The sequence below is a fragment of the Pelagibacterium lentulum genome (genome assembly GCF_003992625.1).
Lineage (GTDB): Bacteria > Pseudomonadota > Alphaproteobacteria > Rhizobiales > Devosiaceae > Pelagibacterium > Pelagibacterium lentulum.
Map to the genome: position 1 here is coordinate 1 of NZ_RZMW01000008.1, position 57671 is coordinate 57671.

Consider the following 57671-nt stretch of genomic DNA (forward strand, 5'->3'; position numbering starts at 1 on the left):
TAGGGTCGAGACTCAATCATAGCCAATATGCGACTGCGGCCGCGAGCATGACAGCGGAAAGGTAATTCCGGGCGAGTTTGTCGTATCGTGTTGCGACACGGCGGAAATCCTTGAGGCGGCAGAACGTGGCTTCGACACGCCAGCGGTCCTTGTAGCGCTTCTCATCGTAACGGATTATGCGCTTGCGGTTCTTGCGGCCAGGGATCACGGGGATAGTGTTCTGGCTGCGCAGAGTGGTCCGAAGTCGATTGGCATCATATCCCCGGTCAGCGATGAGCCGCTTCATGCCCATCGTATGAGTGATGAGCAGATCGGCACCCGTCATGTCCGAGGCGTTGCCGGGCGTCAGGATGAGGCGGAGCGGCCTTCCCAGAACATCGACGAGCGCGTGGACCTTGGTGGTCCGGCCACCACGCGAGATGCCAATGGCATTGGCTTTCGCCCCCCTTTTCCCCCGCCTGCACAGCGATGGGCCTTGATATAGCTGCTGTCGATCTGGGCTGTTTCGGCTATCCAGCCCTGTTCGGTTAACGCGGCCAGGATGCGTGCCCAGATGCCGCGACGGCTCCAGCGGTTCCAGCGATTATAAACGGTTGTCGCAGGGCCATACTCGACAGGGCAATCAACCCAGCGCCCGCCGCACTTGAGCATATGTATAATTCCCGAAATCACCCGCCGGTCATTAACCCGGCGCGCCCCAGGTTGGTTCTGAGGGAGGTGCGGCTCAATGGCCGCCCATGCTTCATCGCTCAACCAAAACAGTCTGCTCATCAACGCCTCCAGCTCAATCCAAAGCCAAAGAATCTGATTTGCAGCATCTATTCAATAAGCTGATTGGGTTTGGACCCTAAGATTGTTTCTTTGCAAATAGTAGAATGCAGGCGACAAAACGGTGCAACTATAATTGTCCCGTTTATTGGAGTATGGGCACGACATGGCCAACAAGCTTCAGGTTTGTTGCGCGATAAACACACATTGTGCGCAATTGGGCGCTGCCGGTACAAAAAAAGCGCCGCCGGATATGGCAGCGCTTCAATAACTATTTCAAGATGCCGAAAGACATCAGTTTCGGAACTTGCGCCATGAATTGCGCATTGGGCGGAAAAAGTCGGCGATTGTATCGGAAATGTCGCCGCGCAAATCCTGATAGATGCCCGAAACCATCTCAAACAGTTCGAGCATTGCCGTGCGGAACGGTTTACTGGGTTCCATATCTTTCACGTCTTGTTTCTGAAGTATGGAGTTGGTCTGCCGTGCGGAATTGATCCGGGTCATACGCATCCCTCCCTCGTCGTCGCCATGGTTAATATATGATGATACCAAAACGGTATTTTCAAGAACAATGCATAAATTGCAGGCAAGGTTCCGCCGCAAAGGACTGAGCCTGCCTGCAGAGGGCGACCAAACTGCTTGCGAAAGCCCGAGGGCAGCGCTATTGACCAAGGGCGAACAGACTCTCACGAGACGCACGAAGAAGGCACCAGACAATGCAAGATTTCGCACGCGCACGCCGGACCATGGTGGACAATCAATTGCGGACCAGCGCGATAACCAATTGGCGGATTCTGGACGTCATGAATCGTGTGCCACGGGAAATATTCGTGCCCGAAGCGCGCCGGGAGCTGAGCTATATTGACGATGCAATCGCTCTGTCCGAAACGCGGTCGATGCTCGCGCCGGCCGAATTTGCACGGCTTATCCAGCTTGCGGAAATCGGCGGTGACGATGTGATCCTCGATGTGGGCTGCGGAACCGGGTATTCCTGCGCCGTGCTTGCCGGGCTCGGCAATGCCGTTGTCGGGCTGGAAAGCGATGAGGCTCTTGTCGCAACGGCCAACGATACGCTGGCATCCCTCGATATAGGCAATGCCGCCGTGGTCGCCGGGCCGTTGGACCAGGGCGTGGCAAAGGAAGCGCCATTCGACGTGATTATCGTTGAAGGCGCGGTGGAAATCGTCCCACAGACGCTATTCGATCAATTGCGCGATGGCGGACGGCTTGTTGCCGTCGTCGGGCAGGGTAATGCTGCGATCGCCCATCTTTATGTTCGGCATGGGGACGAAATTTTCTCGCGCACCGCGTTCAATGCCAGCTTGCCGGCTATTGCCGGTTTTTCCCGGCCGGCAGAATTTCAGTTCTGATGCAAAATCGGGCATTGGCTGGGTTGCCAAAGCCAAAGTGTTGCCGCGACACAACGAACCGATCCGCCCGGACATTAAAATTTGTATAATTAGCGTGTTCGGCGTTGAAAGCGTGATGGGCGAGCACTAAGTTGGCCTCGCGCTGGAGGCGGTCAGTTATGTCATTGTTTAAGTTCATTCGTTTTGGCGCTGTTGCGCTTGTGTTGACGGTCATGCCAGCGGGGGCGCAAGCGCAGTCGCTTAACGACGCACTGGCGCATGCCTATTCCAATAATCCTGATATTGCCTCAGCCTTTATGTCTGTGCGTTCTGCGCGCGAGGCCATTCGCGTTGCGCAGGGCGGGCGATTGCCTACGATTGGGGCGGGAGCCTCTTTTGAGCAGACTTTTACGTTTCCAGGCGGGGGAAATGTCAATTACGGAACAACCGATCAGATCGGCCTGAACTACAATCAGACATTGTTTGACAATTATGCCACCGACGCAGCGATCCGTGCCGCCGAGGCCAAGTACGACGCAGCCGTGCAGGGGGCGCGTAACACCGAACAGAACATTCTGCTCTCGGTGGCTACAGCATACTTCAATGTCGTAAGGGACAGCCGGATCGTCCAGATTCGCCAGGAAAATATCGGCTTTGTCCGTGCGCAGCTTCAATCGGCTCGCGACCGGCTCGAACTGGGCGAAGGTACGCAGCTCGACGTTGCGCAGGCGCAGGCCGGGCTGGCTCAGGCCGAGGCTGCGCATCTTGCGGCAATCAACAATCTGCGGACCAGTGAAGCCAATTTCGAGCGCTACGTAGGGCGGCCACCGAGCGGGCTTTCTGGCTCTTACAATTTCGGCGGCCTGCTTCCCGGCTCACTCGACGGCGCGCTTGCCAATGCCACGTCCCGACATCCGGCTCTGCTTGCAACGCAGGCGCAAATTCGCGCCGCACAGCATGAAGCCGACGAAACCCGCGCCGGTTTCGGTCCCAATATTTCGCTCAGTGGTTCAATTGGTGCCGGCGGGTTTACAGGTGATGCCGTGGCGGGACAGGCACGTGTAGGCGTAAGCCTTTCTGTGCCCATCTACACGCCCCAGCGCGGCCCGGCGATGGAATTGGCCAATATCGGCCAGATACAGTCGGAGCTTCAAGCTTTTGCGACGCGCGATCAGGTTGTTGAGGCAGTGCGGCAGGCTTGGGCAGGTGTCCAGACATCGACATCTCAGATCGAGTCTGCGACCGCTGCGGTTGCTGCAAGTCGCTTGGCACTGCAGGCAACAATAGACCAGAACGAGGTTGGGCAGGCGACCACGCTCGACGTGCTCGATGCACGGGCAAGTTTGCGCAATGTGGAGGAGACTTTGGTTTCAGCGCAGGCGCAACGGTCAATCGCTGGCTTCTCGCTAATCGCGGCGACCGGTAATCTTAGCGCGCAGTCCTTGGGCCTTGCCGTGCAGCCGCGCAATGTGGATGGCACTCCGGTTGCAACGCCGGTACAAGCCGCTCCGACCGACGCGTGGGGCAATCTGCGTTAAGCTGGGTCGGCTCTTTTCGTGGAAGGTCCGCTCAGGGTCAGATCCATTCGTAATAATACCAATGTCAGGACGATCTCGCTCTGATTTCCGTGGAAGACGGGGGCGAGCAAGCAATTGCCCCGTTTCTTGCCGTAGTCAGTCGCGTTAATGTGTTGGAAAGCGAATCAATCGCGCCAGGTTTGGCGATGAGCGCTTTTTGTATAGAGTTTAGGCCGTAAGGGCGCGTTGAATATCGAAGGGGCAATCATGAGTCAGCCGGCTTCCAAAGAACCGACAATGGACGAAATCCTTTCGTCAATCCGGCAGATTATCGCCGATGACGATGAACCTGCTGCACGCAAGGTTGCATCTGCTGCCCCGGCAAAACCCGCGCCGGCCAAGGCTGTGCCAGCAGCAGCCAAGCCGGAACCGGCGCCCATATCTGAGCCAGAGGCCAAGGCCGAGACCACTGCGCCAAAGCCTGTGGCAGTGATCGATCCGTTCAGCGATGACGACGACGAAGTGCAGCCTTTGGCGCTCTCGCCCGAGCAGATTATCGCCGATGATGACGAAGCCGAAGAGGGGCCGGCCGGATTTGATATTCCCGAGGCGGAAATGCCGTCTCCGGCCAGCCTTGAAGCTGCCAACGAAGTTGCCCAAGGTAATGATTTGGCATTCGATGAATCCGAACTCAAGAATGATGTTATGCCAGTCGCTGCCAAGCCCGAGTCCGAAAAGCCCTCCAGCTTTGCCCATGCAGCACCCATGCCGGATGCAACGCTAAGCGCCGACATGGCCAACGAACTGCTTGAACCGGCTACAAAGGCGGCGGTGCACAGCGCTTTTGCCAAGCTGGGCACGCCTTCCAAGCAAACATCCGATATGGCGCTCGGCGCCAGCGGCCTGACAATCGAAAATATGATCCGCGAGATGCTTCGTCCGATGCTCAAGGACTGGCTGGAAGAAAATCTGCCATCCATGGTAGAGCGGATGGTCGAGAAGGAAATCGAGCGGGTTTCCCGCGGCGGATAATCGAGACTTGATTGCGCCGGGTTGACTCACCCGCCGTGCTTGGCTTTACAGCTAAAGCGAGCGTAAATTGCCAACCCGCTCCGTTCAGGGGCGGGTTGTTCACGTTATGGGTAAGTGGAAACGATGATTGAAAAGACCTACGAACCGGCATCGGTTGAAGGGCGCATTTATGAGGCATGGGATCAAGCGGGCGCATTTGCCGCTGGAGCAGGCAGCAAGCCGGGTGCCGAAAGCTATTCTATCGTAATTCCACCCCCGAACGTGACAGGCTCGCTGCATATCGGGCACGCGCTCAACAATACCATTCAGGACGTTCTCGCTCGTTTTGCCCGTATGCAGGGCAAGAATGTTCTCTGGCAGCCAGGCATGGACCATGCGGGGATTGCAACGCAGATGGTTGTCGAGCGCAGGCTTATGGAAGCCCAGCAGCCCTCCCGGCGCGATATGGGACGGAAAGCCTTTGTCGAAAAGGTCTGGGAATGGAAGGCCGAAAGCGGCGGCACCATTCTTAATCAGCTCAAGCGCCTCGGTGCATCGTGTGATTGGTCACGCGAGCGTTTCACCATGGATGAGGGCCTGTCCAAGGCTGTGCTCAAGGTCTTTGTTCAATTGCACAGGGAAGGACTGATCTATCGCGACAAGCGGTTGGTCAACTGGGATCCGCAATTTGAAACCGCCATTTCCGATCTCGAAGTCGAGAATCTCGAAGTCGAGGGTCATATGTGGCATTTCAAATACCCGCTGGCTGGCGGCGAAACCTATCGCTATGTCGAAAAAGACGCGGATGGGAATATCATTGTCGACGAAGAGCGCGACTATATTTCGATTGCAACGACGCGGCCCGAAACCATGCTTGGCGATGGCGCCGTCGCGGTGCATCCCGATGACGAGCGCTATGCACCAATCGTCGGCAAGCTCTGCGAAATTCCGGTTGGGCCAAAAGAGCACCGACGGCTGATCCCGATCATCACCGACGAATATCCCGATCCCGAGTTCGGGTCCGGTGCGGTGAAGATTACCGGCGCCCACGACTTCAACGACTACGAAGTTGCGCGGCGGGGCAATATCCCGATGTATTCGCTGATGGATGCTAAAGGCTCAATGCGCGCGGACGGCGCGCCTTACGCGGAGCAGGCGGCAATCGCGCGGCAGATTGCAGAGGGTAAGATCGAATTCGATACCAAAATGGTCTCGGAAATGAACCTTGTTCCCGATGAGTATCGGGGACTCGACCGTTTTGTTGCGCGCAAGCGCGTTATTGCCGATATCGATGCCGAAGGGCTGATGGTACAGGTCGAGGACAAAAAGATCATGCAGCCATTCGGTGATCGGTCCAAGGTTGTCATCGAACCGTTTCTGACCGATCAGTGGTTTGTCAATGCCGAGGTTCTGGCGCAGCCGGCGCTGGCGTCCGTACGCGAAGGCCGCACACGGTTCGTTCCAAGGAATTGGGAAAACACCTATTTTGCGTGGCTGGACAATATTCAGCCCTGGTGTATCTCGCGGCAGTTGTGGTGGGGACACCAGATCCCTGCATGGTATGGGCCGGACGGGCATATTTTCGTCGAGGAAAGCGAAGAGGCGGCACTGGCCGCCGCCAAGGCTCATTATGGTGCAGAAACGGCGCTGGAGCGCGATCCTGACGTTCTGGACACTTGGTTCTCATCCGCGCTGTGGCCCTTTTCAACAATGGGTTGGCCGGACGAAACACCGGAGCTGAAAACCTATTATCCCACGACCGATCTCGTGACGGGCTTTGACATCATCTTTTTCTGGGTCGCCAGGATGATGATGTTCGGTATGCATTTCATGGGTGAAGAGCCGTTTGCCAATGTCTATGTCCATGCTCTCGTTCGCGATGAGAAGGGGCAAAAGATGAGCAAGTCCAAGGGGAACGTGATTGATCCTCTTGGATTGGTAGAGGAATATGGTGCCGATGCAACCCGGTTTACACTGGCCGCGATGGCGGCGCAGGGGCGTGACCTCAAGCTCTCTATGAGCCGGGTCGAAGGCTATCGCAATTTTGTCACCAAGCTCTGGAATGCCGCCCGATTTCTTGAGATGAACCAATGTGTCCGCGTTGAAGGCTTCGATCCTTATGCAGTGACAAGTTCGCTCAACAAGTGGATCGCGGGCTCAACCGCTCAGGCCGTCGCTGATGTGACGCGGGCGATTCAGGATTACAAGTTCAATGAAGCGGCCAATGCCGCCTATGACTTTGTCTGGGGCACGTTCTGCGACTGGTTCGTCGAACTGGCAAAGCCGGTGTTCATGGGCGAGGATGAGGCCGCTAAAGCGGAAACGCGGGCAACGGCAGCTTGGGCGCTGGATCAGATTCTCAAGGTCTTGCATCCCTTCATGCCATTCGTGACCGAGGAACTCTGGGCAGAGACTGGTAAGGCCGGCCCGGCGCGCGACGGCTTCCTTATGCTTTCGGATTGGCCCGATCTAAAGGGGCTCGAGTTTGCCGAAGCGGATGCGGAAATGGGTTGGCTGCTTGAGGTCATTTCCGCGATCCGATCGGTGCGCACCGAAATGAATGTCCCTGCGGGCGCCAAGGTGCCACTCGCAGTTGTCGGTGGGGATAAGACGACCGAAAACCGGATTGAGACGCATCGGGCAGCCATAGGGCGATTGGCGCGCGTGGAAACCATTGCGCTTGACGATGCTGTGCCGGAAGGCTCCGCGCAGTTTGTTGTCGGTGAAGCGACGTGGGCGCTGCCGCTTGCCGGGGTTATCGATATCGAGGCGGAAAAGCTGCGGCTGGGCAAGGATCTCAAAAAGTTGGATGGAGAGATCACCGGGCTGGAGAAAAAACTGGGCAACGAGCAGTTTCTTGCCAAGGCGCCAGACGAGGTTGTCGCCGAGCAGCGGGAGCGTCTGGAGGAAGCCAGAGCACGGCGCGACAAGATCCAATCGGCGCTCGAGCGTTTGCGTTAACGATCCTGTTCCAACATTGATGAATTGATCGGGACCTGTGCCAGAACGGCGCAGGTCCCGAACGCATTTGTGGCAAATTTACTACAGTTGTCGAAGAGTCTCGACAGGCTGGCCGCGAGTCACAATTCGCTAACCGGCAATGCCACAATCTTACCCTAAACGCGCCGGAGAACGTTGTGCGGGTGGGCGGATTTTTGATGCAATGGGCAAGTATGCCCAATGCGCAATCACAAATTGGCCTGTCCTGTGAGCTTGGCACGTTGCGAAGAGCGAAAATCTTCGTTGGCGCCAGGAAGGAGCAGGGTATGAACCAATTGGCAAGAGCATCTTATCCGGCAGGCTTTGCGGCTGCGGATAGGAAGTATGCCGATGGTGAGCGGACGGTGCGCCCGATTTGCTCTAATCCAGACACAATGCCGCGGTATGATGGCTCAGAGACCCGGAAAAGTGGCATTTTTGCCGCTCATCAGCACGAAGCCATGTTGGTGATGCACAAAGCGCTGCTCAAAAAGCCGGGCTTATATAAGAATAAAATAAACAGGTTGGCGGCAGGCAGCTTTTCTGTCGCGATACATGAGATGGTAAAAGTATCCAGCCGGTATCGGGCCAATGTTGGTCTGGCGTTGCGGCAGGGATTGAGAAGGTATGTGATGCCAAATCTTTGCAGTTTGGCCGTGATATGTGCTGCGGCTTACTCGGGTATATCGATGGCAGGACAGCCAGCGCTCGCGCAGGGGCAGAGTGCTGTCGATGCTGCGCAAGAACTTGCACATATGCTCGATGGCGCGTCAGTGGACCTGAGCAGCGATAATCTTTTGTATGCCTTGCAGGATGCCGCCGAAGCCGGACAGCCCATTGCAATGTGGCAATTGGGGCTGATGTATGAATCCGGCGTAGGGGTTGAGAAAGACCCCTCGCGAGCGTTCCACTACTTCTCTCAGATTGCCAATAACCACGCGGACGCGCCTCCGCGGTCGCTCGATGCCGATATCGTGGCACAGTCTTTCGTCAAGATGGGCGATTATTATCTGCATGGCGTGCCCGATGCGGGAATCTATGCAGATACCGACCGCGCTCATGCGCTGATGATGCATGCCGCATCCTATTTCGGCGACGCTGATGCGCAATATCGTGTTGGCGTCATGTTCCTCGATCCCGAAGCACTGGGTACAAATCCACTACAAAGCGCGCGTTGGCTTTCTCTGGCGGCCCGCAAGGGGCATCCGGGGGCACAGGCACGGCTCGGTGCCTTGCTGTTCAATGGCGAGGGCATTGAAGCGCAGCCAGTTGAAGGTCTGATGTGGCTCAATATTGCAGCGCGGCGTGCGGCCGGCACGGGCGATGAGGGCTGGATTCGCGAAATGGCCGAATATGCGATGTCGGCCGCCCAGCAACCGCATATAGAGGCAGCTTTGCGTGCTGCCGACACGCTCGGCCCGCAATTTGCAGAATATTGAATTTAAGCGAAGGCGAATGTGCCCTCCACAGGAACGTGATCGGATGGCTTGTCTTGGCCACGCACGTCCTTATGGACTCTGACGCCTTCTAGCCGATCTGCGGCGTGCGGCGACAGCATCAGATGATCGATGCGAATGCCGGCATTCCGGCGCCATGCGCCCCCCTGAAAATCCCAGAATGTATAGGATGGTTCGCTGGAGGTGGCGCGCAGCGCGTCGGTCATGCCCATATTGGCTAGTATGCGGAACTTTTCGAGGCTTTCAGGCCGGAACAGCGCGTCGCCCCACCATGCCTTTGCGTCATGGGTATCGTGCCCGGTGGGGATCAGGTTGAAATCGCCGATGAGCACAAAGGGTTCTTCCAGTTCCAGCCGTTCGGCCACATAGGTATTGAGCCGGTCCATCCAGCCTAACTTGTAGGGAAACTTCTCCGAGTCGACCGGATTTCCGTTGGGCAGGTAGATATTGCAGACGCGAACGACGCCCGTTTCGGTGGAAAAAACACCCTCGATCAGGCGCGCTTGCTCGTCGCTATCATCGCCGGGCAATCCGCGATGGACTTCGTCGAAAGGCACACGCGAGAGCAAAGCAACCCCATTGAATCCCTTCTGGCCGTGGGTTTCGATGTTGTAGCCGAGCGCCTCTATTTCCTCGCGCGGAAATTTCTCGTCAATCGTCTTGATTTCCTGCAACCCGACAATGTCCGGTTTGACCTCATCGAGCCATGCGAGCACCGATTCCAGGCGTGCATTGATGCCGTTGATGTTCCAGGTCGCGATGCGCATGCTCGATTCTCTCAGCGTTCCGAAAAAGCGAGACGCAGGCCGAGAAATCCGAAGGTTCCGGCAAAGCTGCGCCGAATCCACTTTAGGACAGTTGGGCGCGAGATAACATAGTCCCGCGCCAGTGCTGCACAGGCACCGTATCCGATGAAGGTAATGAAGGTGAGCCCCATGAAAACGGCCGCGTGAGTGACCAGGGCTTCGGTCGCGTTTTCCGTCGTCGCGGGCACAAATTGCGGCAGGAAGGCGAGAAAAAACAGCGACAGTTTGGGATTGAGGACGTTGAGCAACGCGCCACTGACAGCAATGCGGATATGGGATGAGGCGACAGGTTTTTCGGAAATGCTCAACGCTCCGCCGGTCCGCAACATCGCCCAAGCCATATATAGCAGATAAGCGACACCGAGATATTTCAACGTCTGGAACGCTAGCGCGCTTGTGTGAAAGATCGCCGCCAAGCCAATAATGCTCGCAAAGGCGGCGGGCACAATGCCAAGCGTACAGCCAAAGGCTGCCGAAATGCTGGCGCGAAAGCCTCGGGCCAAGCCGATAGCAAGCGTATAGAGAACCCCGGTGCCGGGCAGAAGGCAGACGACAATTGCCGTCAGGATGAATTCGATGCTCATGGTTCCTCCAAGCCGAGCCAAACTGGCTCAAGTGGAGGTCACATCAGAATGGATGGCCCGGCCACCCGATTTTTACGGGTCAGACGGAAAAGCTGGTCCCGCAGCCACATGAGGCAATGGCATTGGGGTTTTTGATCTGGAAGGACTGGCCGATGAGATCATCAACGAAGTCGATTTCCGCACCATCCATGAATTCAAGGCTCATGGAATCGATATAGACAGTCGCCTCGTCGCGCGTCAAAACAAGGTCGTCGTCATTCGGTTTTTCCCTGACCAGATCGTACTCGTACTGAAAGCCAGAGCAGCCGCCGCCGGATACCGAAATCCGCAATACGGTGCCAGGCTCCTCCTTTGAAAGAATGCGGCGGATTCTCTTTGCCGCGCGCTCTGTCAAAACGACGTTGTTTGGTGCTAATTGGGCTTGCGTCATATCCATGCAATTCCGGTTTGCCACATTTGGTGGCCTGAAAATCTGAAATATTAGCTTTCCCTATTATATGGTATCAAAATCGAGAAAGCTCTAAGTCTTTGTTTTGTCGTGCTTCCGAACCGCAAAACCGTTTTCACTTTTGCTGGAAGCACTCTAACATAAGATCGTCTGAAGACGATGAAAAGGGGCTGCCAATGGAGAATGAATTCTCCTCGCGTGCAATGGCACCATTTGCATCCATATCCAGTCAGTCGCGGGGGCGGTTGTTCGATACCGGGGCCAGCCCTACGCGGAACCAGTTTCAACGCGACCGCGACAGGATCATTCATTCCACTGCCTTTCGCCGCCTGCAATACAAGACCCAGGTTTTTCTCCAGCATGAGGGGCAGCATTTTCGCACGCGGCTGACCCATACGCTGGAAGTAAGCCAGATTGCCCGCTCGATTGCGCGCGCGCTGAGGCTCAACGAGGATCTGGCAGAGGCGGTTGCACTGGCCCATGACCTTGGGCACACCCCGTTCGGCCATGCCGGTGAGCGGGTGCTGAACGAACGATTGGCCCAATGGGGCGGGTTTGACCACAATGTTCAGGCATTACGGGTGGTGACGGTTCTGGAGAATCGCTATGCGATCCATGACGGGCTGAACCTGACCTGGGAGACGCTTGAGGGGATTCTCAAGCATAATGGTCCCATCGTTGATGCTGATGGGAAACCATTTGGCAAATATGCCAGAGAAGGCTTGCCCGCTGGACTCGATGAAATCGTTTCTCCGGGCGATTTGAGGCTTTCCACTCATGCAAGCCTTGAAGCACAGGTGGCCGCGATTGCCGATGACATCGCCTATAATGCTCACGACATAGACGATGCAGTGCGGGCAGGGCTGTTGCACATTTCCGATCTCCCCGGAGTGCCGCTCGTTGGCCCGATCGCCGAAGAAGTGCTGACGCTCTGGCCGAAACTTGAGCAGAACCGGCAGGCCCATGAAATACAACGCCGCCTGATTACCCAGACCATTGAGGCGGTGATTGCCTTCAGCCAAGGCAAGATTGCCGAGGTGGCGCCAAGCGATGTGGAGGCAGTGCGGACATGCGGGCAAACGCTTATCGCGTTTCCGCCCGACATGGCCGAGGCCGAAAAAGAGCTTAAACGCTTCATGTTTGCCAACGTCTATCGCCATGACCGGGTGATGGGCCCGGTTGAAGCCGGTGAGGCTGTGGTCGGGCGATTGTTCGATGCTTATCTTTCCAAAGGCGCACTACCCGGTCGCTGGCGCCAGATATTCGCTGACGCGCCCGATGCCGCTGGGCGGGCCGGTGCCGTCCGTGATTTCGTTTCCGGTATGACAGACCCGTTTGCGCTTGAGGAGCATGAGCGGTTGTTTGACGAAAGGCCGGATTTCCGATAACCCGCAGCCTTGCGCTTTTTTCCGGCAGTTTACAGAGTTCCCAATGGATATTTTTGCCCTTTTTGAAGGGCGCGTCACCGATGCGCTGATTACATCCTATCCCCAGCTTGCGGAAAATCGTGAGCTTTTGGGCCGCGTTGTGGTTGAGCCGCCGCGCGATACTGCGCATGGCGACCTTTCGTCCAACGCTGCAATGGTTGTCGCCAAGCCGCTGGGGACCAATCCGCGTGAAGTCGCCAACAAACTGGTCGAGGCTTTCGCCGATGACGCAGACGTGGTTTCCGTCGAGGTGGCAGGGCCGGGCTTTCTGAACTTCCGGCTTGAGCCAAAGGTGTGGCAGGACGTTATTGCGACTGTCGGCCAATTGCGCGGCGATTTTGGCAAGTCCGATGTGGGGCAGGGCGAAAAGGTCAATGTCGAATATGTTTCGGCAAATCCCACGGGCCCGATGCATGTGGGCCATACGCGCGGCGCGGTTTACGGCGATGCGCTGGCCAGTCTTCTCGCTTATGCCGGCTACGATGTTACCAAGGAATATTACATCAACGATGCGGGATCGCAGGTCGATACGCTGGCCCGTTCGGCGTTCCTGCGCTATCGGGAAGCGCTCGGTGAAACCATCGAGATCCCATCCGGGCTATACCCTGGTGATTATCTGATTCCGGTCGGCAAAGCGCTCGTGGCGGAATTCGGCAACAGCCTGCTCGACAAGCCCGAAAGCACCTGGATGGCACCGGTCAAACAGCATGTGCTGGCGGCCATGCTCGAACTGATCAAGGCCGATCTCAAAAAGCTCGATATCGAGCATGACGTGTTCTTTTCCGAAAAGACTCTGCACGGGCAGGGCGGAGACATCGATATGACGCTCGATTGGCTGCGCGAGGAAGGGCTTGTCTATGAAGGGCGGCTGGAGCCGCCGAAAGGCAAGGCGCCGGAAGATTGGGAAGATCGCGAACAGACCCTGTTCCGCGCGACCCTATTCGGCGACGACACCGATCGTGCCCTGATCAAGTCAGATGGCAGCTATACCTATTTTGCGGCCGACATTGCCTATCATCGCAACAAGGTAATGCGGGGTTTTACAACGATCATTGACGTTCTTGGTGCTGACCATTCGGGCTATGCCTCGCGGATTCAGGCGGCGGTCAAGGCGGTTTCCGGCGGCAAGGCAACAGCGGACGTGCGCTTCTGCCAACTCGTCAAGCTGCTGCGTAATGGCGAACCGGTCAAGATGAGCAAGCGGTCCGGCGATCTGGTGACGCTCGCGGAAGTGGTGGATGAAGTGGGGCCGGATGCAACCCGCTTCATGCTCTTGTTCCGCCGCAACGATGCGCCGCTGGATTTCGATTTCGCACTGGTCAAGGAGCAGACAAGGGACAACCCGGTCTTTTACGTTCAATATGCTCATGCCCGGACCCATTCGGTGTTCCGCAATGCGGCGCGCGACTTGCCCGGTCTCGATCTGTCGCCTGACATGCTGGCAAAGGCAGATCTGAGCCTTATTGCTTCGCAAGATGAACTGGAGCTCGTCCGAATGGTTGCTGGCTGGCCGCGTCAGGTTGCCGCGGCCGCGCGGGCGCATGAGCCACATAGACTTGCGTTTTACTTGCATGATCTTGCTGCGGCGTTCCACGCCTTCTGGGCGAAAGGTAAGGAAAATCCCGAGTTACGCTTTGTTAACCAAGCAGACCCGAAAATGACAGTTGCACGACTCGCACTTGTGGATAGTGTTCGGCAAGTATTGCTCAACGGTCTTGGGCTGCTTGGCGTCAGCGCCCCTGACGAACTTTCATAATTAAGGCGCATTGCTGTGGACAAGTGCTCATTTGTCCTTTCAAAGGACAGCAAGACAACACCAAGACGTTTTGGGGCATGGCTCTATGGATACGACAAAGCAGGACCAGCAGCCGGACAATCAGGATTCCGATGACCTGATTGCCGAACTGGCGCGGCTCGTCGCGCAAGATGCACGCAATGCCTCCGGTGGTAGCCTCGCGCCGCGCAGAGTGGAACCGACGCTGGATGCACCAGCGACGCAAGCCGAGCCGGTTGTTTCCGCAGGCGATCTTGAAGAGCAGGCATCTCCGGCTAGACCGGAACCATCATGGTCGCCCGATATTTCGGGGGAGCGCGCGCCCGCATTTGAGGCAAGGCGAGAGCCGGATGTTGAAGCAACCCCTGGCTTTCGTGATGAGCGTTCGGTAAGCGATGCGGCTCTTCCAGATTTCGATTTTGGATTTGCTCCTCAGCCGCAGGCTTACGATGCGGGGCACTCCCGGCAAGAGCCTGAATGGGACGAGCCTGAAGAGCGCTCACCCGAGCCGCAGTTGTTTGCCTCCGAGCAGCAGGTGGAGGCCGCACCGCACGCCGACAGCACCTATGATCCTATCGCTGATTTGATCGCCAATGCGGAAGACGACAGCAATGAGGATTTTGAAGCTGCGCCCATTGATGAAGCCGCATATTTCGAGAGCGAGTCCACTTCAGCCGAGCCAGAGAAAAATAGTGTATCGGCAGACGCTTTAGAGAACTGGTCGTTCGATGCCGATGAAATCACCAGTGGTCGCAGTGCGCGTCCTGAGGCTGCAGAGCGCGATCCGCTGAGCGAGATCGAAGCGCTGATCGGGCAGGCCGCTCATGTGAGTTCGGCAGCGGGGCCTGTAGGCGAGCGCCGCGTGAAATCGAGCTTTCTTTCCGACGACCAGACGGAGTGGCCTGAGACGACCTCATCGCCCGAGGCCGCCATTCTGGCAGCCCAAGCGGCGGCGGCGGCGGTCAACTCCGCGCCAGCGTATCGGCCAGAGCCTGCTTTTGAGCCGGAACCGGCGCCAGCGCCCGTTTCGCCAGCGCATGCGCCGGAACCGGATTGGCGATTCGAGCCAGCGCCGGAGCCAGAGCATCAGGCACAGCCAGAACCTGAGCCAGTCCCAGAGCCGGAACCTCTCTATACGCCAGAGCCAGCATTTGAGGCGGCGCCCCTGCACGCACGCGCTGTCGCGGAAGAGCCGGGGGAAGGCGACTATTTCGAGCATGAGGACGTTTCGGAAAAGCCGCGCCGCCGTTCCCGCGACGGTATTGTCGGCTTGGTCGTGCCCGCGCTTTTGGGAACGCTCATCATTGCCGGGCTTGGCGGGATTTATTTCACGTTCTTTTCCGGTGAAGGAGATACTGGCGAAGCGCCGGTGCTCGCGGCAGACGGCGAGCCGATCCGTATTGAGCCCGAGCAGACCACCAATACCACCACGGCCAGCCAATCCGTCGTTTTCAACGAATTGGATGGCAACGCCCCCACCGGGGAAGAGGTGCTGGTTTCGCGCGATCAGACCAACGGCGCGAGCGGCAATACGATTTCGCAGATCATTAGTTCGGAAGACGGCGAGATCGGACTGGCGAACCGGGCTGTTCGTACCGTTACCGTGCGCCCGGATGGCACAATCGTAACCAGCGAAGACAGTATGGCGGGTGGTACGGTTCTGCCGGTGGACCGACCGGATGTCCCGGCCATGCCCGATAGTGCGCTGGCCAATGACCCGATCGGGCAAGCGATTGCTTCGGCGATGGGAGCTGAATCCTTGAGTGCAGCGACGCCCGAGCCAGCGGCCTCAGCAAGCGATGCGGGCGGCCAGAGTGCTACAATTGCCGTCGGTGAAGAAGCGCCGACAGGTGTGGGCGTTTTCGATCCGAGCAGCCAGAACACTTCACAGAACGGAAATGCCCCGACCCCGATTGCGCGGCCGCAGGGCCTTTCAGCCCAGCAACCGGCTGTATCACAGCCGCAGACCCTCACGCCGCCGTCGACAACGGAAGTTGCGACGCTGCAGCAGCCTGCGGCAACGCCGGCTCCGCCGCCGGCGACCACGGCGTCTAACGCACCTATCGCGGCGTGGGTACAGCTTTCGTCCCAGCGCAGCGAGGAGGTTGCGCGCGCAGGCATGGCCGAATTGCAGACACGATACGGTTCACTGTTCAATGGTGGCGAGTTGGAAGTCAGCCGGGTCGATCTTGACGATCGCGGTATCTATTACCGCGTGCGGCTCGGCCAGCCCAGCGTTGCGGAAGCAAATAGCGTCTGCAATGCCATAAGGGCTCAGGGCGGGGACTGTTTCGTCCTGAACAACTAGGCTAAGCGCCAAAGCGGCGCTTGACGGGAAGCAACAGAGTGGCAATGGTCCTTGTGATATTGCCACTTTACCCGCAGGTTTCATTTGCTCATGAACGAGCAGACCAAGAACTGGTTAGACGATACGCCACCACAGCCCGTCCCCGACGAGCGGTTGATCGTTGACGTTGCCGGGTATGAAGGTCCGCTGGATCTGCTACTGGAATTGGCGCGTAAGCAGAAGGTCGATTTGAGCGGAATTTCGGTCCTGGCGCTGGCAGAGCAATATCTGGCCTTCATTGAAACAATCCGCAAGCAGCGCATCGAGATTGCTGCCGACTATCTGGTGATGGCGGCGTGGCTGGCTTATCTCAAGAGTCGGTTCATGGTGCCGCAGCAGGATAATGACGAGGAGCCGAGCGGTGAAGAAATGGCGGCGTTGCTGCAATTTCGTCTCGCTCGCCTCGAAGCGATGCGGGACGCGGCTTCCACTTTGATGAACAGGTCAAGACTGGGAATCGCAGTGTTCGGGCGAGGGATGCCCGAACCTGTTTCAACGACCAGGCACAGCCTTTGGGAAGCCGACCTTTATCAGTTGCTGCGGGCCTATGCGGCGCAGCGAGAGCGCGGCATTCCCGCAGAATATGCGCCCGCTCAACGTACGGTATGGGCTTTGCAGGAAGCCCGCGAAATTCTCGAGCGGCTGATCGGGCAGAGTTTCGAGTGGGTGGCACTTGATTCTTATCTTGCGCAATATCTAGCGCGGCCAGAGGAGCGCGCGACCGCGCTTGCTTCAACCTTTACTGCCTCGCTTGAACTTGTACGTCTGGGCAAGGTAGAGCTGCGCCAAACGACAGCATTTGGACCGCTGCATGTCAGGCGGCGCCAAGGCGAAGAAGCATGATGGAACAGCAGGCAGAACAGCATGAGCACCTGGAAGTCGAGGCGCGCAATCTGCGCATCCTTGAGGCACTGATCTTTGCTTCGGCCGAGCCTGTCGATCCTAAAGATGTTTTGCCATATCTTTCCGATGCGGCCGATATTGATGTGCTGATCGAAAAGCTGCGGCTCAGCTATGCCGATCGCGGGGTAAATCTCGTGCGGCGTGGCAACAAATGGGCGTTTCGCACAGCAGGCGATCTCGACTTTTTGCTAAGGCGCGAGGAAACCGACACACGACCGCTTTCGCGCGCGGCGCTCGAAACGCTTGCGGTGATTGCCTATCACCAGCCGGTGACCCGCGCGGAAATCGAAGAAGTGCGCGGCGTTTCCATTTCCAAGGGTACGCTTGACGTACTGATGGAAGCGGGATGGGTAAAAATGCGGGGGCGGCGGAGGACGCCAGGGCGCCCTGTGACGTATGGCACAACCGAGGCCTTTCTCGATCATTTCGGGCTGGAGGTCTTGGGTGATCTACCGGGTCTGGATGAACTCAAGGGGGCAGGGTTGCTCTCAAGCCAGGTGCCACCGAGCTTTCAGATTCCGGTGCCTTTCGATGGGGCGCTGCGTGACGACGAAGAGCCGCTCGATCCCGATGATATGGGCGAGGTCGAACTCGATCTGGACACGCGTGGAGAGGATGACGATCACTCAAATGTGTGATCCCTACCCATTTGCGCGGTGTTTTGCTTGATCTCCTCCTTGTTTTCGTCGCGGTTTATCAATATCTCTCATTCAACACGTTGGCCGGTGTGGCGTCCGGTCAATCGAAAACCGTTCTTCATCTGCGAGGGAATGAAACGCGGTTTGCGTCGTTATGGTTTTACCGTGCTTTTAGAGTTCAGGACGTGCAGTTGACGTTCTCGATAAAGCACCTAGGAGGTACACATGAATCCAGGTCCCTGGGGTCTTCTGATTATCGCTCTCGTTGTCCTGCTGTTGTTCGGACGCGGCAAGATTGCCAACATGATGGGTGAAGTGGCCAGCGGCATCAAAGCGTTCCGCAAAGGCATGTCAGAAGAAGAAAAGCCGGTCGCTGAAATCGATCAGGCGCCAAAGAGCGAGGCCGATACGACGCTCAATCAGGCCAAAGAAGTTGACCGCAGCAAAGACGCTTAAGTTCTGCTCTTTGTGACGGCGGTAAGGGAATAGCCATATGCTTGGCCTCGGCTGGAGCGAAATGCTTGTCATATCAGTGGTTGTGCTGATCGTGGTGGGTCCGAAGGACCTGCCAATGATGCTGCGCAACCTCGGACGCATGATGGGCAGCGTGCGCAAGATGAGTAATGAATTCAGGCGCGAGATCGACAAAGCGATTGCGCTGGACGAGGTGAAGGAAGCGAAAAAGGCCATCACCGACCCGTTGCGCCAGACCAGTGACGAAATCGCGCGCGAGTTCAATACGCTCAAGAACGGTAAGTACGAGCCAAGCGGCAAATTGAAACCGTCCGAGCCAGGCAAAGAAAGCGTCGCGGACGAAATTCGCAAGCAGGCGGGGTTGCCGGAAAAGAAGGCCGACATAACCCAATCGAAGGCTGCGGAGTCGATAAAGGAAAAAGTCCGGGCCCAACATGCGCGGCTTGAGGCGAAAAAGCAGGCCACGGCCGAAGCGGCGGAATCTGTCGAGGCAGCTCCAGCAAAAAAGGTAACCGCTGCAAAGCGTAAGCCGGCAGCGAAAGCCGCCGATGTCGCGACTGCAAAAGCGCCGCGCAAAAAGGCACCTGCAAAAAAGAAGGCTCCGGCAAAGGCCTCAGCCGAAGCAGGGAGCGGCGATCAATGAGTGCTGATACCGATCCCAAGACGCTTGGGAATGAAACGGATTCGGACGATGAACTCAAAGGCAGTGAAGCGCCGCTTGTCGAACATCTTGCCGAGTTGCGCAAACGCCTGATCTATACAGTGATCGCAATCGCGATCCTTTTTGTGGGCTGCTTCTTTTTCGCCGACCAGATCTACAATTTCCTTTTGGGGCCGTTTATCGCCGCTGCCGGTACGCCAGAAGCGGTTCGATTGATCTATACCGCACCGCAAGAATTTTTCTTCACAAAGCTCTCCGTGGCCTTGTTCGCTGCGATCTTTCTCGCCTTTCCGGTCATCGCGACGCAGATTTACGGGTTTGTTGCGCCGGGGCTGTACAAGAACGAGCGGATGGCATTTTTGCCCTATCTGATCGCGACCCCGATCTGTTTTCTGATTGGCGCTGGGGTTGTTTATTACGGGGTAATGCCGCTGGCTCTGGGCTTTTTCCTGGGCATGCAGCAGGTCGATCCCGGTGGCGTTTCCATTGAAATGGTCACGCGCGTTTCCGAATATCTCAGCCTGATCATGACTTTGCTGCTGGCCTTCGGTATCTGCTTTCAGATGCCGGTGATCCTGACGCTGCTTGCGCAGGTTGGGCTGATCGGGGAAGAGCACCTCAAGAAATGGCGCAAATATGCGATTGTCGCCGTTATCGCGCTGGCCGCATTCCTCACCCCACCGGACCCGATCTCCCAGATCGGTCTTGCACTGCCTTTGCTGCTGCTCTACGAACTCTCGATTATCGCTGTACGCCATGTCGAGAAACGGCGGCTTGCCAAGGAAGCTGCCCTTCAAAAAGACTTGGAATCCTGAGTTCCCTTAAAGGCCGCCAACCGGGCGGCCTTCAGTCTGACCGGATCGCATCATGTTCGATATCAAATGGATTGGCGCCAACAAGGACGCTTTTGACGCTGCGCTGAAAAAGCGCGGAATGGAACCGCAAGCCGCAAGGCTTGTCGCAATCGATGATGAACGCCGCTCCGTTGTCTCCGAACTCAATGCCATACAGGAAAAGCGCAATGCGTCGTCCAAGCTGATCGGGCAGGCCAAGGCGCAAAAGGATGAGGCACGCGCAGCAGAGTTGATGGCCGAGGTTGCGGGGCTCAAGGATAAGCTCACCGAACTCGATGCGCAGGAAAAGGTTCTGACCGAAAAGCTGCGCGCGGCATTGGCCGAATTGCCCAATATTCCGCATTCCGATGTGCCTCAGGGCGCGGATGAGGGTGACAATGTCGTCTATTTCCGTCCCAACGAGTCGGATGCCACCCGGCCTGCGAAGCCGAGTCTGCGCTTTGCGCCCAAGGAGCATTACGAGCTGGGCGAGGCCATGGGCGGCATGGATTTCGACACCGCCGCCAAACTTTCGGGCAGCCGTTTCGTGGTGCTCAAGGGGCAGATCGCGCGGCTGGAGCGCGCCATCGGGCAGTTCATGATCGATCTGCACACCAATGAGCATGGCTATCTGGAAGTGCAGCCGCCGCTGCTGGTGCGTGATGAGCCGATGTATGGCACGGGGCAACTGCCAAAGTTCGACGGCGATTTCTTTTTTGCGGGTCATGGCGATGGTCGCTTGGCGCTCATCCCGACCGCTGAAGTTCCGCTGACAAATCTCGTGCGCGAGTCGATTCTCTCGGAAGAAGAATTGCCCCTACGTTTTACCGCGCTGACGCCTTGTTTCCGTTCGGAAGCGGGGTCGGCGGGGCGTGACACGCGCGGGATGCTACGCCAGCATCAGTTCAACAAGGTCGAAATGGTTTCGATCACGACGCCTGAAACCTCGATTGATGAACATGAGCGGATGCTCGCTTGCGCGGAAGAAGTCCTCAAGCGCCTCGATATTCACTACCGTGTCATGACGCTGTGTACCGGGGACATGGGCTTTGGTGCGCAAAAGACTTACGACATCGAGGCGTGGCTGCCGGGGCAGAACACGTATCGCGAGATTTCGTCGGTATCGGTGTGCGGTGATTTCCAGGCCCGCCGGATGGATGCACGCTACCGCGATGCCAATGGCAAGCCGCAATTTGTGCATACACTCAATGGTTCGGGCGTTGCGGTTGGACGTGCGCTCATCGCAGTAATGGAAAATTACCAGAACGAAGACGGTTCTGTCACAATTCCGTCGGCGCTGGTTCCGTATATGGGTGGGATCGACCGAATCGGCGGCTAGACGGACAGGAGAATTTACAGTGCGCATCCTTTTGACCAATGACGACGGCGTGGATGCGCCGGGGCTGGCCGTCTTGCGCGAAATTGCGCATGTGCTTTCCGATGATGTCTGGGTCGTTGCTCCAGCGGCGAACCAGAGTGGCACCGGGCACCGGTTCACGTTCGGTTATGAAATCGAGCTTGACGAGCGCGAACGTCGGGTCTTCGCGCTCGATGGTACGCCCGCAGACTGCGTTGTTGCCGGATGCACCCATGTTCTGAGAGATAAAAAGCCCGATCTGGTGCTATCCGGCGTCAATCGCGGCCAGAATCTGGGCGATATCCTGCATTGCTCGGGAACCGCAGCAGGTGCGCGGGAAGGGGCGCTGCAGGGCGCAATTGGGATCGCGTTGAGCCAGGCAATGGATTACTCCATTGGCCATGACGAGATCAAATGGGATTGTGCTGTTGCGCATGGGGTGGAAACGGTACGCGCCATTCTGGAGTTGAAGGGGGCAGTAGATACCTATTTCAATGTCAATTTTCCCATGTGTACGCCTGAGCAGGTGAGCGGGATTCGCATGGTGCAACACCAGCGATTCGCTCATTCGCCGTTCGAGCTTTACCCCAGCGACAACGCAGGCAAACATTTCGTCACCATTCTGGAAACGCCGAAACCACTGGACCCGCGCGCGGATTTCCATATTCTGCATGAGGAAAATGCAATCACGGTGACGCCATTGCTTTTGCAGCAGACCAATCTTGAACTGCTTGAACGGTTCGATGGGCGATTGCCGTTCAACGGTATGGCGCGCGGGCAGGGATGATTGAAGGGGGCGAAGGCTACGACCTCATCGAAGCACGCGCCTCCCTGATTCTGCACCTGCGCCAGCGCGGGATTACCGATACCGACATCCTCAATGCTTTCGAGACGGTGCCGCACGAGGTTTTCGTGCCAGCTGGCTTTGAACAATACGCCTATCGCGAAGCATCACTGCCGATTGGGTGCGGGCAATCGATAACGTCCCCCACCATTCTAGCGGGCATGATTCATGTGCTGGCGCCACAGGGCGTCAACAAGGTACTCGAAATCGGCACCGGGTCGGGCTATTCGGCAGCGCTTCTGGCGCGGATGGCGAGACGGGTGTTTTCGCTGGAGCGGTATCGAGCTCTGGCCAGCACGGCTCAAGAACGCTGGAGCAGGATAGGGGCCAATACGATTGTGGGGCTTCATCAGGACGGGTTTATCGGATTGGTGCAGCAGGAGCCGTTCGATCGAATCTTTCTTACTGGCTCGGTGAGCGAAATCCCCGATACCGTCATTGACCAGTTGGCCGATGGCGGAGTCGCCGTAATGGCGCTGGGAGCGCCCAATGACAAGCAGGTCATCCTAAGGGTTGAAAGGGCCGATGACAGCTTTATTGAGACAGAATTCGGCAGTGTGCGGCTGGCGCCGTTAACCAAGGGCCGCTCTCGAACTTCATAGAAAACGCGCAATCGGTTGGGCTTTAAGGTCGTCTTTACCTTAACGAGTCTATCTTGATTTTATCGAGTAGTTGAGTTGACGAGCAGTCCCATGAGTTTCCGCGTATCTGGCCAAAGTCTTCGCAATGCCGCTTCCGGTATCGCCATGACCACAGCAGCACTAGTGCTTGCAGGGTGTGCCACTTTGGGCTCGCAGGGAAGCGATCCTACCATGACGAGTTCCACCAGCAATTCCGCAGGTGCAGCCTGGGGGCAGTCAATGCCTGCCTATGTGCCGCCTGCAAATATCGGTGGTGGAGCCAACGTTGCGTCCGCGCCTGGCATTATAGACCGGACGACGGCGCAGCCAATGGGAGCATCGTCCGGCGTCGTCACTCAGGACCTGCCTGCTCTTCAGTCATCGTCAGTAACGAGTACCCCTGCCATGCCCGCTCAAACAGCAGTAGCCTCTACGTCTCAGCAAGTTCCGGCCACCGTTCAGCAGCCCGCAACGACGTCCGCTCCAGTGCAGCAGACACCCCAACTCGCGGTGGTTGAGAATGATACTTACCGGCATACAATTGCTTCGGGTGAATCGCTTTATACCATCGCCCGCCGTTACGATGTCAGCGCAACGGACATCGTGAGCGCGAACAATCTGGATGCGCCCGATCGTATCCGGGTTGGTCAGCAGCTCATCATTCCAGGGCGTCCTGACTTGTTGGCCCAGCGTGGGCAGCAGAATCAGCAAGTTGCCTCCGTCGGCGGATCGCAAACGCTTACCACGCCGAATGGACAGGCCGCTACAACACCAACGCCGCCAGCCCAGCAGGCAGAGCAGCCTGCCCAGCCAGAGCCGACCCAGGTGGCCAGCGCGCCTTCACAAGAAGCGACGCCGGCAGCGAGCGCTTCGAGTTCGGGCGACAAGTTCCGCTGGCCGCTTTCCGGCCGTGTGATCACTGATTTCGCAGCGTCGCGCGGCACTGGCATCAATATCGAAGCGCCTGAGGGCACAACGGTTCGGGCCGCGGAAAATGGCGAAGTGATTTACGTCGGCAACGCTGTTGAGGGTTACGGCAATCTGATCTTGATCAAGCACGCAAACGGTTTTGTCTCGGCCTATGCGCACCTGCAGAATATGGGCGTGGTCAAGGGCGATCAGGTTACGCGTGGGGACGCAATCGGTACCGTTGGTATGACCGGATCGGTCAGCCGGCCGCAGTTGCACTTTGAACTGCGTCGTGGCGCGACCCCGATTGACCCGATGCCGCATCTGGCCGGTTAATCTCGGTCTGAGGAAAAAATTTGAAGGGCCGTCCGGTCAGACCGGGCGGCCTTTTTCGCCTGCGAGATGCCGGACGAACTGAATGGCAACACGCCCTGAGCGTGCGCCACGGGTTGCTGCCCACTCGATCGCTTTGGCGCGCAATTCATCCGGCGCAATTTCGATGCCATAATGGGCGACATAGCCATTGACCATTTCGAGGTAGGTGGGTTGGTCGCAGTTGTGAAAGCCGAGCCAGAGGCCAAAGCGGTCCGAAAGGGACACTTTTTCCTCGACAGCTTCGCCTGGATTGATGGCTGTGGCCCGCTCGTTGTCAATCATGTCCCGTGGCATCAAGTGCCGACGGTTCGAGGTTGCATAGAAGACCGTGTTGGCCGGGCGGCCCTCAAGGCCGCCATCAAGGACCGATTTCAAGGCCTTATAAGTCGATTCGTCCCGGTCGAAGCTGAGATCGTCGCAATAGATGATAAAGCGTTCGGCACGGTCGACTACGAAACGGAGCAGGGCAGGAAGCGACGCGATGTCCTCCCGGCTGATCTCGATCAGAATCAATCTGCCGATTCCAGCTTCATCGAGATTTTCGATATGGGCGTGGATTGCCTTGACCATAGAGCTTTTGCCCATACCGCGCGCGCCCCAGAGCAAGGCATTGTTGGCACCGTGGCCTCGCGCGAATGCAAGCGTGTTGTCGAGCAGAATCTTTCTTAGATTGTCGACACCCAGCAATAGCTCCAGTGGAACCCGGTTGACCTTGCGAACGGGCAAAAGTGCCTGATTTTGGCCATCCCAGAGGTATGCGTTAACGCCATCAATCAATTCCGGTAGCGTACGGTGAATGCCCGCAACAGAATCGAGCGACTGGGAAATCTTTTCAAGCGTGGCAAGAAGAGAGGTGAACGTCTGGGTTTGATCCACTTTGGAAAGGCTCCGTATTCGGCCCGATAGGCTTTGCGTTTGTAAAGGGTGGCTTGTATAGTCCGCGCGATTTTTAGGGGGCTTTTAGGCTACCCGAATTCACAAACGCCCTTATATGGGGCATTCCGATATGCTTTGACAAGCAGACCGCAAGGAGTCGTTTTTAATGTTTGTTACGCCCGCTTATGCGCAAGGAGCAGCAGGCCCTTCGGGTATGGACTTCGTTTCCAGCTTCATACCCATCATCCTGTTGATCGCCATTTTCTGGTTTCTGATCTTTCGGCCGCAGCAAAAGCGCATGAAGGCGCATAACGCCATGCTTGCCGCGGTCAAGCGCGGTGATACGATTGTGACCAATGGCGGCATTGTCGGCAAGGTGACCAAGGCTGTAGAGAACGAGGACCTTGAAGTTGAAATTGCTGCGGGCATGAAGGTAAAGGTCGTGCGGAGCATGATCGCAGACGTTCGGTCCAAGACCGAGCCTGTCAACGACAACAAGGCAGTCGAGACCAAGTCGGCCAACACCAAGTCCTCCAAGGCCAAGGGCGGTCGCGGCAGAGCAGCAAAAGCAGCGCCTGCCGAAACCGATACCGCTGCCCCGGAAGCAGATTCTGTAGAAGCTGAAGCAACCGAGACCGGTGCCGAGAAGGAAACCAAATAGGACCAGCCTTTGAGGACAGTTCCTCAGATGTGCCACGGTCAGCCCGTATAGTGCGGCAATTGAACCACCCAGCACTTGTGCGGCGGCGTGTATGATGCGTTGCCGCGCAAGCGTTCTCAGGACAGTTAAACTATGAAATTCAATCCCATCCGGTCAGCAATTATCGTTCTTGTTGCGGTCGCAAGCATCTTCATGGTGTTGCCGAACTTCTTCTCCGACGAGGACGTCGCCGGATGGCCAGATCTTCTGCCCAAGCAGAAAATCGTACTCGGACTTGACCTGCAAGGCGGCTCGCATCTGCTGCTTCAGGTCAATCGGAGCGATATTATCGAGGGGCGACTTGGGGATATTCGCCGCGACGCGCGCTCGATTCTCATCGGTGAGGGTATCGGCAGCCTGATCACGACGCAGGGTGCCAACCTCACTATTGAAATTACGGACCCAGAGCAGCTAGAAGCTGCTCGCGAAGCGCTGCGCCCACTTGAGCTTATGCTTGAAGGGCCGATGTTCCAGGTGTCGTCGACGCCGGAAACAATTATCGACATTGTAGGCTCGAACCGGATTCGGATCACGTTGACCGACGAGGCGATTGCCGAACGTATGTCCGCACTGGTGGCGCAATCGGTCGAAGTCATTCGCAATCGTATTGACGAACTGGGCACAACCGAGCCCGTTATTCAGCGCCAGGGGCAAGATCGCGTTCTGGTGCAGGTTCCGGGTTTTGACGATTCCGAACGCCTCAAGGACCTTATTTCCCAGACCGCGCGTCTAACCTTCCACATGGTTTATCCTGCCATGACGGCAGAACAGGCGCGAGCACAGGGACTGCCCGCCGGCACCATGATCATGCCATCTGCGGACGGGATGGATGAACTGCTTTATGAAGACATCAGCCTTGGCGGCGAGCAACTCACCGATGCCCAACCGGCATTCGATGATCGCAATCGTTCGGTCGTGACCTTCCGTTTCAACACCCAGGGCGCCATCACCTTCGGCGAAATCACGTCCCAGAATGTGGGGCGCCGGTTTGCGATCGTGCTCGATGGGCAGGTGATCACTGCGCCGGTAATCCAGCAGCCGATTACTGGCGGATCGGGTCAGATTTCGGGCAATTTCACGCCGGAATCCGCCAGCGACCTTGCAGTTCTTCTGCGCGCCGGCGCTCTGCCTGCGACGCTGGATGTCGTGGAGGAACGCACCGTTGGGCCGAGCCTTGGCGCGGACTCCATCGAAGCGGGTCTGACCGCCGGTTTGATCGGCACGGTGGGCGTGGCAATCTTCATGCTCGTGACCTATGGCGTGTTCGGCATATTTGCCGTAATCGCTCTGGCACTCAATGTCGGCATGATCCTGGCCGCGCTATCGACGCTGGGCGCAACCCTGACTTTGCCGGGCATTGCAGGGATCGTCTTGACCGTCGGCATGGCCGTTGACGCCAATGTGCTTATTTTCGAGCGCATACGCGAGGAATTTGCTGCGGGCCGAACGCCCTACCAGTCGCTGGAGGCTGGTTTCAAACGCGCCATGACAACGATTATTGACGCGAACGTCACGACATTGATTGCCGCTGTAGTTCTGTTCTTTTTGGGTTCGGGACCAGTGCAGGGCTTTGCCGTAACGCTGGCACTCGGCGTTCTGAGCACTATGTTCACTGCCTATCTGGTCACCCAATTGCTGGTTGGCTACTGGTTCCAGTGGCAGCGCCCCAAGACACTCAAAGTCAACCTGCTGTCTTTCATTCCACTTGAACCCAAGATTCCGTTCATGAACTGGCGCAAGGCCGGATTCATCTTCTCGCTGGTGCTTTTGATCGGCACGGTAGGACTGGAACTGACGCGCGGGCTGAATCTCGGGATCGACTTTACTGGCGGCAGCGCCATCGAATTGCAGGCGCTGGAAGGCGACGCCGATATCGGTGATCTCAGAACCCGCCTTGGCGCACTCGGTATCGGCGCCGTCCAGGTGCAGGAGTTCGGCACGCCGCGGGACGTTTTGGTGCGCATAGGTATGCAGGACGGCGATGAGTCAGCGCAACAGGTGGCCGTATCGCAGGTGTTTGCCGAAGTATCGGAAGACTATGAAGTGCGACGTACGGAAGCTGTCTCCGGCACCGTGTCCAACGAACTGGCGATGAACGGGATCATTGGCGTTATCGCTGCCATGATCTGTATCGTAATCTATGTGTGGATCCGATTTGAGTGGCAGTTCAGTGTCGGTGCTATTCTTGCGCTCGTCCACGATGTCATAATGACCGTCGGCCTTTTTGCCTTGCTGCAAGTGGAGTTTAACCTTTCAAGTATCGCGGCGGTTCTCACCGTTATTGGTTACTCACTCAACGATACGGTGGTGATTTACGATCGGATTCGAGAGAACATGATGAAATACAAGCGCATATCGCTTGCTGAAATCATCAATCTTTCGCTCAACCAGACCCTGGCCCGCACCATCATCACCGGCGGAACAACCGCGATGGCGCTATTGGCACTGGTCTTTTTCGGTGGCGAGGTGATCCGCAGCTTCACCATTGCCATGGCGTGGGGCGTTTTCGTTGGTACTTATTCCTCGATCTTCGTTTCGGCGCCAATCCTGCTTTATCTTGGTATCAAGACGCGCGGTGAAGCGGAGGCCGAACAAGCCAAGCCGGAAAAGCGGACCGACGGCGCAGCGGTGTAGCCTTTGGTTGAGCACTGGGAAGCAGGCAAGGGGCATTATCCTTACCAGGTGGCTATCGACGCCTATGGCAGTGGTGGCTTCCGGTTTGCCGAGATGTCGCATCGCGGCTCGGTACTTTGCTTGCCGGGCGGCATGTATGCTTGGGATGTGACCGAAGCGGCGGGTGTCACGCTGGAAAGCCTCATGCGTGTGCTTGAGGCGTCCGATATTGACGTTCTGCTGATCGGTATGGGCAACGATATTGTGGCGCTTGATCCTGAGATACGAGCCGCTTTTCGGGACAAGGGCATTATTGTCGAGGCGGTATCTACCGGCAGCGCGGTACGTACATACAACGTGCTGATGAATGAGCGGCGCGCCGTGGCTGCAGCTCTGATTGCCGTCGAAAAGGCCCGCTGAGCGATGGAACAATCGGGCAGTTTTGCGCTTGCGGCCAATGAGTTGCGTGCGCTTGATCATGAGCGTTACCTTGCGAGCCTGATGCTTCCGGCAGATCGGCGCGGTGCAGCGCAGGCCATTTTGGCTTTTGCCTCCGAAGTTGCTGCGGTCCGTGAACGCGTGTCGGAGCCGTCCACCGGCGAAATCCGGTTGCAATGGTGGATTGATGCGCTCGAAGGGCAGGGCCACGGTGCGGTGCGCAGCAATCCTGTGGCCGACGCTCTGTTTCAAACGCTTGACCGCCATGACTTGCCAACTGGTCCGCTAGTGCGATTGCTGGCGGCGCGCCGGTTCGATCTCTATAACGATCCGATGATCGATCTTTCCCAGTTTGAAGGCTATTCCGGGGAGACGGTTTCGATCCTTTTCCAGTATATGGCGATGATCCTTAACCGTGAAGCAGCCGACCAGTCGGGGGATGCGGCTGGGCATCTAGGCGTTGCGCTGGCGCTTGCGGGACATCTGCGCGCGTTCGGTTACAATGCCGCGCGGGGACAATTATTCTTGCCACTCTCGGTTTTTACTGCTCATGGCGTGCGTGAGCGTGAGATATATGCCGGAAAGCCGTCCGAAGCGCTCGATGCCAGCCTGATGCAAATCAGCGAGCTTTGCGCCGAGCATCACGCCAAGGCACAGGCTGCCATCGCTGCGTTGCCGCAAGACATCCGCCCGGCCTTTGCAAGCATTGCGCTTTTGCCCCATGCCATGGCACAGCATGGCGCTCTTAAGGGCGAGGCCGCATTTCAACCAACGCGAACCGCCTCACCCTTCGCTCAGTTGCTACGCATGATGTGGTGGTCGATCAAGCAGGGCCGACACGTGTCAACCAGGCGTCCAGATCTTTGAGGGCGCGTGTGGTTATTGTCTTTTTCTTCGCTTTCGCTTTTTCCGGCCCGCGCCAACGACCCTTGAGACCTTCGGGCTTGGTTATCGCTACCGGTGGAAACAACCCGAAATTGACGTTCATGGGCTGGAAGCTACGGGCACCTGAATAGGCTTCGGCTTCGAGGTGGCCTCCGGTGATGTGCTGGATCAAGGCGCCAAAAGCGGTCGTGACCGGCGGCGTCTCCAGCGTTTCACCTTTGGCCTTTGCTGCCGCGAAACGACCGGCTATAAGCCCCATTGCGGCGCTTTCCACATAGCCTTCAACGCCCGTTACCTGACCCGCAAACCGCAAGCGCGGATCGGCCTTGAGGGTGAGGTCGGCATTCAGCACTTTGGGGGAGTTGAGGAATGTGTTGCGATGCAGACCGCCAAGACGCGCGAACTGGGCACTTTCCAGCCCTGGGATCATGCGGAAGATTTCAGTTTGGACCCCGTAGCGCATTTTGGTCTGAAAGCCGACCATATTCCAGAGCGTGCCCAGCGCATTGTCCTGCCGCAATTGCACAATTGCATAGGGCTTGGTTTCGGGATCGCGGGGATTGGTCAGGCCAACCGGCTTCATCGGGCCGTGGCGCAGGGTTTCGCGACCGCGCTCGGCCATGACTTCGATTGGCAGGCAGCCATCGAAATAGGGTACTTTTTCCCAGTCCTTAAACTGATGCAGCGGCGCGTCGAGCAGTGCATCGATGAAACGGTTATATTGCTCTTCGTTCATCGGGCAGTTGAGGTAATCTGCGCCAGTGCCAGCCGGGCCGGGTTTGTCGTAGCGCGACTGCGCCCAGACAATATCCATATCGATGCTATCGGAATGGATGATCGGGGCGATGGCATCGAAAAAGGCTAACGAGTCTTCGCCGGTTAGCTCTTGAATTGCTGTGGCAAGCGCGGAGGATGTCAGGGGGCCGGTGGCGACGATCACGTTCTCCCAATCGGCGGGGGGCAGGCCCGCGACTTCTTCGCGCGCGATGCCGATGTTGGGATGGCTCTCGATTGCCTTGGTTACGGCTTGGGAGAAGCCATCGCGATCGACGGCCAGGGCGCCGCCGGCAGGTAGGGCATGCTCGTCGGCGCAGCGCATGATGATCGAACCGGATCGGCGCATTTCTTCATGCAGCAGACCGACGGCATTGTGCTCATGATCGTCGGAGCGGAAGCTGTTGGAACAGACGAGTTCAGCCAATCCATCTGTATGGTGCGCATCTGTTGGCTGGACAGGGCGCATTTCGTGAAGAACCACCTCTACGCCCGCTTGTGCGGCCTGCCAGGCCGCTTCCGATCCGGCAAGGCCGCCGCCGATTACATGCACCACACTCATAAGTTGTTCCGCTGTTCTGTTTGGTTCGCATGGCTATAAACGAAAATCGCCAGGCAATCCAAGATCGCCACGCGCTTCGTTTGATCACACTTGGGAAAATGCGGGGATATGTGCAGCCGCGGGTTCGTGGCGGCAGGGCTATGGACATGAAAAAAAGGCACCCTTGGATCGGGTGCCTTTCAGAACTTTGATGCCGCGGTCAGGTCGTTATTAGATCGAGCTTGCATGATCGCGGGCAATGCGCTGGATGTCGCTGCGGGCGATGCCGAGGTCGCTCAGTTCACGATTGCCGAGTGCATTGAGTTCACGCACGGTCTGCTGATAGGCTGACCATTTCTTGAAAGTCTTGCGAAGGTTCATATTCTCTCTCCTTTGTCTTCGACGCTCCTGATATAAGACAGAGCCGCTGTGTTGAGCAGTGGCATTTTCTTCAACGCCGATTTGCGGAAATCGCATGACTGGCAACGTTTTGAGTAGTGTTTTGTTAAGATTTAAGGGTTTGGACGCACAGTATGAGTAAGGTGGTGCTCTGGGGCAGGGCAAGTTCAGCCAATGTTCAAAAGGCGGTCTGGGCGCTGGAAGAAACCGGCACAACCTTCATCCGCACGGATGTAGCAGGCCGATTCGGTGGAACCGATACGCCCGAATTCATTGCCATGAACCCCAATAGGCTTGTGCCTGTGCTGACGCATGGCGACCTTACGATGTGGGAAAGCCATGCTATCGTCCGCTACGTGGCGGCGCAGTTCGGGACGGACACGCTTTGGCCCAATGAACCGGCTGAACGGGCGATTATCGATCAGTGGACGGACTGGACGGCGACTACATTTCAGCCTGCCTGGCTCCGGCTTTTCTGGACATTGGTCCGAACGCCCGAGGCTCAGCGTGACGCCGCGGCAATCGATGCTGCGCTCGAGGCGAGCGTTAGGGCGATGCGTATCATGGATGCGCAATTGCAAAAGACAGCCTATCTGGCAGGAGACGATTTCAGCTATGCCGACATCGTAGCTGGCGCCTCGCTTTATCGCTGGTTCACAATGGAGATCGAGCGGCCATCGATGTCCGGTGTCGAGGCTTGGCATGAAAGGCTCAAACAGCGGCCTGGCTTTATAAAGGGGGTTTGCGTATCTTACGATGAGCTTGTCGGGCGATTAGCGTTTTAGAGCCGTTCAGGTTTTGATGGAATCAAAACCCGGCTCTAAGTCCTTGTTTTGTCGCGTATCCGAATCGCAAAACCGTTTGCGCTCTCGGATCAAGTCTAAAGGCATGCTTTTGCTGGACACGCACCAGAATGCCAGAATCAAAAAAGGCATCCCTAGATGGATGCCTTTTTTCGTGCTCGGACTTTGGAGGTCGTCTCGAACTTAAAGCTGGTTTGCATGATCGCGAGCGATGCGTTCGATATCGCCGCGGGAAATGCCGAGGTCGTTCAGTTCGCGGTTGCCCAGTGCATTGAGTTCACGAACTGTCTGCTGGTAAGCGGACCACTTCTTAAGCGTCTTGCGGATACCCATTTGAATTCTCCTTTCGTTTCGATGCGCTCTATGTAGGTCGCGAAAGACGACTTGGCTACTAGGGTTTTGTTCAATCCCGATATGCGCTTTTCGCATGGGTAGGAATTGGGTAACATTTGGCCTGGGCCAGGTCAGCGCTTCTTTCAATCGCCGACCTGTTCCAACCATTTGTTTTATCGCAAATCTTTTGGAAATCCGGTTCCCACTTTTCGCTGAAGCGAGCCTTGTGGTCAGGACTTGCTTTAGTCCTGCCGGTCGAAAAGGCTGCGGGTCATTCTGTGAAAATCACAGGATGGAATGCCAAGATCGTTGGTATCACGCTTACCCAATATATTGATCCTGCGCAGGTTGCGCGGCTGGTTGTGGTGCAGGCTAGTTGCAGTGTTCCAGACGATGCGTATGAACATGGAGGTCTCCAAATGCTCATTGAACGACACGCAGGATAATCTAGAATCGAGACACTTTGTTATCGGAACAATGCAAAACGCCCATGCAAGCAATGCATGGGCGTTTCATCATAATAACACAATGGGGGCGACGGCCCTATTGAGCTGCGGTTCTGACAGACAGCGGGCGGCGTTCCATGATTTCCCTGAGGAAACGACCGGTATGGGACCGCGGGTTCTCCGCAACCTCTTCAGGTGTTCCGACCGCGACGATCTCACCGCCGCCATCGCCACCCTCCGGCCCCAGATCGATGATCCAGTCTGCGGTCTTTATAACTTCCAGATTATGCTCGATGACAATGATGGTATTGCCGGACTCAACGAGTTCCTGCAGAACCTCGAGCAGCTTGGCCACGTCATGGAAATGCAGGCCAGTTGTCGGCTCGTCGAGAACGTAAAGTGTTCGACCGGTTGCGCGCTTGGACAATTCCTTGGCCAATTTAACGCGCTGGGCCTCGCCACCGGAAAGTGTGGTGGCCTGTTGCCCGATCTTCACATAGCCCAATCCCACACGCTGGAGCGTAACCAATTTGTCGCGGATGACAGGGACGGCCGAGAAGAACTCAACGCCCTCATCCACGGTCAATTCAAGAACATCAGAAATCGACTTTCCCTTGAATTGAACTTCGAGGGTTTCGCGATTGTAGCGGTGCCCTTTGCAAACGTCACATGTTACATAGACATCTGGCAGGAAGTGCATTTCGATCTTGATGACGCCATCGCCCTGACAGGCCTCACAGCGGCCGCCCTTGACGTTGAACGAGAACCGGCCCGGCGCATAGCCACGGGCCTTTGCCTCCGGCATGTTGGCGAACCACTCGCGAATATGGGTGAATGCACCGGTATAGGTTGCCGGATTGGAGCGGGGTGTGCGCCCGATAGGGCTCTGGTCGATATCGATGACCTTGTCGAGAAATTCCAGCCCGGTCAGGCTTTCATGCGGGGCGGGATGAACGCGCGCGCCGTTGAGCCTCCGCGCGATAGCCCGATAGAGCGTATCCACGGTCAGGGTTGATTTGCCGCCACCGGAAACGCCAGTGATGGCCACGAACATGCCCAGAGGTATATCGACGGAAACATTTTTGAGATTGTTGCCCGTAGCACCGGTCAGCGACAGCTTGCGGCCCTTTTTGGCCTTGCGACGTTCTGTGGGTACGGGAATACCCATCCGGCCGGATAGATACTGCCCGGTAAGGCTGTCGGGATGATCGATAATGTCGCCTGGCGCGCCTTGCGCAACGATCTGACCGCCATGCACGCCAGCACCGGGGCCGATATCGAGCACATGGTCTGCGGTAAGGATCGCATCCTCATCGTGTTCGACGACAATCACGGTATTGCCGAGGTCACGCAGGCGGCGCAGGGTATCGAGCAATCGCGCGTTATCGCGCTGATGCAGGCCGATCGAAGGCTCATCAAGAACGTAAAGCACGCCGGTCAGGCCCGAACCGATCTGGCTGGCAAGGCGGATTCGCTGGCTTTCACCACCGGAAAGCGAACCCGAATTGCGCGAAAGCGTCAGATACTCGAGTCCGACATCGTTGAGAAACGCCAGTCGTTCGCGGATTTCTTTGAGTACACGTTCGCCGATGGCCCGCTGGGTTTCGTTGAGATTGTCAGGCAGGGCCTCGAACCATTCGGCAGCAGCGCGGATAGATAATTCTGCCACCTGGCCAATATGGCTACCGTTGATTTTGACTGCCAACGCCTCAGGCTTTAGGCGATAGCCGTTGCAGGCCGGGCAGGGCGCAGCCGACATATAGCGCTCGATATCCTCACGTGCGGCCGAGCTTTCGGTTTCCCGATAACGGCGCTCAAGATTGCCGATCACACCTTCAAACGGCTTTTTTGTCGAATATTTGCGCAGGCCGTCATCATAGACGAACTCGATTGCTGTCTTGTCCGTGCCATAAAGAACGCCGTGCTGAACCTCGAAGGGCAAATCCTGCCAGGCGGTGCCCGTCGACGCCTTGAAGTGCCGGGTCACGGCCTGCAGGGTCTGCATGTAATAGGGCGAAGACGTTTTCGACCAAGGCGCAATTGCCCCATCGCGCAGAGACAAGCTCGGGTCGGGAACAACAAGATCGGCGTCGATCTTGGCTTCAGTGCCCAGGCCCGAGCAGACCGGACAGGCGCCGAACGGATTGTTAAAGGAAAACAGCCGTGGCTCGATTTCGGCTATGGTGAACCCGGAAACCGGGCAGGCGAATTTCTCCGAAAAGGTCAGACGTTCGGGCAGGCCTTTCTCATCCTTCCGATCGGCGTATTCGGCAATGGCAATGCCATCGGCAAGCCGTAACGCGGTTTCAAAGCTCTCTGCAAGGCGCGAAGATATGTCGGCATTGACCACGACACGATCCACGACCACTTCGATATCATGCTTGAGTTTCTTGTCGAGTGCAGGCGCCTCTTCAATCTCGTAGAACTCGCCATCAATCTTGACGCGCTGAAAGCCCTTTTTCATCAGCTCCGCGAGTTCCTTGCGGTATTCGCCCTTGCGGCCGCGAACGATGGGCGCCAGCAGGTAAAGCCGAGTGCCTTCTTCCAGATCGAGTATCTTGTCGACCATCTGGGAAACGGTCTGACTCTCGATGGGCAGGCCCGTTGCTGGCGAATAAGGAATGCCCACACGCGCAAAGAGCAAGCGGAGATAGTCGTAAATCTCGGTAACGGTGCCGACGGTCGAGCGTGGGTTGCGCGAGGTGGTTTTCTGCTCAATGGAAATGGCGGGTGAAAGCCCGTCGATCTGCTCGACGTCGGGCTTTTGCATCATCTCAAGGAATTGACGCGCGTAGGCCGAAAGGCTTTCGACATAGCGGCGCTGGCCTTCGGCATAGATCGTATCGAAGGCAAGCGAGGATTTGCCAGAACCAGACAGCCCCGTCATCACGATCAGTTTGTCGCGTGGCAAGCGCACGTCGACATTCTTGAGATTGTGCTCCTTGGCACCACGAATGACGATGTCTTTGTTGGGATTGGAAATATCCGCCATAGATCGGTCCAAGGAAGTTGCGCCCCTAAAAGGAGACGATGAAAACATTCAAACAAGAAAACGCCGCAGCGACGTGCCCGGTTCACATAAGCATATCGACTGTTGATCGCAAGGCTACCGTAGCGTGTGGAACATATTAGGAACAAATTGCAGGCCGTCAAGCATCAATGTTCAATGTGACATCACCCTGCTGACAGATATTGACAGGAGGCAAAATGGAGGAACAAATAAAGAACGCGCATGCTTCTGCCGTTTTGCCGATTAGATGTGCAAATCGTCATCGGCCGATGCCAAAGGCCGTTTAACTGCCCTATAGTGCGCGCATGTGACTGGCCGGGTTATCCGGCGGACAAGAGACAAGGAAAATTCAAATGTCGGGAAGTGTGAACAAGGTCATTCTGGTTGGCAATCTGGGTGCGGACCCGGAAGTCCGTTCACTGCCCAGCGGGGGCATGGTCGCCAATCTGCGCATCGCGACGTCCGAGCGCTGGCGGGATCGCAATACGGGCGAACAGCGGGAGCGCACCGAATGGCATCGGGTCGTCATTTTCAGCGAAGGACTGGCAAAGGTCGCGCAGAATTACCTCAAGAAGGGGTCCAAGGTTTATATCGAGGGCCAATTGCAGACGCGCAAATGGGAAAAGGACGGCCAGGATCAATATACGACCGAGATCGTGCTCCAGGGCTTCAATTCCAACCTGACAATGCTCGATGCCCGCGGCGAAGGCGGCGGAGACTCCATGGGTGGCGGGTATGGCGGGCAGCGCCAGACGGAAAATCGCAGACCGTCCAGCGCCCCGGCTTTCGAGCCGGGCGGCATGGATGACGATATTCCGTTCTGATTTTTGTCCGGAACATTTCCAAATGCGAGGGCGGTACCACGGGCCGCCCTTTTTCTTGCCGGTACATCGCATAAACGCGGGCCGATTAAAATGAAGGCGCTGATTTTGCGGTTAGCGGAGTAAAAAATTCTCTTTTCAGAGCTGATTTGCTGGTTCATTCTGCGCAGAGCAGCATAGCAAAGGGAGTGCAGCATGCCGCAGCGGAAAGGCCAGTCCATTGCCTTGATCGGGGCGCCTATCGAAGAGGGGGCCGGACGTCAGGGCTGCTCAATGGGGCCCAAGGCATTGCGTGTTGCCGGCATTCAAGATGCTTTGACGGCGTTGGGGCATGACGTTGCTGACAACGGTGATGTCTCGCCGCGCGCTGTCGAGATCGCTTTTGACGGTACAGCGAATAACCCGGAAATCGTTACCGGCTTTGCCCGGGAAATCGCGAAGGCCGGAGAAACGGCGCTCAATGACGGCTATACGGCGGTCTATCTTGGTGGGGACCATGCGCTGTCATTCGGTTCGGTTGCGGCTGCATTGCGGCGGGCCGATGCGCTTAGGCGCGCGTTGCATGTTCTTTGGCTGGATGCGCATGCGGATTTCAATACGCCGCAAACGTCGGCTTCCGGCAATATGCACGGTATGCCGGCAGCGTTTTTCTGCGGCGAGCCGGGGTTTGGCGAAATGCTGGAATGCCCCAAACTGCCCGCGGCCCGTTATCATCTCGTGGGCGCGCGTTCCATCGACCCGGCGGAAGTGGTGCTGCTCGAAGAGCGCGGCGCCGACGTCAACGACATGGGTGAGATCGACGATAAGGGCATAGGGGCCGTCATGCGCCGCATTCTCGGTGAGGTCGAGCGCGATGATGCTCTTTTGCATGTGAGCTTCGATATAGATTTCGTCGATCCCGATACCGCACCAGGCGTCGGGACAACGGTGCCGGGCGGTGCAACATTTCGCGAAGCGCATCTGGCGATGGAAATGATCGGGAAAACCGGAAGGATGATCAGCCTAGATCTTGTGGAGTTGAATCCGTTTCTCGACGATCGGGGCAAGAGCGCAAGACTGATGGTGGAACTTGCGGCCAGCGCCTTCGGGCGCCGCATATTCGATCGGCCGACCCAGGCGGCCTAGGGAGAAAACAATGATGCGAACCGAAGAACTGATTGCCCTGGAGTCCAGTCTGGGCGCCCATAATTACAAGCCGCTCGATGTGGCGCTGGTGCGTGGAGAGGGCGTCTATGTTCATGATGTTGATGGGAAGCGTTACCTCGATTGTCTTTCCGCCTATTCGGCTGTCAATCAGGGGCACTGTCATCCGAAAATTCTCAAGGCGATGATCGATCAGGCCAGCAAGCTGACGCTGACCTCGCGTGCCTTTCATAACGATCAGTTGGGACTGTTCTATCAGGAAATTGCAGAGTTGACCGGCTCGCACAAGATACTGCCCATGAATACGGGCGCCGAAGCGGTCGAAAGCGCGATAAAGGCCGTGCGCAAATGGGGATATGAGGTCAAGGGCGTCGAGACGGATAAGGCCGAGATTATCGTCTGTGCCAACAATTTCCACGGGCGTACAATGGGCATTGTCGGGTTTTCGACTGACCCCGACGCACGAGGCGGGTTCGGCCCATTCGCCCCAGGCTTCGTAATTGTTCCTTTCGGCGATGCGGAGGCCTTCGAGCGCGCCATTACCCCCAATACGGTCGGCTTTCTCGTCGAACCCATCCAGGGTGAGGCCGGGGTTGTCATTCCGCCTGAAGGCTATTTTCGCAAGGTGCGGGAACTTTGCACCGCAAATAATGTCACGCTTATACTGGATGAAATTCAAACTGGGTTGGGACGTACCGGAAAGCTGCTGGCAGAAGAGCACGAAGGCATCGAGGCGGATGTGACTTTGCTTGGCAAGGCGCTTTCAGGCGGGTTTTATCCGGTATCGGCTGTGCTTTCCAATTCGGAGGTGCTGGGCGTATTGAAACCGGGGCAGCACGGTTCCACATTTGGCGGCAATCCATTGGCCTGTGCGGTCGCGCGGATGGCGCTCAAGGTGCTGGTTGAAGAAGGCATGATCGAAAATGCCGCGGCACTTGGCCCGTATTTTCTCGAAGGGTTGAAGTCGATCCGGTCCAATCACATCAGGTCGGTTCGGGGTAGGGGGTTGATGCTGGCTGTCGATCTGCATCCCGAAGCTGGAGGCGCGCGGGAGTTTTGCTATAGGCTGCGCGATCGGGGGATTCTGGCAAAGGACACGCATACCAATACAATCCGTATCGCTCCGCCGCTGGTAATTACCAAGGCGCAGATCGATGACGCGCTGACCGAGTTCGACAAGGTGCTTGCCGGTTAGCGCTTTACGTTATCTGCCGCATAGGCACCACGCTTCCCCATGGGGCGGTCGGGGCCGACTGTACTGTCCACTGCGGTCTGCAATTCAATACCGGCATTGAAGGCTGCGCCAAAAACGAAAATCTGTGCCGAGATGAACATCCAGAAAAGCAGAACCACTGCGGCGGTCAGTGAGCCGAAGGTGGCTTCAAACTCGCCGAAGTTTTCGACATAGAGTGAGAACAACAGGCAGGCGGCAATCCAAACAATGGCGGCAAGCGTTGCTCCGGGCCAGATCCAGCGAAGTTTTGGCCCGCGGCGATAGAGTGCGAAACGGTAGAGCAGGGAAAATGCTACGATTGCGATAGCGAGAAGGGCTGGCCAGCGTAAGAGCAGCGCAAGCCGCTCTCCGGTGCCAGGGATTGGCGAAAGGCCCGTAATTATTGGTATTGCAGCTACCAGAGCGAGGGCTACCACCATGAAAAAGGCCCCAAGAATGGTCACGATAAACGATACAAAAACCGACATGATGAAGCCGCGGTCTCCCTTGTCACCATAGGCTACCGAGGCGGCATGGATCAGCGCATCAAGGCCGCGCGAACTACTCCAGAGGATGACGACAATAGCGATCGCCAGGCTGATGCCCAAGCCGGTTTCCGGTTGCCCCATGAAGGAATCGAGCTGGTTGACCAAGAGTGCGAATGCAATATCGGGCATGATATCGGAATAAGTTTCGATCTCCGTGCGTATGGCCAAGTGATCGCCAAATATCCCGACGAGCGATACAACGATACCGATCGCCGGAAATATCGAGAGAAAGCCGAAAAAGGCCACGCCCGCACAGCGTAGCCCCATGTCTTTTTCGCTCATCGTCCTGAAGCAATGGACGACGACATTTTTCCAATCGCGCGGTCCCAGTGCGACAGGGCTACGAGGCTCATGTGCGCTCCCGCTCACAAGCCTACCTCGCACTCAAGATGCGCTCGATCTGATCGATGGGATGGTTGGTGAGGTTTTTGGGAACTTCGCCAATAACCTTGTCCATCACCTCGGAATGCAATTCCTTGCGCAGTTCGCCGAGCACTCTTGGGGCGGCACAAAGCACGATCTGCTTGAATCGGTTGTTATGGGCATACTTGTAGAGAAGCGCCGCAGCGTCCTTGGCAAATCGCTCTTCGGCCAGCCGATGCCAGTCCGTCTGTTCCATGGCGCTTTTCTGGTTTTGTCCGGAGTCGTACATGCGGCCCGGCGCGCTCGTTCCCTGATCGCGGGTTGGCGGATTGTCCTGCTCGAGTTCGCGAACCACCTCAAAAACGGGGTTCTTCCTTGTGCCCTTGTTTTCAAAGAAAAGGGCTTTCTCACCGTCGGCGACAAGGACCCACACCTTTGCGTCGAGCCTGAAATCCATTTCCTGCATGAAGGTTCTCCCTAAATCGGTGGTTCATCGGGGAACTCTTTGAGAACGCTTGGGTTCCTTGTTCGTCAGTCTGGCTTGAAGTCGGCGTGTCTGGCCAGCCCGGAGAGGGCGAGCGTTACCAGAATCAGGCTGGCGACCCCCATAAAGACCGGCGAAAATCCTGTCCGTTCCCCAATAAACCCAATAACGCCGGGCGCCATAAGGATACCAGAATAGCCCATGACTGTAACCACCGACAGGCCAATGCCTGGCGCCACGCCCGGAATGTTACCGGCGGCTGAAAAGGCGATGGGGATCATGTTTGCGATGCCAATGCCAGCGAAGGCAAAGCCAGCGATTGCTGCGAACGGTGTTGGAGCCAGCGCTCCAACAAACAGACCGGTTATGGCGAAGGCGGCACTGATGCGCAGGGTCGTTACGGCGCCCAGGCGCTGACGAATGCCATCACCGAGAAAGCGCATAATGGCCATGGTGCCGGAAAAGGCAGCAAAGCCAAGCGAGGCGATAGAAATATCGGCACTCATTTCGCTTTGCAGATAGTGTGCTGCCCAGTCAAGTATCGTGCCTTCAGGGACCATGGAAAAAAGCGCCATTATGCCAATAAGATAAGGCAGTGGCGATCGCGGCATGCGCAGCGGCTGGGCGGCACGGATTGCGGCAGTCGTATGGTCGCGGGCAATCATCGGCAGGGCAAGAAATACTGCGGTGCTGGCAAGGATTGTCAGTGCAACGCCATGCCCAATTTCTCCCCAAAGGCTGGCCATAAAGCCGCCAAGGCCAGCGCCGATCAGGCCCCCAAGGCTCCAGAACCCGTGGCAGGAAGACATGATGGCCTTTCTCATGCGCTTTTCAACGGCAACGGCGTTGGCGTTCATTGCCACATCCATCCCTCCGACAAAGCCGCCGAAGAGGAATATGGCTACCACGATCATCCAGAGTTCGGGCAGGATCGAGACGGCAAGCAGCAAGGGCAGGACGATGACCGAAACGATGCGCAATACTGGCGCGGAGCCATATCGGGCCGTCAAGGCGCCGATGACGGGCATCATGAGGATCGAACCGAGACCGAAAACAAGGATCAGCAGTCCCATTGTGGTTTCGGTTATGCCGAGGCGGGCCATGAGCAGCGGAATCTTGGGCGCCCAACTGCCGATCAGAAAGCCATTGGCCAGAAACAGCAAGGATACCGCGACGCGGTCGGCGCGCAGGCCAAAGGGAAGGTCCGGCGTGCGCTCGACGATCAGGGTGTCACTCATAGGAAACAGACTCGAAAGCGGATGTTTGATGGCGAGTTGAAGGGACAAAAACGATTTCGGCAACACGTTTTCATCCTTTTTAAGCATCAAGCCCACCTTTTATGTGGATGGTGTGCCTCCAAAGTGCCATCTCTTGCCGCTACGCATGGCATTAGCTGGCGGAATCGATTAAACCACATGCCAGCAGAAACGTTGCAGATCGAGTATTGTGACAGATACGCCAGAAGATGACGTCAGGGGCAAGCAGCCCTCAGACATCAACCCAATTTCGATAACCGAGGAAATGCGCAATTCCTATCTCGATTACGCAATGAGCGTGATCGTGAGCCGGGCATTGCCTGACGTGCGTGACGGGCTGAAGCCCGTACATCGGCGCATCCTCTTTTCGATGCACGAACAGGGCTACGAATATAACAAGCCTTATCGCAAATCGGCGCGCGTGGTTGGTGACGTTATCGGTAAATATCACCCGCACGGGGATTCGGCGGTTTACCATTCGCTCGTGCGGATGGCGCAGGAGTTTTCCATGCGGCTGCCCCTGATCGACGGGCAGGGCAATTTCGGCTCGATAGACGGCGATATGCCTGCGGCAATGCGTTACACCGAAGTGCGCATGGAAAAGGCAACCGGCAATCTGCTCGAGGATCTGGACAAGGATACTGTCGATTTCCGCGACAACTATGATAATTCCGAAAGAGAACCGACTGTTCTTCCGGCGCGCTTTCCCAACATGTTGGTCAATGGCGGCGGCGGTATCGCTGTCGGCATGGCGACCAACATCCCCAGCCATAATCTGGGCGAAGTGATCGACGCAACGCTGGCGGTTCTGGACAATTCGGAAATCACCGTCGACGAGCTCATGGAGATCATGCCGGGGCCGGATTTCCCGACTGCGGGCATTATTCTAGGCAAGTCGGGCATTCGCTCAGCTTATGAAACCGGGCGCGGCTCGGTGTTGATGCGTGGTCGGGTCACGGTTGAGGAAGTCCGCAAGGAGCGCGAGGCGCTCATCGTTACCGAAATTCCCTATCAGGTGAACAAGGCAACGATGATCGAAAAAATCGCCGAGATGGTGCGTGACAAGCGCATTGAGGGGATTTCCGATATTCGTGACGAATCCGACCGACAAGGCATGCGGGTCGTGATCGAACTCAAGCGTGACGCGGTGGCCGACGTCGTGCTGAACCAGTTGTATCGCTTCTCGATGCTGCAGACCTCGTTCGGCTGTAATTTCGTTGCGCTCAATGGCGGCAAGCCCGAATTGATGCCGCTCAAGCGGATTCTGCAACTGTTTCTGGAATTCCGTGAAGTTGTGGTCACGCGTCGTGCGCGGTTCCTGCTAAACAAGGCCCGCGATAGGGCACACGTTCTGGTCGGGCTGCTGGTTGCCGTCAATAATGTCGATGAAGTGATCCGGCTGATCCGTTCGTCGCCGGACCCTGCGACTGCGCGCGAGAAGCTGCTGGAGCGTGACTGGCCCGCGGGCGATGTCATGGATCTGATCCAATTGATCGACGATCCGCGACACACGACGAATGCCGATGGTACATTCAAGCTGTCCGACGAGCAGGCGCGTGCCATTCTTGCGCTGACGCTCTCGCGCTTGACTGCCCTTGGCCGCAATGAAATCGGCGATGAACTCAATGGTCTGGGCGCCCAGATCGAGGATTATCTCGATATTCTGCGCAGCCGCGAGCGTGTTTTGGGCATCATTCGTCAGGAACTCGAAGATGTGCGCGATCAATATTCCACCCCGCGCAAGACCGAGATAAATGAGTTTGCCGGTGATCTGGACGACGAGGACCTGATTGCGCGCGAGGATATGGTCGTTACCGTTTCGCATGGCGGCTATATAAAGCGGGTACCGCTATCCACCTATCGGGCGCAGCGGCGCGGCGGCAAGGGCCGTTCTGGCATGTCCACGCGCGATGAGGATTTTGTGGCACGGCTGTTTGTTGCCAATACCCATACGCCTGTGCTGTTTTTCTCGTCTCGCGGGATTGTTTACAAGCTCAAGGTCTGGAGGCTGCCGCTCGCGGCGCCCAATGCCCGTGGCAAGGCACTTATCAATACCCTGCCGCTGGAAGAAGGCGAGCGTATCACCTCGATCATGCCATTGCCTGAGGACGAGGAAAGCTGGGACAGCCTTGATGTGATGTTCGCGACAACGCGCGGAAACGTGCGCCGAAACAAGCTTTCCGACTTCGTTGAAGTGCGCCAGAACGGCAAGATTGCCATGAAGCTCGATGAGGGCGACGGCATCGTTGGCGTGGAGACTGCAAGCGAAACCGACGACATGTTGCTGACGACGCGAAGCGGGCAATGCATCCGCTTCCCGATTACCGACGTGCGCGTGTTCAAGGGACGCGACTCGACCGGTGTCCGTGGCATCAATCTTGGTGACGGCGACGAGGTGATTTCCATGTCGATCCTGCGCCATTTCCATGCGACTTCGGAAGAGCGTGTCGCATATCTGAAGATGAGCCGCGCAGTGCGCGGAGAAGCTGAAGACGCGAATGGCGAAAGCGATGACGAAACGGCAATCGCCTCGACATTGAGCCAGGAGCGCTATGCCGAGATGAGCGCATCCGAGCAATTCGTCCTGACGATATCGGAGAATGGTTTCGGCAAGCGGACGTCATCGTTTGAGTACCGGATCACCGGTCGCGGCGGCAAAGGTATCGTTGCCATGGCGGTCAATGACCGCAATGGCAATCTTGTCGGGTCGTTCCCGGTCGAGGACGACAACCAACTCATGCTTGTCACGAATGGCGGGCAGGTCATTCGCGTTCCGGTCGATGGTATCAGAATTGTCGGACGTTCAAGTCAGGGTGTTACGATTTTCCGTACGGCCGCTGATGAAAAAGTGGTTTCCGTGGAGAGGATCGTTGAGCCGGAGGCATCCGACGAAACGGATGAAGATGGCGAGTCCGAGGGGCCTGTTGAGGGCCAGACTGAATAAGAGCGAGGCTATCGATTTGTCAGGGTAGGTCAGGCACTTTGCGTGACCTTCGCCCCGATCAACCGGCTTGCGCTCCAGCGCCGGGCATGACAAAACCGCTGCCATGAGTGATCGTACTGGATTTTATCCCGGCTCGTTCGACCCGGTGACCAATGGCCATCTCGATGTTATCGAGCGCGCGTGCAAGCTTGTTGACCGGCTTATTGTCGGCATTGGCGTGCATAACGCCAAGCGGCCATTTCTGGATCCTGAAACGCGGCGAAACCTTATTGCCGAAGTTGCGGGACCGATCGCCCAGCGTAACAATACGCCAATCGAAATCATCGAGTTCGACGGCCTGATGGTGCATGCGGCGCAAAAGGCAGGTGCCAACATCGTCATTCGTGGGCTTCGCGATACGACCGACTATAATTACGAAATGCAGATGGTGGGTATGAACGCCCAGATGGTTCCCGATCTGCAAACGGTTTTTGTGCCCTCAAGCCCATATGTTCGCCATATTTCGGCGACGCTTGTGCGGCAGATTTCCGAAATGGGCGGCGATATCACCGCCTTTGTTCCTAGAAACGTACTCAAAGCTCTGGAGAAATAATGGCTGGACATGCCCAAAAGCCCGTCAACCGCGTGGTTGGCGGCATGGTACTCGCATTTCTTGCGCTTTTCGTTGCAATGGTTGCATGGCCGGTCGCGCAGGGAAGCAATTCCGATGCGGCGCTGGCGCAGGCTCCTGCAGACGCGCCGCGCATGGTGCTGACCCTCAAGGACGGGGAAGTGGTGTTTGCGCTACGGCCCGACCTCGCGCCAAATCACGTTGCGCGCATTACCGAACTTGCCAATTCCGGTTTTTACGATGGGCTGAATTTCCATCGTGTTATCACAGGATTTATGGCTCAGACCGGCGATCCTCTTGGCAACGGCACCGGCGGTTCCGATCTGCCTAATCTTGAAGCTGAGTTTTCAAACGAGAACTTCGTTCGCGGCACGCTCGGAATGGCCCGGTCCATGGCCCCCAATTCGGCGAATTCGCAATTCTTCATCGTGACCGCGGACTCCCCGCATCTGAACGGTCAGTACACGTTGTTCGGTGAGGTGGTTGAAGGCATGGAATTCGTCGACAACATCGAGCAGGGCGATCCGCGCGCAAACGGCGTGGTGCAGAATCCCGACCAGATGATCTCGCTGCGCGTGATCGAAGAGTAATTTCTAAAAGTATTTCAATAAGAAGGAATGGTTCATGGCAACCTATGCCGATCCGGAAAACACCATCATCATGGAAACGACAAAGGGCAATGTCGTAATCGAACTTCGTCCTGACCTGGCTCCCGGCCACGTCGAACGTATCAAGGAACTGACGCGCGAGAAGTTTTACGATGGTATTGTTTTCCATCGCGTGATCGAAGATTTCATGGCGCAGGCCGGTTGCCCCCGCGGCAACGGCACGGGCGGTTCGGACAAGCCGAACCTCAAGGCCGAGTTTTCGGACGAAAAGCACGTGCGCGGAACGGTTTCTGCGGCGCGTTCGTCCGCTCCGGACTCGGCCAATTCCCAGTTCTTTATCTGCTTTACCGAGGCGCCGTGGCTCAACCGGCAATATTCGGTTTGGGGCAAGGTGATCGAAGGCATGGAAAATGTCGATCTGCTTGAGCGTGGCGAGCCCGTCCGTAATCCGGACAAGATCGTTACCATGCGCGTTGCTGCCGATCTGGCGTAATGTTTTGCCGGTCCTTGGGACGAATTCATGAAAGTCGAACTTTTCGATTTTGACTTACCCGAGGACCGGATTGCGCTGCATCCGGTTTCGCCGCGCGACAGCGCGAAAATGCTTGTGGTGGGGCCGGACGGCAATCTGACCGATCGCGTTGTGCGCGATCTTTCCGAAATTCTGCGCCCTGGCGACGTGCTGGTTGTAAACGACACAAAAGTCATTCCGGCCGACCTCAAAGGTGTTCGGCATCGCGGTGAATTTGCAGCCAATATCTCGTTCAACCTTCACAAACGGGTAAATGGATTTACCTGGCAGGCATTCGCGCGGCCTGCAAAGCGCCTGAAAGCCGGAGATCGCGTGGTTTTCGGTGCGACATCGGACGTCTGCATGCTTGAAGACCTTGTAGCCACCGTCAAGGTGGTTGAGGACGGGCAGGTGACGCTTGCTTTCGATCTTTCCGGCGCGGCTCTCGATGAAGCGATCAAGGCGCGCGGAGCAATGCCCTTACCGCCCTATATAGGCGCCAAGCGCACCATAGAAGCGCGGGATTCCGAGGATTATCAAACGGTCTATGCCCGTCATGATGGGGCCGTAGCAGCGCCGACAGCCGGCCTTCACTTTACCGATGAACTTTTGGCAAAGCTCGATGAACTCGGTGTCGGCGTTGAGCGTGTGACGCTGCATGTGGGGGCCGGGACTTTTCTCCCGATGAAGGCCGACAATACCGAAGATCACAAGATGCACGCCGAATGGGGCACGGTTTCGCGCGGGGTTGTGGACAGCATCATGGCCGCCAAGGCAAAGGGCGGTCGCGTGATTGCGGTTGGCACCACAAGTCTGCGCCTTCTGGAAAGTGCAGCACGGGCTACGGGCGCCCTGGCGCCCTTTACCGATGAGACGGACATTTTCATAACGCCGGGTTTCCAGTTTCGCGTTGTCGATGTGCTGATGACCAATTTTCACCTGCCGCGTTCGACCCTGTTCATGCTGGTTTCGGCCTTTTCCGGCTTGGAGACTATGCACAAAGCCTATAAGCACGCGATCGAAAACCAATATCGCTTCTATTCCTACGGCGACTCCTCGCTGCTTTTCCGGGCCGATCCATGACCGAAGATTTCCAGTTCACCCTTCAGGCCACCGACGGCATGGCCCGGCGGGGGCAGATCGATACGCCACGCGGCGAAATCCGAACGCCTGCCTTCATGCCGGTGGGGACCGCCGGCACGGTCAAGGCGCTCTATCCTGAACAGGTGCGCGAGACCGGCGCCGATATTCTGCTGGGCAACACCTACCATCTTATGCTGCGGCCTGGTGCCGAGCGCGTCGCGCGGCTCGGCGGACTGCACGATTTCATGGATTGGCAGCGGCCAATCCTGACCGATTCCGGTGGCTTTCAGGTGATGAGCCTGTCCAAATTGCGCAAGCTCAATGAGGACGGTGTTACCTTCAAGTCCCATATCGACGGATCGGCGCACACTCTGACGCCAGAGCGTTCCATCGAAATTCAAAAGCTGCTGGATTCCGATATCATCATGCAGCTCGATGAATGCGTTGCGTTGCCGGCGGAATATGCCGAGCTTGAGCGGGCAATGGAACTCTCCATTCGCTGGGCGGAGCGATCGAAAAAAGCGTTCGACGACGCCAAGGGCAGAGCGCTGTTCGGTATCGTGCAAGGCGGCGATAATTCCGAATTGCGGGCACGATCTGCCAGGGGGCTGATCGATATCGGTTTTGACGGCTATTCGGTTGGTGGTCTCGCGGTCGGTGAGCCGCAAGAGGTGATGTTCAAGGTGCTTGAGGACATTACCCCACATCTGCCGGTGGAAAAGCCACGTTACCTTATGGGGGTTGGCAAGCCCGACGATCTTTTAGGCGCGGTCGGCCGCGGCATCGACATGTTCGATTGCGTGCATCCCACGCGTGCCGGACGGCACGGACATGCCTATACGCGGTTCGGTGTGATCAACCTCAAGAATGCGCGTCACAAGGACGATCCGCGCCCGCTTGATGAGACCTCGCCCAATCCGACAGCGCGGCGGTTTTCGCGAGCTTATCTGCATCACCTTGTACGCTGCGAGGAAATTCTTGCGGCCATGATCTTAAGCCAGATAAACCTTTCCTATTATCAGGAGTTGATGGCCGGGATGCGAAGTGCGATTGAAGACACGCGGTTCGATGACCATTGCGCTGCAATCCGTGAGGGATGGGCGCGCGGCGATCTGCCGACAATAGAGTAAACAAGGGGTGCGCAAACATGTCCAATAAGGCCCGCAAAGCAGCCTTCGCTGATCTTGCCAAGCACAAAAAGCGGCTGTCGGGTACGACGATGCGTGAAATGTTCGCGCACGACCCGGACCGTTTCGCATCCTACTCCGCGCGATTTGGCGATATGTTGCTCGACTATTCCAAGAACCGCATCGACAGCCAGTCGATGAAAGCCCTGTTCGAGCTTGCGCGCGAGGTCGATATCGAAGGGCGCCGCGATGCCATGTGGTCGGGCGAGGCGATCAACGTAACCGAAAATCGTGCGGTTCTGCACATGGCCCTACGTTATTTCGGCAATAGCCCTGTGATGGTCGATGGCAAGGATGTCATGGCTGACGTGCGGGAGGTTCTCCAGCGGATCAAGGGCTTTTCCGAAGCGGTCCGGACCGGTGAAATCCGTGGCAATCGCGGTGATCAATTCACCGATGTCGTCAATATTGGCATTGGCGGCTCCGACCTCGGGCCGGTGATGGTAACACTGGCACTTGAGCCCTACACGCGTCCTGATCTACGTGCCCATTACGTTTCCAACGTCGACGGCGCGCATATGGCCGATACGCTCAAAGCACTGGATCCGGCAAAAACCCTGTTTGTCATTGCATCCAAGACATTCACGACCGACGAGACGATGACCAACGCGCACACGGCGCGCAAGTGGCTGGCCGAGGCGCTGGGTGAAGCGGCAGTGAACGATCATTTCGCCGCCGTTTCGACAAATATTGAAGGGTGCCAGAATTTCGGTATCCGCGAAGACCGGATTTTCGGTTTCTGGGATTGGGTCGGCGGGCGGTACTCGGTCTGGTCTGCTATCGGGCTGCCGGTGGCGATTGCGGTCGGATACGACAATTTCGAGGCCTTCCTACGTGGAGCCGGCGAGATGGACGAGCATTTCCGCACAGCGCCGTTGGAAGAAAATCTGCCGGTGATCATGGGACTGCTCGGGGTCTGGTATCGCAACGCCTGGGGCTTTGCGACCCATGCCGTGCTTCCCTATGACCAGCGCCTGTCGCGTTTCCCGGCTTATCTGCAGCAGCAGGATATGGAATCCAATGGGAAATCCGTAACGCTCAATGGCAAGGATGTGGCGTGGGAAACAGGGCCGATCATCTGGGGGGAGCCGGGCACAAATGGGCAACATGCGTTCTATCAATTGATCCATCAGGGTACGAGCGTGATCCCGTGCGACTTCCTCCTTGCAGTAAAGCCGCATGAAAATTTGCCACCCCATCACGCCAAACTGGTGGCAAATTGCCTAGCACAATCGGAAGCCTTGATGCTGGGTAAGACCGAGGACGAGGTTATGGCCGATCTCAAGGGCACCGGCCTTTCCAGATCGCAGATCAAGGCACTGCTGCCTCATAAGGTGTTCCCCGGCAACAGACCGTCCAATACGCTCGTTTATGAAAAGCTCGACCCGGCGACGCTTGGCAAGCTCGTCGCGCTTTATGAGCACAAGGTTTTTGTCCAGGGGACGATCTGGAACATCAATTCCTACGATCAATGGGGTGTGGAACTTGGAAAACAGCTTGCAAAGGCTCTGTTGACCAAGGTTGAAGGCAGTGAAGGCTCGGAAGGGCACGACAGTTCCACCCGCGGCCTGCTTGCTCATTTTCATAACCTGAAAGGATAGGCGCCGGGTGACGGTAACGACCGAGGAAGAGTTGGAGCGGCTCAAGGCCATTGGCCGAATCTGCGCGATTGCGCGCGATAGCATGGCTGCTGCGCTCGAACCCGGTATTACAACAAAGGAACTTGACGATATCGGACGTGGTGTCCTTGACGCGCATGGAGCGCAATCGGCGCCGGAAGTCACCTATCAGTTTCCTGGCGCGACGTGCATTTCGGTCAACGAGGAAATCGCGCACGGCATTCCGGGCGATCGCGTGATCGAGGCCGGCGATCTGGTTAATATCGATGTCTCGGCCGAAAAGGATGGCATTTTTGCCGACACCGGAGCGTCGTTCGTCGTTCCACCAGCAACAAGGCAGGTTGAAAAACTTTGCCGCGACGGCAAAAAGGCGATGTGGGCAGGCATCCGGGCTGTCAAATCTGGTGGAGCGCTGGCCGATGTAGGACAGGCCATCGGCAAGTTTGCAGGCGCGAATGGCTATACGCTGATCCGCAATCTCGCAAGCCACGGGATTGGCTATAGCCTGCATGACGAGCCGGGCGAAATTGCGACCTGGCCGGACCGGTCCGAACGCCGCCGGATTGCGGATGGGCTTGTTTTTACGATCGAACCGTTTCTCTCGCTTGGTGGCAAGATGGCTGAAGAAAAATCGCTCGACGATATGTGGACGCTGGTGAGCGTACCACCAGCCTTATGTGTTCAGTACGAACATACGATTGTCGCCACTAAGCGCGGTGCGGTTGTCGTGACGTTGGCGAACTGACGCTCTAAAATCCGTAACGGATGCCGACTGTGGTTGCATTCGCACTGCCGCCGCCAATCGTGCGCCATGCCGATGAACGATGATGTAAACGCCAAAAGACTTCAGCATTGGGATTATCTGCAAGCGATACACTGATTTCCGGGCTGAGATAGAAAACCATCCCTGCGGAACGGCCATCATGGACTTCCCGGGCTGCTTCTTCACCCATCGTATCGGTGACAAGACTCATACCGAAGGTGATTGACGGTGTAATGCGCAATGTGTCGTTTATGACAAAACCATCGTAGCGTCCGACCACACCGCCCCAGATTTCAGCCGTGGTCTTTTCCTCGCCGATCCGCGCCGCGATGCCGATCTCTGTTCCCAGACGGAAATGTTCGGCCGGTTGCAGCATGAACTGCTGATAGCCGCCCCCTATAACAAGCGTGTTGTCGTAAGTGACATCGAACGGATTAAAAAAAGAGTACATGTGGTCGTCGCCCATGCGGCCACCGAAAAGAAAGACGTACCGATCAAGAAGCGACTGTTCGCTTTCGGTCGGTATGAGCGTCGTACCATTGCTCTGTGCAAAGGCAGGCGACGAAAATACGCATAAAGCGATAATGAAATGGGTGATACGCATGGGTCGTACTTGATATTGCTTGCAACAATGGCCAGCGGCTGCGGCGACAGATCAAACGCGGATTAAACGAAATCGTTCCTCGTGCAATCCCCAAGCCTAATGCAGTTTTTGCATAAATTTTACCAATGCTCTTCGTGAACGGCGTATTTTATCGGTTTTCCAGTCCGTTGGCGGCACGCTGTGCGCGAACCTCTTCGGCGTTCTCGATAACATAGGTCTTGAGTTCTTTAAGTCCTTGAAGGATTGCATGATAAGCGTCTGCGCAATCACGGACATTGGTGAATTTGTTGGGCGTGTCATTGTCCCAGGCGATAACTTTGTCGATGGTTTCTTCAAGCATGGCAAGATCGCCAAATGCGTAGGCGTTGATCTCTGCGCCAATGACTTCGCTCAGAGCACCGAAAAGCGCTGGATCGGCATCCGCGGGAAGGTCGGGATTGCAGACAAGGTGGGTGCGATAGCGCAATTGTCCGGCATAGAACCAGAAAACGGCCTCATCGCGCTGCCCGGTATCAAAGAGTTTCGATGAAAGAATGTAATATGCCGATGGGTGCTCGTTGGTCACACTGGCCCGTAACCTATCGATGCTCATGTCGTTGAAGGTTTCTGCATGAACAGGGCCTGTCGCTGAAATCATAAGAAACAGGGCAAGCGGCGCAAGCGTGCGAGAAAGGGCAGACATTTCAGATACTCCAGACTAACTGCCCTTAGTTGATCCCTGATTTGCGACGCAAGTGGGGCACTTGTTCGGCGAGGGCAGGGCAGAGCCATGCGCATCTGGCGTTGTTGCAGGACTGCAACAATAATGCTCAGCTTCCAAGGTGTAGGAGCAGGAATGGAGCGCCGGCAAGCAGCACCAAGGCAACCAGCAGTCGCAATATGAAAGGATGTCGAAGGCGTGGCAGCGGGACCAGGCTTGCAACAAAAACGACGAACGGTGCGATAAGCGACGCCAGGATATAATTGAGGTCGAGGAAGTTTTCGTAACCGGCCAACCGCAAAAGCAGCCAATAGCCGAATATGAAGCCCCAGATCGCCGCGACGGCCATCAACAGGACATCGGCGAAAATAGCCAGCATCTTGTCGCAATAGGGCATATCGATCAGGACGACGAGTGCCATCGCTGCAAGGTAAGCGGCGGAAAGGACCGCAATGATGCGGAAATCGCTGACTGCGCCGATGCTGTCATGGGGGCGATAGCTGGCAAGTTCTGCCAATCCGGGTATCGTAAATGGCAAAGCTGCGAGTGCCCAGATGGTGCCTAAAAGCACGAACGCACTTGCTGCGAAAAAGCCAACGGTAATGCCGATGGCGCGCAATCTGCTTCCAAGCGAGTTCATAAGGATCTACTGCTCTTCGAGAAATACTGTGTAGGCAGCGTAGCAATAGGTGGCTGCGCAATCGACCAGATCGAGCACCAGTTCTATCCGTCCGCCTTGTCCAGACTGGAAATTGACGATTGGGTAGAAATCTTCGAGGCGGTCTTCGCCCAGCAGTTTGCCTTCGGCGCCATAGACCATGAGATCGAGATCAACGCAGTCCTTATCGCAATCTCCCATGATCTGCACTGAAATGCCGCCTGGCACGTCCATTGTGATTCTTGAGGACTGGTTTTTGTCGAGGCGAACTATGCCGAAGGAATCAAGTACGTGGCCGGGCAGGGCAATCTCGACATTTTCAAGCACTTGTTCGTATAGCCTGGATGTATGCACGTTTTGTGCGAGCGAAGGGGAGGTGCCCGAAAGGGCAAGCAGCGATGCGATCCCCAATGCTGCTGAATGCCGTAACATCGATATGTTCCTATCAGTCAAACAAGCTCGATTTGCGTTCCGATTTAGCATGTGACCGATCCGATAAACAGGCCACATTGCGCATAACCGATTGGAATTGCGCGTGGAATGCGACCTTTTCAGAAAGAAAATGGTAGGCTCGCCGGGGCTCGAACCCGGGACAACTCGATTAAAAGTCGAGTGCTCTACCAGCTGAGCTACGAGCCCTCACCAAGGGGTTGTCGCCGATATGCTGGTTGGCGACGCGCGGAACATAGTTGCTGGCGACGTGGTGTCAACCGCTTTTCGTGCATTCTACTACAGGAATGACAATCCTTCATAGGCCATGAGGTCACATTGCATGTCCTGCCGGATAATCCGCGCGCATAATGCTTCGGCCGATGCCTTGTCGGGCAACGGTCCAGCAATGAGACGGGTTTCGCTTTCACGCCCGGAATCGATAAGCAGCGGCGCGGTGCCAACCAGTAGAGAACCAACCCTGGTCAATATGGTGTTCCATTCATCGGGTGCCTGAGAATGGGAAATGACCGGACCGATTGCAATGCCTTGGTGTACCTGGTGCGTTTCAGAATCGGTAGAAGGCCTTTCCGTTATCACTGGTGGCATAGGTTGCTCGAGAGAAACCATTTCCGTCGCCTCCGGAGCAGCAGCCGGAAATAGGGGCATTTGGCGAAGCGCCATGGCACCGCCATCGACCTCCTGAATTTCGAGACCGGCGCGTGTGAAAGACGCTGTGAGAAGTGAACGATCGACATCGGTGCCGAAAGGAATCACTTCGACCAGCAGGGGGATCGAGTGTTCAAGCGCGGAAACCCGCCGGGTCACTTCTCCGCGGTTGTCGTCGATTATATCGAGTCGATTGACCAAAGCCCGATTGTCACGCGCAAGCCGGGCGGATTCTTGCCGCAATTCGATCACCTGCGAACGCATTTGGTTGAAAGAGCCGCCATGCAACCGCGAAGCATGGAGACCGGAAAGGGTGCTTTCGGGAATAAGGCCAATGAGATTTACGCTCATAATGGCGACAGCACTGCTCACGAGAGCCACTACGCCCCAGCGCGTCAAATCATTGTAGTCCGCTTGATCGCGTTTGTCGGACAATGACACCCCCATTTCCGGATTCCGAATCACATTGGCGTTTATTATCCGAACAAGTCGTTATGGTTTTCCCAACATCTTGGTGCCATAAAGTTGCGCGATTGCGCGGGCGCGCGCAGCAGGAGATGCAGAATGACAGAATTATTGGCAATCATATTGGCTGCTGGCGAAGGTACGCGAATGAAGTCGGCCCAGCCAAAGGTTCTGCACGAGGTTGGCGGATTGCCGATTGCCGGACATGTCTTGCGGGCTGCAGTCGACGGCGGTGCATCACGCGTTGCGACAGTTACAGGGCCGGGGCATGACGCCATTCGCAAGGCTATGCTCAGTATCCATCCCGATATTGCTTTCTTTGAGCAGATCGAGCGGCGTGGTACAGCGCATGCCGCGATGATGGCCCGTCCGGCCTATGAAAGGGCCGAGGGCTATATAGCGGTCGTTTATGCGGATCATCCGCTGTTGCGTGCGGACAATTTCAAGCAGATCATCGAGCGGCTCGATGCCGGGGCGGATGCTGTGGTTCTGGGATTTGAGGCTAAGGATCCGACAGGATATGGCCGTCTGATCACAGATGGCGACCGGCTACTTGCGATTCGAGAGCATAAGGATGCCACCGATGCCGAGCGCGAAATCAGGCTCTGCAATGCCTGCATTCTCGCTTTCCGGGCCGATATTTTCCGGGATTGTATCGACAAGGTTGGTCACAATAATGCTCAGGGCGAATATTATCTGACGGATCTCATCGAACTTGCAAATGCCACGGGCGGCAATGTCGGTTATGTGGTTGCGCCGGAAGATGACGTAATGGGGGTCAATGACCGCGTGCAGCTTGCGCGGGCCGAAGGGTTGTTTCAGAATCGCCGCCGCCGCGAGATGATGCTTGGTGGCGTGACGCTAAAAGACCCGAACAGCACGTATTTTTCGCACGATACGCGGATTGCCGAGGATGTTACCGTCGAGCCAAACGTCGTGTTCGGGCCGGGGGTCAGCATTGAAAGCGGCGTAACAATCCATGCCTTTTCCCATATTGAAGGGGCAACAATCGGTACGGGCGTCTCGGTTGGACCATTTGCTCGGCTGCGCCCCGGTGCGCATCTTGGTGAAGGCGTGAGGGTCGGCAATTTCGTCGAAATCAAGCAGGCCGAAATCGGTGCCGGCGCCAAGATCAATCATTTGACCTATATCGGGGACGCCGAGATCGGGGCCAAGGCCAATATCGGCGCCGGTACGGTAACATGCAATTATGACGGGCATAACAAGTCGCTGACCGTGATTGGAGAGAGGGCTTTTATCGGCTCCAATTCTGCTCTGGTCGCGCCAGTTGAAATTGGCGACGATGCCTATGTGGCGTCTGGCTCGGTGATTACAGAGCCGGTGGCGCCTGATGCGTTGGGAATTGGCCGTGCGCGCCAGATCAACAAGCCCGGTTACGGCAAGAAGCTGCATGACCGGTTCAGCGCAATCAAGCAGAGCAAGCAGGGTTAGAATTATGTGCGGTATTGTCGGGATCATTGGTGTCGAACCCGTTGCCGAGCGACTGGTCGAAGCGTTGCGGCGCCTTGAATATCGCGGTTATGATAGCGCGGGTATTGCGACGCTGAGTCAAGCCGGACTGGATCGCAGACGCGCCGAAGGCAAGCTCTCCAATCTCGCGAAGCGTCTCGATGAGAGCCCGCTGGGCGGTGTCATTGGCATCGGGCATACGCGCTGGGCTACCCATGGTGGCGCTACCGAGGGCAATGCACATCCCCATACGACGCCAAAAGTCGCCGTTGTTCATAATGGAATTATCGAGAATTTTCATGATCTTCTGGCCGATCTTGCGCGTGATGGGTATAAACCTGCCAGCCAGACCGACACAGAGTCAGTTGCCCTATGGGTAACGCGCGAAATTGACCGTGGCGCAACCCCGCAAGAGGCTGTGGCCAATACATTGCCGAGATTGAAAGGCACCTTCGGGCTGGTTTTCCTTTTCACCGGGCATGACGATCTGCTGATAGCGGCACGCCAGGGTTCGCCACTTGCAATCGGGCATGGCGAAAAGGAAATGTATCTGGGATCGGATGCTTTCGCGCTCGCGCCTTTCACAAATCGCATCACCTATCTCGAAGAGGGTGACTGGGCGGTGTTGACCCCCGGCAAGGTTGTTATCCGGGACTTTGATGGCAACCCGGTCGAGCGGCAGACGCAGATTTCTTCGGCTTCTGCCGCGCTGGCGGACAAGGGCAACCACCGCCATTTCATGGCCAAGGAAATTTACGAGCAGCCCGAAACCATTTCCCACACGCTTGCTCATTATGTCGATCTGGCAGCCGAACAGGTTTCGTTGCGTGAGAAACTGCCTTTCGACTTTGCAAAGCTCTCACGGCTGACCATAACGGCCTGTGGCACAGCCTATTATGCGGGTCTTGTCGCCAAATACTGGTTCGAGCGCTATGCGCGCTTGGCCGTGGACATCGATGTGGCTTCCGAATTCCGTTATCGTGAACCGCCGTTGCCGGAAAACGGACTTATGCTGGTGATTTCTCAGTCTGGAGAGACCGCCGATACGCTGGCTGCACTTCGCTATGCGGCAAAGGAAGGTCAGCACATCGCAGCGCTGGTCAACGTGCAGGAGTCAACGATCGCCCGAGAGGCTGATGTTGTTTTCCCGACCCTTTGCGGTCCGGAAATCGGCGTGGCTTCCACCAAGGCCTTTACGGCCCAGCTTACCGCGCTGGCCAGCCTTGCCATTGCAGCCGGGCAGGCGCGCGGCGTTCTTGAACCGTCCGAGGCCCATGCGCTGGTGCGCGCGTTGATCGAGTTGCCGAGCGCCGTTTCCGAAGCGCTGCGTAGCGAGGGAGCTATCGAGGAAATTTCGCGCGGTCTTTCCCGCGCCTCGGACGTACTTTATCTCGGACGGGGCCAGATGTTTCCTCTGGCGCTGGAGGGTGCCCTCAAGCTCAAGGAAATTTCCTACATCCACGCCGAAGGTTATGCGGCGGGCGAACTCAAACACGGCCCGATTGCGCTGGTGAATGAAGATATGCCGGTCGTGGTCGTCGCGCCATCGGATGAGCTTATAGAAAAAACGCTTTCCAACATGCACGAAGTGGCAGCGCGAGGGGGCAAGATTATCCTGATT

General features: G+C 56.8%; 52 protein-coding genes, 1 tRNA gene and 2 pseudogenes (1 of these 55 running past the window's edge). 35 read left to right on the top strand and 20 right to left on the bottom strand.

Translation table 11 applies throughout. The features are described 5' to 3' along the window. Positions 1-16: 16 nt before the first annotated feature. Both EO133_RS01765 and EO133_RS01770 read right to left on the bottom strand, forming a co-directional pair. Positions 17-771: pseudogene (locus EO133_RS01765) on the bottom strand (IS5 family transposase). 291 nt (positions 772-1062) lie between these two features. Beyond that, positions 1063-1275 carry a hypothetical protein gene (locus EO133_RS01770; protein ID WP_127070961.1) on the bottom strand — a complete coding sequence of 71 codons (213 nt, stop codon included), beginning with the start codon at positions 1273-1275 and terminating at the stop codon, positions 1063-1065. A gap of 212 nt (positions 1276-1487) precedes the next feature. Between EO133_RS01770 and EO133_RS01775 the strand changes: the two genes are divergently transcribed. The 5 genes from EO133_RS01775 to EO133_RS20120 all read left to right on the top strand — a co-directional run bounded on the left by EO133_RS01775 (position 1488) and on the right by EO133_RS20120 (position 9066). After that, a complete protein-coding gene (locus tag EO133_RS01775) occupies positions 1488-2141 on the top strand; it encodes a protein-L-isoaspartate O-methyltransferase family protein (protein ID WP_127070962.1) in 654 nt (217 codons plus the stop codon). A gap of 158 nt (positions 2142-2299) precedes the next feature. Then, positions 2300-3658: a TolC family outer membrane protein gene (locus EO133_RS01780; protein WP_127070963.1), complete on the top strand. Its 1359-nt coding sequence runs from the start codon at positions 2300-2302 to the stop codon at positions 3656-3658. A 246-nt stretch (positions 3659-3904) separates the two neighbouring features. Then, positions 3905-4669: a DUF2497 domain-containing protein gene (locus tag EO133_RS01785; protein WP_127070964.1), complete on the top strand. Its 765-nt coding sequence runs from the start codon at positions 3905-3907 to the stop codon at positions 4667-4669. Positions 4670-4792: 123 nt separating this feature from the next. Continuing rightward, complete coding sequence (locus tag EO133_RS01790) at positions 4793-7609, top strand: valine--tRNA ligase (protein ID WP_127070965.1); 2817 nt, start codon at positions 4793-4795, stop codon at positions 7607-7609. A 707-nt stretch (positions 7610-8316) separates the two neighbouring features. Beyond that, complete coding sequence (locus tag EO133_RS20120) at positions 8317-9066, top strand: tetratricopeptide repeat protein (protein ID WP_164734840.1); 750 nt, start codon at positions 8317-8319, stop codon at positions 9064-9066. Positions 9067-9068: 2 nt separating this feature from the next. Here the strand turns inward: EO133_RS20120 and xth are convergent, their stop codons facing one another. The 3 genes from xth to erpA form a co-directional block, all read right to left on the bottom strand. Further along, positions 9069-9851, bottom strand: a complete 783-nt coding sequence (gene xth, locus EO133_RS01800) for an exodeoxyribonuclease III (protein WP_127070967.1) — start codon at positions 9849-9851, stop codon at positions 9069-9071. Positions 9852-9862: 11 nt separating this feature from the next. Further along, positions 9863-10474, bottom strand: coding sequence for a LysE family translocator (locus tag EO133_RS01805; RefSeq protein WP_127070968.1), 612 nt, complete (start codon positions 10472-10474; stop codon positions 9863-9865). Between the two features lie 79 nt (positions 10475-10553). Next, a complete protein-coding gene (gene erpA / locus EO133_RS01810) occupies positions 10554-10904 on the bottom strand; it encodes an iron-sulfur cluster insertion protein ErpA (RefSeq protein WP_127070969.1) in 351 nt (116 codons plus the stop codon). A gap of 194 nt (positions 10905-11098) precedes the next feature. Between erpA and EO133_RS01815 the strand changes: the two genes are divergently transcribed. The 12 genes from EO133_RS01815 (at position 11099) to EO133_RS01870 (ending at position 24045) form a co-directional block, all read left to right on the top strand. Next, entirely contained in the window at positions 11099-12310 is a 1212-nt protein-coding gene (locus tag EO133_RS01815; RefSeq protein WP_127070970.1) for a deoxyguanosinetriphosphate triphosphohydrolase, read from the top strand. A gap of 43 nt (positions 12311-12353) precedes the next feature. Next, complete coding sequence (gene argS, locus EO133_RS01820) at positions 12354-14105, top strand: arginine--tRNA ligase (protein ID WP_127070971.1); 1752 nt, start codon at positions 12354-12356, stop codon at positions 14103-14105. An 85-nt stretch (positions 14106-14190) separates the two neighbouring features. Continuing rightward, positions 14191-16431, top strand: coding sequence for an SPOR domain-containing protein (locus EO133_RS01825; protein ID WP_127070972.1), 2241 nt, complete (start codon positions 14191-14193; stop codon positions 16429-16431). 90 nt (positions 16432-16521) lie between these two features. Continuing rightward, the gene (locus EO133_RS01830) at positions 16522-17313 is read left to right on the top strand and encodes a segregation and condensation protein A (protein WP_127070973.1); all 792 of its coding nucleotides are present in this window, start codon (positions 16522-16524) and stop codon (positions 17311-17313) included. After that, positions 17310-18011, top strand: coding sequence for an SMC-Scp complex subunit ScpB (gene scpB / locus EO133_RS01835; RefSeq protein WP_127070974.1), 702 nt, complete (start codon positions 17310-17312; stop codon positions 18009-18011). Before EO133_RS01830 ends, scpB begins: the two co-directional genes overlap by 4 nt. A 225-nt stretch (positions 18012-18236) precedes the next feature. After that, positions 18237-18467 carry a twin-arginine translocase TatA/TatE family subunit gene (tatA, locus tag EO133_RS01840; protein ID WP_127070975.1) on the top strand — a complete coding sequence of 77 codons (231 nt, stop codon included), beginning with the start codon at positions 18237-18239 and terminating at the stop codon, positions 18465-18467. 37 nt (positions 18468-18504) lie between these two features. Then, a complete protein-coding gene (gene tatB / locus EO133_RS01845) occupies positions 18505-19128 on the top strand; it encodes a Sec-independent protein translocase protein TatB (protein ID WP_127070976.1) in 624 nt (207 codons plus the stop codon). Further along, on the top strand, positions 19125-19961 hold the full coding sequence (gene tatC / locus EO133_RS01850; protein WP_127070977.1) for a twin-arginine translocase subunit TatC: 837 nt from the start codon (positions 19125-19127) through the stop codon (positions 19959-19961). The genes tatB and tatC overlap by 4 nt, the downstream gene beginning before the upstream one ends. A gap of 52 nt (positions 19962-20013) precedes the next feature. Next, the gene (gene serS / locus EO133_RS01855; RefSeq protein WP_127070978.1) at positions 20014-21318 is read left to right on the top strand and encodes a serine--tRNA ligase; all 1305 of its coding nucleotides are present in this window, start codon (positions 20014-20016) and stop codon (positions 21316-21318) included. Between the two features lie 19 nt (positions 21319-21337). Then, entirely contained in the window at positions 21338-22123 is a 786-nt protein-coding gene (surE, locus tag EO133_RS01860; RefSeq protein WP_164734841.1) for a 5'/3'-nucleotidase SurE, read from the top strand. Next, the gene (locus EO133_RS01865; protein WP_127070980.1) at positions 22120-22782 is read left to right on the top strand and encodes a protein-L-isoaspartate(D-aspartate) O-methyltransferase; all 663 of its coding nucleotides are present in this window, start codon (positions 22120-22122) and stop codon (positions 22780-22782) included. The genes surE and EO133_RS01865 overlap by 4 nt, the downstream gene beginning before the upstream one ends. Positions 22783-22872: 90 nt before the next feature. Next, the gene (locus tag EO133_RS01870; RefSeq protein WP_127070981.1) at positions 22873-24045 is read left to right on the top strand and encodes a M23 family metallopeptidase; all 1173 of its coding nucleotides are present in this window, start codon (positions 22873-22875) and stop codon (positions 24043-24045) included. A 36-nt stretch (positions 24046-24081) separates the two neighbouring features. On the opposite strand, the gene EO133_RS01875 is transcribed toward EO133_RS01870, so the two are convergent. Further along, positions 24082-24960 (bottom strand): ATP-binding protein, encoded by an 879-nt coding sequence (locus tag EO133_RS01875; RefSeq protein WP_127070982.1) that lies wholly within the window; start codon positions 24958-24960, stop codon positions 24082-24084. 166 nt (positions 24961-25126) lie between these two features. Between EO133_RS01875 and yajC the strand changes: the two are divergent. From yajC to EO133_RS01895, 4 genes and pseudogenes are all read left to right on the top strand, one after another. Further along, positions 25127-25459 (top strand): annotated as a pseudogene (gene yajC / locus EO133_RS01880) (preprotein translocase subunit YajC); the annotation flags it as partial. A gap of 294 nt (positions 25460-25753) precedes the next feature. Next, positions 25754-28294: a protein translocase subunit SecD gene (secD, locus tag EO133_RS01885; RefSeq protein WP_127070984.1), complete on the top strand. Its 2541-nt coding sequence runs from the start codon at positions 25754-25756 to the stop codon at positions 28292-28294. 3 nt (positions 28295-28297) lie between these two features. Then, entirely contained in the window at positions 28298-28693 is a 396-nt protein-coding gene (locus EO133_RS01890; RefSeq protein ID WP_244640790.1) for an Mth938-like domain-containing protein, read from the top strand. 3 nt (positions 28694-28696) lie between these two features. Next, a complete protein-coding gene (locus EO133_RS01895) occupies positions 28697-29578 on the top strand; it encodes a phytoene/squalene synthase family protein (RefSeq protein ID WP_127070985.1) in 882 nt (293 codons plus the stop codon). Here the strand turns inward: EO133_RS01895 and trmFO are convergent. Continuing rightward, positions 29535-30932: a methylenetetrahydrofolate--tRNA-(uracil(54)-C(5))-methyltransferase (FADH(2)-oxidizing) TrmFO gene (trmFO, locus tag EO133_RS01900; RefSeq protein WP_127070986.1), complete on the bottom strand. Its 1398-nt coding sequence runs from the start codon at positions 30930-30932 to the stop codon at positions 29535-29537. The genes EO133_RS01895 and trmFO overlap by 44 nt on opposite strands. Before the next feature lie 210 nt (positions 30933-31142). Further along, positions 31143-31292, bottom strand: coding sequence for a DUF1127 domain-containing protein (locus EO133_RS01905; protein WP_127070987.1), 150 nt, complete (start codon positions 31290-31292; stop codon positions 31143-31145). A 152-nt stretch (positions 31293-31444) separates the two neighbouring features. Here EO133_RS01905 and EO133_RS01910 point away from each other — a divergent pair, with 152 nt between their 5' ends. Then, a complete protein-coding gene (locus tag EO133_RS01910; RefSeq protein ID WP_127070988.1) occupies positions 31445-32095 on the top strand; it encodes a glutathione S-transferase family protein in 651 nt (216 codons plus the stop codon). Between the two features lie 201 nt (positions 32096-32296). On the opposite strand, the gene EO133_RS01915 is transcribed toward EO133_RS01910, so the two are convergent. From EO133_RS01915 to uvrA, 3 genes are all read right to left on the bottom strand, one after another. Next, the gene (locus EO133_RS01915; RefSeq protein WP_127070989.1) at positions 32297-32446 is read right to left on the bottom strand and encodes a DUF1127 domain-containing protein; all 150 of its coding nucleotides are present in this window, start codon (positions 32444-32446) and stop codon (positions 32297-32299) included. 242 nt (positions 32447-32688) lie between these two features. Then, on the bottom strand, positions 32689-32853 hold the full coding sequence (locus tag EO133_RS20125; protein WP_164734842.1) for a hypothetical protein: 165 nt from the start codon (positions 32851-32853) through the stop codon (positions 32689-32691). Between the two features lie 136 nt (positions 32854-32989). Next, the gene (gene uvrA, locus EO133_RS01920; protein ID WP_127070990.1) at positions 32990-35884 is read right to left on the bottom strand and encodes an excinuclease ABC subunit UvrA; all 2895 of its coding nucleotides are present in this window, start codon (positions 35882-35884) and stop codon (positions 32990-32992) included. Between the two features lie 371 nt (positions 35885-36255). On the opposite strand from uvrA, the gene ssb reads away from it, so the two are divergent. The 3 genes from ssb to rocD all read left to right on the top strand — a co-directional run bounded on the left by ssb (position 36256) and on the right by rocD (position 39061). Further along, on the top strand, positions 36256-36726 hold the full coding sequence (gene ssb / locus EO133_RS01925) for a single-stranded DNA-binding protein (protein WP_127070991.1): 471 nt from the start codon (positions 36256-36258) through the stop codon (positions 36724-36726). Between the two features lie 192 nt (positions 36727-36918). Beyond that, complete coding sequence (rocF, locus tag EO133_RS01930; protein ID WP_127070992.1) at positions 36919-37848, top strand: arginase; 930 nt, start codon at positions 36919-36921, stop codon at positions 37846-37848. 10 nt (positions 37849-37858) lie between these two features. Beyond that, on the top strand, positions 37859-39061 hold the full coding sequence (gene rocD, locus EO133_RS01935; RefSeq protein ID WP_127070993.1) for an ornithine--oxo-acid transaminase: 1203 nt from the start codon (positions 37859-37861) through the stop codon (positions 39059-39061). Here rocD and EO133_RS01940 read toward each other — a convergent pair. From EO133_RS01940 to EO133_RS01950, 3 genes are all read right to left on the bottom strand, one after another. After that, a complete protein-coding gene (locus EO133_RS01940; protein ID WP_127070994.1) occupies positions 39058-39909 on the bottom strand; it encodes a YihY/virulence factor BrkB family protein in 852 nt (283 codons plus the stop codon). The two genes, rocD and EO133_RS01940, sit on opposite strands and share 4 nt — an antisense overlap. Before the next feature lie 91 nt (positions 39910-40000). Further along, a complete protein-coding gene (locus EO133_RS01945) occupies positions 40001-40456 on the bottom strand; it encodes a host attachment family protein (protein ID WP_127070995.1) in 456 nt (151 codons plus the stop codon). A gap of 65 nt (positions 40457-40521) precedes the next feature. Further along, entirely contained in the window at positions 40522-41712 is a 1191-nt protein-coding gene (locus tag EO133_RS01950; protein ID WP_127070996.1) for an MFS transporter, read from the bottom strand. Positions 41713-41920: 208 nt separating this feature from the next. On the opposite strand from EO133_RS01950, the gene gyrA reads away from it, so the two are divergent. The 8 genes from gyrA to map all read left to right on the top strand — a co-directional run bounded on the left by gyrA (position 41921) and on the right by map (position 51037). Further along, positions 41921-44674, top strand: coding sequence for a DNA gyrase subunit A (gene gyrA / locus EO133_RS01955; protein WP_280516121.1), 2754 nt, complete (start codon positions 41921-41923; stop codon positions 44672-44674). A gap of 103 nt (positions 44675-44777) precedes the next feature. Next, entirely contained in the window at positions 44778-45266 is a 489-nt protein-coding gene (gene coaD, locus EO133_RS01960; RefSeq protein WP_127070997.1) for a pantetheine-phosphate adenylyltransferase, read from the top strand. 152 nt (positions 45267-45418) lie between these two features. Continuing rightward, on the top strand, positions 45419-45874 hold the full coding sequence (locus tag EO133_RS01965) for a peptidylprolyl isomerase (RefSeq protein ID WP_428372622.1): 456 nt from the start codon (positions 45419-45421) through the stop codon (positions 45872-45874). Between the two features lie 34 nt (positions 45875-45908). After that, complete coding sequence (locus EO133_RS01970) at positions 45909-46385, top strand: peptidylprolyl isomerase (RefSeq protein ID WP_127070998.1); 477 nt, start codon at positions 45909-45911, stop codon at positions 46383-46385. A 27-nt stretch (positions 46386-46412) separates the two neighbouring features. Then, a complete protein-coding gene (gene queA, locus EO133_RS01975) occupies positions 46413-47486 on the top strand; it encodes a tRNA preQ1(34) S-adenosylmethionine ribosyltransferase-isomerase QueA (RefSeq protein ID WP_127070999.1) in 1074 nt (357 codons plus the stop codon). Further along, entirely contained in the window at positions 47483-48616 is a 1134-nt protein-coding gene (gene tgt / locus EO133_RS01980; protein WP_127071000.1) for a tRNA guanosine(34) transglycosylase Tgt, read from the top strand. The genes queA and tgt overlap by 4 nt, the downstream gene beginning before the upstream one ends. Positions 48617-48633: 17 nt before the next feature. Beyond that, the gene (gene pgi, locus EO133_RS01985; protein WP_127071001.1) at positions 48634-50274 is read left to right on the top strand and encodes a glucose-6-phosphate isomerase; all 1641 of its coding nucleotides are present in this window, start codon (positions 48634-48636) and stop codon (positions 50272-50274) included. Between the two features lie 7 nt (positions 50275-50281). Continuing rightward, positions 50282-51037: a type I methionyl aminopeptidase gene (map, locus tag EO133_RS01990; protein ID WP_127071002.1), complete on the top strand. Its 756-nt coding sequence runs from the start codon at positions 50282-50284 to the stop codon at positions 51035-51037. Between the two features lie 4 nt (positions 51038-51041). Here map and EO133_RS01995 read toward each other — a convergent pair whose 3' ends face one another. The 6 genes from EO133_RS01995 to EO133_RS02020 form a co-directional block, all read right to left on the bottom strand. Continuing rightward, complete coding sequence (locus tag EO133_RS01995; protein ID WP_127071003.1) at positions 51042-51659, bottom strand: hypothetical protein; 618 nt, start codon at positions 51657-51659, stop codon at positions 51042-51044. 148 nt (positions 51660-51807) lie between these two features. Beyond that, positions 51808-52341, bottom strand: coding sequence for a hypothetical protein (locus EO133_RS02000; RefSeq protein WP_127071004.1), 534 nt, complete (start codon positions 52339-52341; stop codon positions 51808-51810). 127 nt (positions 52342-52468) lie between these two features. Continuing rightward, positions 52469-52999: a hypothetical protein gene (locus tag EO133_RS02005; protein ID WP_127071005.1), complete on the bottom strand. Its 531-nt coding sequence runs from the start codon at positions 52997-52999 to the stop codon at positions 52469-52471. A gap of 6 nt (positions 53000-53005) precedes the next feature. After that, complete coding sequence (locus EO133_RS02010) at positions 53006-53449, bottom strand: hypothetical protein (protein WP_127071006.1); 444 nt, start codon at positions 53447-53449, stop codon at positions 53006-53008. A gap of 131 nt (positions 53450-53580) precedes the next feature. Beyond that, positions 53581-53656, bottom strand: a tRNA-Lys gene (locus tag EO133_RS02015). 90 nt (positions 53657-53746) lie between these two features. Further along, the gene (locus tag EO133_RS02020; protein WP_127071007.1) at positions 53747-54550 is read right to left on the bottom strand and encodes a hypothetical protein; all 804 of its coding nucleotides are present in this window, start codon (positions 54548-54550) and stop codon (positions 53747-53749) included. A gap of 129 nt (positions 54551-54679) precedes the next feature. Between EO133_RS02020 and glmU the strand changes: the two genes are divergently transcribed. Together glmU and glmS are read left to right on the top strand one after the other, a co-directional pair. After that, positions 54680-56032, top strand: a complete 1353-nt coding sequence (gene glmU, locus EO133_RS02025) for a bifunctional UDP-N-acetylglucosamine diphosphorylase/glucosamine-1-phosphate N-acetyltransferase GlmU (RefSeq protein ID WP_127071008.1) — start codon at positions 54680-54682, stop codon at positions 56030-56032. 4 nt (positions 56033-56036) lie between these two features. Beyond that, positions 56037-57671, top strand: the 5' portion of a protein-coding gene (gene glmS / locus EO133_RS02030; protein ID WP_127071009.1) for a glutamine--fructose-6-phosphate transaminase (isomerizing). The gene runs 192 nt beyond the window's last position; the window shows 1635 of its 1827 coding nt (coding positions 1-1635); its start codon is at positions 56037-56039; its stop codon lies off the right edge, out of view.

Excerpts from the sequence above, each read along its gene's own strand:
- EO133_RS02000 (WP_127071004.1), bottom strand. The coding sequence starts at position 52,341 with ATGTCTGCCCTTTCTCGCACGCTTGCGCCGCTTGCCCTGTTTCTTATG.
- EO133_RS01950 (WP_127070996.1), bottom strand. The coding sequence starts at position 41,712 with ATGAGTGACACCCTGATCGTCGAGCGCACGCCGGACCTTCCCTTTGGC.
- erpA (WP_127070969.1), bottom strand. The coding sequence starts at position 10,904 with ATGACGCAAGCCCAATTAGCACCAAACAACGTCGTTTTGACAGAGCGC.
- EO133_RS01825 (WP_127070972.1), top strand. The coding sequence starts at position 14,191 with ATGGATACGACAAAGCAGGACCAGCAGCCGGACAATCAGGATTCCGAT.
- tatC (WP_127070977.1), top strand. The coding sequence starts at position 19,125 with ATGAGTGCTGATACCGATCCCAAGACGCTTGGGAATGAAACGGATTCG.
- rocF (WP_127070992.1), top strand. The coding sequence starts at position 36,919 with ATGCCGCAGCGGAAAGGCCAGTCCATTGCCTTGATCGGGGCGCCTATC.
- EO133_RS20120 (WP_164734840.1), top strand. The coding sequence starts at position 8,317 with ATGGCAGGACAGCCAGCGCTCGCGCAGGGGCAGAGTGCTGTCGATGCT.
- trmFO (WP_127070986.1), bottom strand. The coding sequence starts at position 30,932 with ATGAGTGTGGTGCATGTAATCGGCGGCGGCCTTGCCGGATCGGAAGCG.
- EO133_RS01815 (WP_127070970.1), top strand. The coding sequence starts at position 11,099 with ATGGAGAATGAATTCTCCTCGCGTGCAATGGCACCATTTGCATCCATA.
- scpB (WP_127070974.1), top strand. The coding sequence starts at position 17,310 with ATGATGGAACAGCAGGCAGAACAGCATGAGCACCTGGAAGTCGAGGCG.
- EO133_RS02005 (WP_127071005.1), bottom strand. The coding sequence starts at position 52,999 with ATGAACTCGCTTGGAAGCAGATTGCGCGCCATCGGCATTACCGTTGGC.
- xth (WP_127070967.1), bottom strand. The coding sequence starts at position 9,851 with ATGCGCATCGCGACCTGGAACATCAACGGCATCAATGCACGCCTGGAA.
- EO133_RS01805 (WP_127070968.1), bottom strand. The coding sequence starts at position 10,474 with ATGAGCATCGAATTCATCCTGACGGCAATTGTCGTCTGCCTTCTGCCC.
- secD (WP_127070984.1), top strand. The coding sequence starts at position 25,754 with ATGAAATTCAATCCCATCCGGTCAGCAATTATCGTTCTTGTTGCGGTC.
- EO133_RS01785 (WP_127070964.1), top strand. The coding sequence starts at position 3,905 with ATGAGTCAGCCGGCTTCCAAAGAACCGACAATGGACGAAATCCTTTCG.
- serS (WP_127070978.1), top strand. The coding sequence starts at position 20,014 with ATGTTCGATATCAAATGGATTGGCGCCAACAAGGACGCTTTTGACGCT.
- EO133_RS01770 (WP_127070961.1), bottom strand. The coding sequence starts at position 1,275 with ATGACCCGGATCAATTCCGCACGGCAGACCAACTCCATACTTCAGAAA.
- EO133_RS01940 (WP_127070994.1), bottom strand. The coding sequence starts at position 39,909 with ATGAGCGAAAAAGACATGGGGCTACGCTGTGCGGGCGTGGCCTTTTTC.
- EO133_RS01910 (WP_127070988.1), top strand. The coding sequence starts at position 31,445 with ATGAGTAAGGTGGTGCTCTGGGGCAGGGCAAGTTCAGCCAATGTTCAA.
- EO133_RS01790 (WP_127070965.1), top strand. The coding sequence starts at position 4,793 with ATGATTGAAAAGACCTACGAACCGGCATCGGTTGAAGGGCGCATTTAT.
- EO133_RS01995 (WP_127071003.1), bottom strand. The coding sequence starts at position 51,659 with ATGCGTATCACCCATTTCATTATCGCTTTATGCGTATTTTCGTCGCCT.
- EO133_RS02010 (WP_127071006.1), bottom strand. The coding sequence starts at position 53,449 with ATGTTACGGCATTCAGCAGCATTGGGGATCGCATCGCTGCTTGCCCTT.
- queA (WP_127070999.1), top strand. The coding sequence starts at position 46,413 with ATGAAAGTCGAACTTTTCGATTTTGACTTACCCGAGGACCGGATTGCG.
- EO133_RS01895 (WP_127070985.1), top strand. The coding sequence starts at position 28,697 with ATGGAACAATCGGGCAGTTTTGCGCTTGCGGCCAATGAGTTGCGTGCG.
- tatA (WP_127070975.1), top strand. The coding sequence starts at position 18,237 with ATGAATCCAGGTCCCTGGGGTCTTCTGATTATCGCTCTCGTTGTCCTG.
- pgi (WP_127071001.1), top strand. The coding sequence starts at position 48,634 with ATGTCCAATAAGGCCCGCAAAGCAGCCTTCGCTGATCTTGCCAAGCAC.
- EO133_RS01775 (WP_127070962.1), top strand. The coding sequence starts at position 1,488 with ATGCAAGATTTCGCACGCGCACGCCGGACCATGGTGGACAATCAATTG.
- EO133_RS01830 (WP_127070973.1), top strand. The coding sequence starts at position 16,522 with ATGAACGAGCAGACCAAGAACTGGTTAGACGATACGCCACCACAGCCC.
- EO133_RS01970 (WP_127070998.1), top strand. The coding sequence starts at position 45,909 with ATGGCAACCTATGCCGATCCGGAAAACACCATCATCATGGAAACGACA.
- tatB (WP_127070976.1), top strand. The coding sequence starts at position 18,505 with ATGCTTGGCCTCGGCTGGAGCGAAATGCTTGTCATATCAGTGGTTGTG.
- rocD (WP_127070993.1), top strand. The coding sequence starts at position 37,859 with ATGATGCGAACCGAAGAACTGATTGCCCTGGAGTCCAGTCTGGGCGCC.
- tgt (WP_127071000.1), top strand. The coding sequence starts at position 47,483 with ATGACCGAAGATTTCCAGTTCACCCTTCAGGCCACCGACGGCATGGCC.
- EO133_RS01865 (WP_127070980.1), top strand. The coding sequence starts at position 22,120 with ATGATTGAAGGGGGCGAAGGCTACGACCTCATCGAAGCACGCGCCTCC.
- EO133_RS01905 (WP_127070987.1), bottom strand. The coding sequence starts at position 31,292 with ATGAACCTTCGCAAGACTTTCAAGAAATGGTCAGCCTATCAGCAGACC.
- coaD (WP_127070997.1), top strand. The coding sequence starts at position 44,778 with ATGAGTGATCGTACTGGATTTTATCCCGGCTCGTTCGACCCGGTGACC.
- argS (WP_127070971.1), top strand. The coding sequence starts at position 12,354 with ATGGATATTTTTGCCCTTTTTGAAGGGCGCGTCACCGATGCGCTGATT.
- EO133_RS20125 (WP_164734842.1), bottom strand. The coding sequence starts at position 32,853 with ATGTTCATACGCATCGTCTGGAACACTGCAACTAGCCTGCACCACAAC.
- EO133_RS01945 (WP_127070995.1), bottom strand. The coding sequence starts at position 40,456 with ATGCAGGAAATGGATTTCAGGCTCGACGCAAAGGTGTGGGTCCTTGTC.
- glmU (WP_127071008.1), top strand. The coding sequence starts at position 54,680 with ATGACAGAATTATTGGCAATCATATTGGCTGCTGGCGAAGGTACGCGA.
- uvrA (WP_127070990.1), bottom strand. The coding sequence starts at position 35,884 with ATGGCGGATATTTCCAATCCCAACAAAGACATCGTCATTCGTGGTGCC.
- EO133_RS01915 (WP_127070989.1), bottom strand. The coding sequence starts at position 32,446 with ATGGGTATCCGCAAGACGCTTAAGAAGTGGTCCGCTTACCAGCAGACA.
- EO133_RS01780 (WP_127070963.1), top strand. The coding sequence starts at position 2,300 with ATGTCATTGTTTAAGTTCATTCGTTTTGGCGCTGTTGCGCTTGTGTTG.
- EO133_RS01870 (WP_127070981.1), top strand. The coding sequence starts at position 22,873 with ATGAGTTTCCGCGTATCTGGCCAAAGTCTTCGCAATGCCGCTTCCGGT.
- EO133_RS01965 (WP_428372622.1), top strand. The coding sequence starts at position 45,419 with ATGGTGCTGACCCTCAAGGACGGGGAAGTGGTGTTTGCGCTACGGCCC.
- ssb (WP_127070991.1), top strand. The coding sequence starts at position 36,256 with ATGTCGGGAAGTGTGAACAAGGTCATTCTGGTTGGCAATCTGGGTGCG.